A 57,447-nucleotide genomic window follows, 5' to 3' on the forward strand; every position below is an offset into this window, starting at 1 on the left:
ACGACGGCAACGCCAGCCTCACATCGTCCGCGGCTACTTCCACGGCCCCCACGTCCGCTACACCATCGAAGAGAACCCTTTGAGTTTCTGATCAATAGTTCCGACGAGTGTGGGAGCAAACAAAATGGCAGCCCATGAGGAGACCTTCTTGAAGTCGTCACCCTCACCCCGCTGACCTGCGGAAATAGCCCGAACAGGCGGTTCGACCTGCAACGATCAGCCTTTCCGCCTCTTTCACCGTGCTGCCAGTTTGTACGGCCGATCCTCCCCAGCCGCTCCCCAACGGGCCTTCGTTCTCCCCAGATTCTCCCCAGCCGCTGCTGCCCGGGAGGACGGGGCGCCGCTGGCCAGGGCCTGTTTCAAGCGTCGTGCGGAGCTACGCAACGGAGTGCAAGCGAGCAGGACCGGGGGTGGCGGTTGCCTTCGTGGGGCGACGGCTTGACGAACCGATTCGATTCTCCCCCTCGGTTACGTTCCGTCTGCCAGGCTCGGACACGTGACGTACGTAGTGACCGTAGACATCTGCATCTCGGAGGAAACCCCGGAGATGGACCCGCTGCAGCGTGCCGGGGCCGTCGCGCTGATCGAGAGCGGCTTCGCCTCGGTCGACGGCATCGACGGGCCGGACGGCATGGAGGTCGAACTCCTCGACACGATCGTGGGCGTGTATCCGGGCGGGGCACTGCTCAAGGTGTTCGTCGACGCCGAGGCGCTCGAATTCGCGGAGGACGCCGTCCGGGACGTCGTGAGCGAAGTGCTTCGACGCTCCGAGCTGCTCGCGGATTGGACGGTCGAGCGGTGCGAAGTCGAACTGCACCCCGAGATCACTCAGGAGAGCCTCGCCGCCGCCGACGGCCCGAACGGCCCGCCGGACGACCCCGCGGCCCGCAAAGCCCGCCATGCCGAGCCGCCCGCAGCAGCCGAAGGAGGCGAGTACGACGCGCAAGCGAAGGCCGAGGAAGTGCGCGCCCGGATGCTCGTGCTGGCGGACGAGCTGCGTTCCTTTCCACCAGTGATGTTCGGTGTGCAGGACGACCCCGGGGAGGAGGACGGCGACGACTACGGCTTCGCAGTCGCGCCCGACGACGCAATGCTGGCCGCCGGCGCACTGATCTACGCCACCGATGTCTTGATCGACGAGCTGTTCGAGGACGTGCACACCCTGGAGCAGGAGGGCACCAGCGTCGGCGAGTGCGACGGCCCGCTGTGGCACCTGGAGGACCTGCCGGAGATGTACGTCCTCCAGTACGACACCCGTTTCGCCCGCCGCTTTCTGGTGACCGTGATCGCCATGACCACCCGCTTCACCAACGGCAGTTTCGACCAGCTGAGTTGCGTCGCCGAGGAACTTGCCCTGAGGCTGCTCTTGAGCCAGACGACCGTCACCCTGGAGTTGTTCGGGTTGCTCGACGACGGCGTCTCGAACGCCCTAGAAGTGTTCGCCGACAACGTCTACGAGGACATGGACCACGAGTGGCTGTACGACGGTTCGATGGACGGGATCGACGAGGGCGCGGTGGGCTCGGCCCTCGGCATTGCACCCATGGCGTTCGGTGCCTGGTTCACACCGTTCAACCCCGGTAGGCACGTGCACCCATCGGCTGCAGACGAACCGGACACGGCCGCAGTGTGATCCGCCCCGTTCCCTGATGCGACAGAAGTACGGCGGACGCGGAGGTGTTGTTCGGACCGACCGAAGCGGCCCCACCAGGTCATGTCACTTGGCCATGCGCTGGCCCCCCAGACGTAGGGCCCGGGGATGGTCACGGGTCGCCAGTGCCGCAGTCACCCTGCCAACGGCGTCGTCCACGCCTTCGTGCTCCCAGATGCGCAGCGGCAGCCAGCCCAGGTGTACGAGGTGGGCGTCGGTCTCCTCGTCGCGGCGGACATTGCCTTCGAGTTTTCGGCGCCACCATTCGGAGTTGTGCTTCGGAGGTGCAGATGCTTCTGGCACGCGTGCCAGAAGCATCCTTGGACGAAGACTGCGGTTCGCCATCTGGTGAAGGTGACGTCAGCGCGGCGGCGCGGCATCCCGGGGATGGGCATGTTCACGCGGTAGCGGAAGCCCAAGGAATGGAGGGCGCGTCGGAAGGCGAGTTCTGGCGCGGTGTCCCGGTTGCGTTGGGACACCATCACCCTCCTGGCATTCGCGTCCCGTGGGCTCGGTACGCCTCGGCGGCTGTCTTTGGTCTCCACTCCCGATCAACTAGTGGCTGCCGATTCGGTAACCCCAGTTGCCCGGCGCGGTGCGCCCCGGTTGGATCTGTTCGATCGCGAAGGTGGAGCCGGCGCAAGGCATGACGGTCCCGTCGGGGTGGAGGGAGACGGGGCCCCGCCTGGCATCCCAGGGGTCGGTGGGCCAGGAGCCGCGAGGGCACGGCCTTCGTGGGTACTACTCGGGCCTTGCCGTGCCGGAGACGGTGGAAGAGGGCCTCCGCCAGGCCGGAGAAGGACTCCACCTGGACGCGGCAGGTGTGATGATCCGTACAAGTCGGGTGCAGGTGGCCATCGACAGTCGCAATGTGGGGAAAGTGCCACAGGCAACCAAGCCTCGGCGTAGTCTGCGGGAATTACCGCAGGCGGGCCGGGGTGGTCGGCAGTGTGGCGGAGGTGCCATGGGTGGGGACCCGAATGTGTCAGCAATCATCCGCGATCACGGGCGAACGGCGGTGCCGGATCCGTATGGTGACCAGACTCTGCTGACTCCCGCCATGACGAAAGGCTACGACGCCGTACCTGCCGGGGAACTACACCTGCTCCTGCGCTATCTCGAGGCGGTGGTTGCCACCCGTCGGGCACCGGTACACACCGCCGTCGCCTTCAACGCCGTGTACTTCGGGTACGACCTCGGGGGCGATGGCTATGGGGGTACCCCGCTGCGCCTCGACGACTTCCCCGTGATCACCCTCGGCGGGTACGCGCCTACGCTCCCGGTAGGTGCCATGGTGTGCGTAGCCACGGGATCGGACCCGCTGTACGCAGAAATCGTCCACCGCGAGGGCGCACACCCGGAAGTGGGGGCCCTCGGGGACGTACCGGACTGGGTCTCCGGGGCGCCTGCCGGGGCCACGGGCCCGGGGAGGCCGGCGACCGGCGCGGCCCTCCGGCGAAGGGAGCTCCTGGTCCCGGACCTCCAGGCATTCGGCCCGGCCTTGAGCCTGTCGCTGACTCAGCTCCACCGTCTACGCACGCGCCGGCGCTGGATCAACGAAGACGGGCACGTCGTCGTCGACGTCTCCTACCCGTCCCCGGAAGCGGCCCGGTACGACGACCTGACGGCCTACGCGGACCACCTCCTGACCACGGCGAGGGAGCAGCTGCTCAGTCCCTACGTTCCCGTGTCCCTCGCCGAACTCGTGGGCGGCACAAGCGGCGACGAACTGAGGGCTGGCCTCCTTGGTCTGCTCGACACGGTGAGGGGCGTTCTGGCCTCCAGCCCGTCGCTGCGCACGTGGGGCCATTACGCCGTGACCCGGACCTCGCTCGCGGAGTGTTGGGGCGATGCCGGACCACTGGGAGGCGACGACTTCCGCACTCTCGCTGCCGCGGTGGAACATGCGGTCACTCCGGCGAGGCGGCGCCATGGCCTGGCCGTCCCCGTCACGGTGTACACGGCGGTCGGGCCGCGACTTCGCCAGTTCCCCGGTGCGACGGAACTGCTCAGGGGCGTGGGGTACGCCGCGGCGGTCTGCCGCGCGAACATTTCACTCGCCGATGTGGTCCGACGGGACAGTGAACAGGGCCTGTTCGAGAACGGATCCCGGATCACGCTTGACGACATGTTCGAGAGCGGGGGCGTCTGGCGGTCTCATCATCCGGGTGGCGCCGAAGCGCCCGGCGACCCTCTGGCCCCTGCAGGGCGCGGCTGGGCATCGACGCTCCCCGCACTGTCGGAGCCGGAATCAGAGACGGATGCGGAAGTGGAGATCGAACCGGTCGATCTGTCCCTCGCCGACGGTGCCGTCTTGGGGCCTGGCGAACTCCTGCGGAACGACGCGGAGCAGATCGTCTGGCGGTCGCCCCTGCGACTTGCCCATCTCATCGACGGCTGGTTCCCCCTGCACCCGTACGTTGCACACGCGCTCCGCCGGTCTCACGGCCCACGCCTCGCTTCACACCTCGAACTCGACCATGCTGGACAGCCCCTGGCCGAGCGTGCGGCAGCTCAGGATGTCACTGCCGAACTCGACGACGAAACCGGCCGGTTGACTGGCATCCACTGGCCCCGCGACTTCTTTCCCGGCCTCATGCTCGAACTGCGCTGGCTCCGCGGCGAAACGGTGATCCGCGCGACCACGACCCCGCTCACAGATCTGGTGCAGGTTGACGACCGCGTGATCGGGCACTGCTACGACTCCCGCGTGCTCACCAGGGAGGACGCTCCGGGCAGCGATCGCCGTGGCGACAGCGCGGTCGGTCTCGGCCCCCGGCTACTGGTGATGCGCACCGTGCGCCGATGCGGTCTGCTCACCCTGGACGGCCACGCCCTACTGGACCGCTCGGTCCTGCCGAGCGCGGTCTACGGGCGCTGGCCGGCACGGTCTCAAACCGCCGTCCTGGAGTCGGCGGTCGCGGAACTGCTGGCGGAACGAATCCTGGAGCCGGCCCTCGGTAGCCGGGACGCGTGGGGTCAACCGCACTACCCGGCACGTGACGGGGAGCCGGTCATCCCGCTCCTCGGTTACCGGCCTGTACGGCGAAGAGTGATACGCCCATGGGGCGGCACGGAGCCGGACGGCCCGGGGCTGCTGGCCCTCCAGTTCGTCGCCGGTCATCTGCGACGCCTCCGGCCGGGAGCCTCGCCCAGCGAGGCGCAGCGAGCGGCCTTCCGCGCACACTGCCGCAGGCTCGGCAAGGCGGACGGCTGGGAACTTCCCTACGGCTACACGTTCGTCACCGACCACACACGAGGTCACTGAACTGGGAATCCACGGTTCCCACCCCTCCTGTCGCTGTCCTGTTCCTCCCTGCCGGCTCCTCGGCGTCGAGCGAGCCCTTTCCACTGAAGGCCACAGAACGGAGTAGGCGTACATGCACGACCGCTACCGCGTCATCACGGGGCCGCCGCTGTCCCCGCCGACCGTCTCGGCCGAGGACTTCGAAGGTCTGGCCGCCGCACTCAACGCCTTGGACCACCCGGTCGGCGCCGCTCTGAACGAGCTCACGGTCGACATGGTGGAACTCGCCTTCAACTCCCTGCCGCCCAGGGAGCGGCAGAAGCTGCTGGGCGGCCTGGGCATCCGTATGGCGGCTCCTCGCCGGGCGGGCAGGGCCCTGTGCCAGGACCTGCTCGCCCGGATGCGGCGCGACGCTCGGCAGCACACCTGCAGCTGCGGCATCAGGGACCTCACGACCACCGTGCTGGACCAGATCATCGAAGTCGCCTTCGCCCAGGACGGCAAGACCGTCTCCGAGCCCGTTTCCCGATGGGGCACGACACTGCTCCGGGGCACGGTGTTCGCTTGGTGCAATGCCTCCGTCGCCGACGCCTACCTTCTCGCCTGGGCGGCCGACCAGGACTGGTTCATGGAGACGGCCGATGAGGAGGAGACCGTACGCCTGGCGGCTGTGGCCGATGAGGCCCGGTCCGTCATGGCGGCGTACCCGGACTTCGACGGCCGACGGGAAGGCGTCGAGCGGCTGTCCGCGGGTGCGGGTGCGGGTACGAGGCCGGGCAGGACGGCCGTCGCTTCCAAGGGCGCCGCATCGAATTCAGGCGTCCCGCACGACGTGCCCGTGATCGCGTCCGAAGAAGCTGGCGCCGAGCAGAGGACGGACCCGGAGGAGGCGTGCCGACGGATGGAGTCGGCCCTCGCGGGGGCCCGGCGAGCCGCGGAGAACGTGACGGGTGCGGTGGCCGACGGTCTTCCGCCGCATCACGGGGATCTGGCCGTACTGGACGCGCTGGGCGCCGTCTTCGACAGCGCCGACGCGGTGTTCCGCGCGGCGGGAGTGCACGGGGTGCCCCGCAGTCTGAAGGACATGACACAGGCTGCACGTGAGTACCGGACGGCACGCGACCATGACGACCAGGTACGGGGGACGCTGCGGGACCTGCTGGAATGCGCAGGCCAGCTGGACGGCCCTGCCGCCGTTGCCGCCGAAGCCGTAAGGAGAGCGACCCGCCGTCTGCTGGACGCAGAGGTTTGGGAGCTGACACAACGGCAGGAAAGCGCCGTCCTGGCTGACCTGGCACGACTCATCCGAGTGGGGCGAGAGGCGTACGCGGCGACGGAGATCCTGGCCCTGCAGGACCAGATGGTGCGGGTGCTGCCCGCGTGTGCCATGGCGGTGATCATGGCACCTGAACTGGTGCTGGCCCAGCCGCAGGAGACCTTCGCGCAATCCCCCGAGGCGGAGGCCACCGAAGGCGATGTCGGGGGAGTCGAGGAGCTCGCCGCTGACGACACGACCGCCGAGCACGGCGAGCAGGTCTCCGAGGAGGAGGACGGGCTGTCGGAGAGGCCTGACGGCCGCGCCACGGGGGGCTCCGGGCCTCACGCCGTACCGGAACCGGAAGCCCCTGCCCAGACGACTACGCCAGGTCCGATCGCGATCGTCGACGTGCCGGCCGCGGCAGCCTCGAGGATCCCCACCACGGAACCGGAACTGACGGCCTCGCCCGCCGCCTCCGGCCCGGTCGCGGCATCCGTGCCCAGTTTCCCCGCGGCGCGCGATGGGCATGGTCCGCCCGCTGAGCCCGCCCTGAAGACTCTCGCCTCCGCCACCACCGAGGATCATTCCGACGAGGTCGCGACCGAGCGGGTTCTGACGAGGCTGGTCGTGGAGCGGCGCTTCGGACTCGCCCACCACGTGGCGAGGGCGTCCGGCCACCCCGAACCGCAGGTGACGGCGCTCCGTCTGGCTGGTGCCGCCGGGCTGCTGACGTCCGGTGACAGCCAGGGGGCCCGACTGACCGCGGACCTGCTCCAGCGGTACATCGGACACGATGGCCGGGACGCGGAAGGCAGCGAGCTCCTCCTGCTGCCCGCCCTGTTGCGTACGGCGTTGATCACCGGGGATCATCTGGCGGGCGCCCAGTTGAAGTCTCTGGCGCCCCGGCTACCGGAACGGCTGGCGGAAGCGGCGACCGCGGTCGCGGACCGTACCCTCAGCGGCGCACTGATGATGGCCTCGCCGCTGGCGGTCAGCGCCGACGTCTCCGGCGCGGAGGCGCGGCTGCGGGAGTTGCGGGAGCAGTGCCGTGTCCTGCTCCAGCCTCCGAGGCTTCGCTTCGCACGGGCAACGGAGATCGCGAAACGCTGGCTGTCCGACGACGGGCTGCTCGCATCGCTGCTCATGACCGTGGCCGGCGACCACCGCGACGGGCTGGCCCAGGTGCGAGAGCAGGCCGAGCGTCTGTCCAAGCTGCCCGAGATCAGCAACGAGATCGACCGAATGGACCGCAAGCACCGCTCACCCAGTGGCAAGCCTCTCCAGGGCTCCGGGCGCCAGGACCTGGTGCATCTCGTGGAGCGAGCCGTCGGTCTGGCCAAGGAGTGGTGTCTGGCGGTCGACACCATCCGCCGTGGCGACCGTTCCGACGGCAACCGGGCGGTCAAAGAGATCTCCTCGCTGCGGCGGTCCCTGCTGGACGGCCGGGAGACGGCTCTGGGGGAACTGGAGCAGCTGGCGCGAGGCTCGGGCGGGGTCAAGGCTGCATCAGCCTGGGCGGCACGCGACTCGATGGAGGAGCTGTTCGCCCTGCTGGCCGGTGGCAATACCCCGCCCCCGCGTCCCGGCGGTCCCGTGGACCCTGAACTCGTGCTGGACGCGGAACTGCTGAAGGTATGCGACCGCCGCGGCGAGCAGCCGTCGCTCGACGGGCTGTTCACCGCCGTCGACCGGAGCTGGCAGGACGCCCTCGCCGAGCGGCTCGCTCACGACGCCTTCGCCGCGGCTCGCGCTCTCGTCGAGTTGGCGGGACGGGAGCTGCTGTCCGGCGCACGGGCCGAAGAATTCACTCCACCCTCGCCTGCCGAGATCGAGTCGCAGGCGGCCTTCCGGCGCGGGGAGTTGCGTGGGAGCCACGACGATCTTGTCGCCGAACTGCACCGCGCACAGGCCGACGGAGCCGTGACCGACGACCAGGATCTGCGCCTTCAGGAACTCCTCGCCGACGCCAGGGGCCAGCTCGACGGGGCCGACACGTACGACTTGGTGGACGTACGACGAGCGCTCGACGCCGTGCGGGGTGACCTGCCGGCCTTCCGGCAGCAGGCGGCCGACCGGATCCGGGCCCGGCTCGACGCCCTGGACTCCAGCGAGGAGCTGCGTGCGCAGGTTCTGCGGCACCTGGACACCGGTGGTCTGGCCACGGCCGCCGACCTCGTCTATTTCCTGGAGATCGGCGAGGACGTCCCGGAGATCGACGGTGGTGAGTCCCACCTGACGGACTTCTTCCCGGCCGTGCCCGAGGGGCTGCCCAAGGGCGTGGACCATGCCCTCGTCGACCTCGTCCGGTCCGGCGGAACGCACACGGGCATCCCCATCCTGGACTACAGCACACTCTCGACCGACGAGGCGGCTCTGGCGGCCGACGTACTCGACGAGTGGCGGGTGCTGGGTGCGACCGAGCCGAAGGACCGGCTCGACGTGTCCGCGAAGCGGCAGTTGCCGCCGCTCCTCAAACTGCTCGGATACGAGGCCAAGAGTGCCAGGCCGCTCGACGAGCGATCCCCGCACCTGCGCCGGCGAGAGTTCCGCCTCTTCGAGGCGACTGAGGTGGAGATCAACGGCAGGGCGAAGGCGCCCGCGTTCGGCTCGCAGATCCGGGAGCAGGGCGGCAGCCTTCGTGTGCTGATGGTCTGGGGCCGCCCGCCCGCAAAGGTCGTCATGAGCCTGGCGGAGCGCGACAACAGCGGAGCGAGTCTCCTCGTCCTCTACTTCGGCACGCTGAGCCGTGAGGCTCGCGTCGAAATCGCCGTCGGCTCTGATCGGCTGCAGCCGATGTTGGTAGTGGACGATGCCGCCCTGGCCTACCTTGCGGCACGGGGCAATCGACAGGTCAGCACGGCCACGCAGACACTGTTGCCGTTCTCCGGTGTCAACCCGTACATCAGAGAGAAGCGTGGCCGGATCGGCGGCGAGATGTTCTACGGCCGTGACGCCGAGCGCAAGAGCGTTCTGGACCCGCACGGCACGCAGGTCATCTTCGGCGGCCGGGGACTCGGCAAGTCCGCCCTGCTTAGCGATGCCGGAGAGCGGTTCGAAGAGCAGCGCCCCGGCTACCAGCTCGCGGTGTACGTGAACCTCGATCAGGAGAACATCGGAAAGGGCAGCTCACTGGGGCCGGAGGCGCTGTGGAGCGTCCTAGATCGGGAGCTCCGAGCGGCTGAGGTGCTGGGCGGGCAGCCGGGTCGCAGGTCGGGGCAGGACATCTCCGAACGGGTCCGTGCTGGCATCCGCGCCTGGCTCGACGGGGATTCCCGTCGGCGTTTGCTCGTTCTGCTCGACGAGTGCGACCAGTTCTTCGAAGCGGACGCTCCTCGCTTCGAGCAGACCAAGAAGCTCAAGGGCCTCGGATCCGACACCAAGGATCGCGCCAAGGTCGTCTTCGCCGGCCTGCACTCCGTGCAGCGGTTCTCCAAGCTCGCCAGCAACGGACCGTTCGGCCACCTCGCGCAGACTCCGAAGGTGATCGGCCCGCTCGCACCCCAGTCCGCCGCCGAACTGTTGGTGGACCCGATGCGGGCGCTCGGCTTCGAGTTCCAGGACATGGATCTCATCAACCGGGTCCTCGGATACTGCTCCTACCAGCCGTTCCTGCTGCAGATGTTCGGCCACCGGCTGGTCGAGGTGATGCACCGCAAGCGGGCAAGGCGCGGAGCCGAGGGGCCCCCGTACGCTGTGGAGATCACCGATATCGAGGTCGTGGAGTCGGACACCGGTCTCAGAGACGGTATCTCGGCGGCGTTCAAGGACACCCTGAGCCTTGACCACCGCTACGACGTGATCGCCAACGTGCTGGCCTATCACGCGCGCCATCGTGGCCTTGAGGTTCGACTGAGCGACGCCGAACTGCGCGAGGAGTGCGAGACGTTCTGGCGCAAGGGCTTCGAACAGCTCGACACGGAAGGATTCCGCGCCTACCTCTCCGAGATGGTGGGCCTAGGAGTGCTTGCCCCCAACCACGACGGGCAGGGCTGGCACCTGAGGGGTCCGAACGCCCTGCGCATGATCGGAACCTCCCACGAGGTGGACGCCCGCTTGCTCAGGGCCGAACGCGACTGCGAGCTCCAGGAGAGCATCGTGCAAGAGGGTCGTCCCGAGCTGCTCGACAATCGGCCGGCTCCGCTCACCATCACCCAGCTCGACGACCTTCTCGGCGAGCGGTCCAACCAGACGAGGGTCGTCCTCGGCACCACGGCGACGGGTGTCGGAGACGTCGGCGACACCCTCCGTGAGATTGCCGGACGGATCGTCGGCTGGACGCTGCCGCCCGTCGGTAAGCCCAGCGTATACAAGCAGGAGCTCACGGGCGGCCGCCCCCGGGAACGACGGGTCGTCATCAGCGACTTCGCCCGCTATCCGGACGCCCGGCCCGAGGCTCCCCGACAGGCCGTCGATTTGGCTGAGGAGCTGCTGCCCGCCACGCCGGGGGTGACCCGTGCCGTGGTCGTCGTCACGGATCCCACCCAGCTGGGCTTGTGGCGCCCCCTGCTGACGGGCACCGAACGCACCTCGGCGGCTCCCGTCGTACTGCGACGACACGACCGCCGCAGCCTGCACAGCTGGGCCCAACGGGTCGAGAAGTTCCACACGGAGGACCGCCTGGACCGTCTCCACGAGCTGACCGGAGGCTGGCCGATCCTGGTCGACCGGGCCCACCGCCTTCACGGCGAACTGGACGATTCGGACGCGGTGCTGGACCGGCTGGCCGTTGTGTGCGGGGACCGGACCGAGGCTCGCGCGTTTGCCGAGGCGACCGGCGTGTATGCGGCCCCGCTGCTCGTGACCGGCTACCGGTCTCTCGCCGAGGAGTTCATGGAGGACACGTTTGACCTGGAGAGTGCAGTGACCGCCGTAGCGGTTCGGATCGAGGACGAAGATGAGGCCCGCTGGATCGTTACCTGCCTCGATGCGCTTCAGGTGTTCGATCATCAGGGGAACCAGTTGCGTCTGGAACCGTTGCTCCGGAGGTGCGTGATGTTGCAGGGCTGACACCGAGGCAGGGGCGAACTTCTGCCCGGCAGCTCCGGAGTCGGTTCCTGCTTGGTCGAGATGACTTCCTGCCAGGCGGGTACGGATCTGCAGCGCAGCGAGCGGCGAACGCGGCGACGAGGAGGCCCCGCCCTGGAGGGGTCTCACCCGTGACCTCTTCGAACCAGCCACATGCGGGCCCGGTTCAGCTATGAACGTGAGGCCATGAGCTGGCCCGGCGCCGCGAACGCGGTGGCACGGAAGGAGTTGCGGACCTCCGCTAGGGGTTCGCGGTCACGGTTGAAGCGGAGTTTGTTGGTGAGGAGGACGGACCATCTGCCCTGCTGCGGGCTGATCCACGTGCCAGTGCCCGTGAAGCCGTAGTGGACCCAGATGTCCTCAGTGGGGGCAGTGCCGGGGGCCGGGTGCCAGAAGAGGCCGCGGGCGGGCGTGAGGTCGCCAGTTTGGACGCGGAGGGATTCCTCGATCCAGGCCGGCCCGAAGGCTGCTTGGGCGGGGACGAGCATGTGGCGAAGGAAGCGGGCCAGGTCGTCGAGCACCGAGAAGGTGCCGGCGATGCCGCAGACGCCGTCGAGGAGGCGGGCGGAGAAGTCGTGGGCGGTGCCCTTGAGGTGGGTGGCGGTGGTCTCCTCGTACTCGGTGGGGGCGCAGCGGACCGCCTCGGCATCGGGGAGCGGGCCGAAGCGGGTCTGCGTCATGCCCAGGGGGTTCCAGATGCGGTCGGTGGCGAGCTGGTCCAGGGGCTGGCCCGAGAGGTGCTCGGCGAGGTAGCCGAGGACGAGGGCGGCTCGGTCGGTGTACTCGACGGCCTCGCCGGGCGGGCGGTGGAGTGCCTCGTGGAGGACGCCGTCGCGGATGTCCTGGGGGTCGGTGCCGTAGAGGTTCTTCAGGTTGGCGCGCAGCGGCAGGCCGGCGGTGTGCGTGAGCAGTTGGTGGGCCGTGGCCCGGGCGAGGGGGTGGCCTGCGGCTTCGTCCCAGAAGGTGCCCAGCGGGGTGTGGAGCTGGAGCTTGCCTTCTTCGACCAGGGTGCCGATCGTGGACCAGACGGCGAGGATCTTGGTGAGGCTGGCCACGTCGAAGACGGTGTCCAGCCGCATGGGCTCGTCCGGGTGGTCGGGGTCCAATAGGCCGACGGCTCCGCTGGCCTCGATGCCGTCGGCGTTCCCGACCGCCCACACCGCGCCGGGGTAGACCTCGTCGCGCACGCCGGTCTGGAGGAGGTCTTCGATCCGGTCGGTGGTGTGGGTCATGGTCTCCCGATCGTCGTGGGCCCGCGGGTGGTCCGTTGGACAGGTTAGTGACGCGGCCGGGGCGGTGCCGGCTGCGCCACGGGTGGTGTCAGGCGAGTCGCCGGCCGAGGTCGGTGATGGCCGTGGCGGTGGCGCTGAGGGGGAAGCGGGCGGCGTTGGTGCGGCCGGATGCGCGGAGCATCTCCAAGAGGCCTGGGGTGGTGCGCAGGCGGTGGAGGTCGTGGGCAGCGGTGGTGGGGTTGGTGAAGTCGGTGGCCAGGCCGGTACCGGAGAGGGCTTCGCTGAGTCCGGGAACGGGTTGGTAGAGGACGGGGAGTCCGCAGGCCTGGGCTTCGAGGGCGACGAGGCCCATGGCCTCCAGGGTGGTGGAGGGCACGGCGAGTACGTCGTGGTCGGTGAAGGCCCTCCACAGTTGGGCGCGGCGGAACCAGCCGAGGTAGCGGACGTGGACGCCGAGCTGGCGGATGACCGGGGCGAGGTCGAGGAACTGGGCGCGCGGGGCGGCGATGCTCAGCTCGACCGAGCGGGTGGCCGCGACGGCTTGGAGGAGGGGTTCGAGGCCCTTCTCGGAACTGAGGCGGCCTGCGAAGAGGATCCGCAGGTGGCTGGTGGGACGTCGGGCGGGCCGGGGCGGTGGGCTGGTCAGGAGGCCGTCGGGGATGCCCCAGGGGATCTTCTCGATCTTGCGCCTGTCCGTCTTTGGGGCGAGCTTGAGCAGGCGGTCGGCCATGGCGCCGGTGGGGACGATGATCGCGTCGGCAGCGGAGGCGGTCTCGCGGAGAACGCGCAGCTGCGTGGTGTGGTTCTCGGCGTGCAGGAGGTCGGTGCCGTGGACGAAGGCGATCCGGGGGTGGGCGGGTAGGGCCCGCAGGAGGGCGGGCGTGGCGCCGAATGTCAGGTGGTGCAGGTGCACGACGCTGATCTGGCGCGGGTCGATGGCGGCCGTCATGGCGAGGCGCAGGTTGGTGACGTACCGGCTGAAGGCGTGGCCGTCGAGGCACTTGCCGGACGCGTGCAGCAGGTCGATGCCGGCCGGGGTGCGGGTGCGGGGGCCGTCGGGAGCGAGCATGAAGGCGCGGGAGGGGATGGCGGGCTGGGTGCCGGCGTAGAGGTCGAGGAACAGTTCGACGCTTCCGCCGGGACTGGGGAACGGCAGGTCGAGGGCGGTGGCGACGACGCGGTTCACTGGCGGCCTCCAGGGTTCTCCTCGTAGAGGCGGGACGTCTCGATGCCCTCGCTGGTGCGGTACTTGAGGCCGTGCTGCTGGTAGCTGACGGGGGAGCCGTGGGTGCGGAGGAAGACGAGCTTGCCGAAGGTCATGCCGGGCCGGACGCGTACGGAGCGGGTGGCTCGGATCTCCAGGGTCCAGCGGATCGCGTGGCCCTGGTGCCCGAGCGGCGCGGAGACGTGGACCCAGATGCCGAGGGAGCCGGTGGTCCGGTCGCCGTTGAGGAGCTGGGCGTAGGCCTCGGAGCCCGTGCGCTCCAGGGTGTGGCCGAGGTAGAGGTTCCCGGGCTCCAGGACGTACCCGTCGTCGGGGAGGGTGAGCTCGGAGAAGGCGGTGGGACTGGCGGCGTCGAGGTCGCCCTCGCAGACGCGGAGCGTGCTGCCCAGGCGCCAGTCGTACGCGTTGGGGGACAGGCGGTCCGGGTCGTACGGGTCGATGGTGATGAGGCCCGCCTCGCGGGCGGCGGCGATGGCCCTTCCGGTGAGGATCACGAGGTCACCGCCGTGGCGTCGAGGTCGCGCCAGTACGCGGAAGGCTGGGGCCCGGAGGCCGCCTGGTACTTGCCCTGGTACAGGTCGATGGCGCCCTCGGAGACGAAGAACATGATCTGCCCGATTTTCATCCCGGCGTAGACGCGCACGGGGCGGGTCGGGGTGAGCATCAGCGTCCACTGGCCGTGGAAGCCGATGTCGCCGATGGGTGCGGTGATCTCGACGAACAGCCCCAGTCGGCCGACGGAGGAGCGACCGAAGAGCAGGGGGACGAAGAGGTCGGATCCCACCTCCTCCAGGGTGTTGCCGAGATACAGCTCGCCGGCCTGCAGGACGTGGCCGTCGTCGCCGATCTCTGTGCGGCGGGTGGGGTTCGGGCGGTGGGTGTCGAGTACCTGGTCGGTGTAGGTGAGCAGGGTCCCGCCCAGGCGGACGTTGTAGCTGTTCGGGTTGACCTGGGTCGACGTGAAGGGGGAGATGCGCAGCCGTCCGTCCTTCGAGGCGGAGGTGATCTCGGGCCCGGTGAGGATCACTGGTCGTCTCCGTTGGTCAGGATGCTCCGGATCGCCGAGCCGAGGCTGAGGCCCGAGGGCTGGGCTCGGCTGCTGAGACAGGTGTCGGCGAGGTAGTCGGTGGTCAGCACGCTCGTCAGCCCGGCGGGGAGCAGATCGGGGGAGGTGATCAGAGGTCCTGCCCGCTCGGTGAGGTGAGTGATCAGGGCAGTGGGGTTGTTACGGAAGGCCGGCGCGACCTGGGCCTCGACCAGGCTGTTGTCGAACGGCTCGATGGCCAGCAGATCTCCGGCGGTGAGGACTTCGCCGAGCAGCGTTGTGCGCACGGCGGTCTCGTTGAGGACGACGGCCTCGCTGCCCAGTCCGCTGCGCAGCCGGTCGGCCAGTTCTCGGAGCAGGGCGTGGCGGTCGAGCGGCTTGTTCCGATAGGGCGCGACGAGACGGCCCAGCGGCTCGGCCAGCTGTGCGTCGATGGAGGCGATCTGTTGACGGACGGAGGCCAACTCGGTCGGTAGGACGGATCCCGAGGTGTCGGGGAAACGAGCCGCCCGTCCGACCCAGCCTTCGGGGGAGCGCTCGGCGACTGCGTAGCCGACGGCGAGTTCCTGCCCCTTGAGCACGAGGGTGCTGCCGACCCGTTCGGGTCCGGTGTGTTCGCTGTGGCAGTGGCCGGCGAAGACCACGTCGAGGAAGGGGCACGTCTCGGCGAGCTGGAGGTCCTGCTCGAAGCCGGAGTGGCTGAGGAGGACCCAGGAGTCGACCTCGTGGTGGTGCGCGAGCATCAGCTCGCGCAGGGCGTGGACTGGATCGGTGACGCGGTGGCCGGACCGCTGCCCGACCGGGATCGACCTGAATGCCTGCTGGCCGATCACGGCCGTGACGGCCGTCGTTCGGCCCGCGATGTCCACGATGCGCAGACGTCGGAAGAGCGCGTTGCCGGTGGAGTCCTCGACGACGTTGGCGCATACGGTCCGCCGGTGGAGGCCCGGCTCGAAGTAGTGCAGCCAGCCATGGTTCCCGGGAGCGACGACGTCGTACAGGGCGAGCAGGATGTCCCGTTCGAGTGCGCCCTGGCCGAGGCGGTAGTACCCGGTGCCCTCGAAGAAGTCGCCGCAGTCCACCAGCAGGCTGTCCGTGCGCGCCTGGTGGAGGTGCCCGAGCAGTGGGCCGCCGGTACCGAGGGAGGAGTGGACGTCGGTGGTGGCCATGATCTGTCGTAGGGAGCGGGACGTGGTCATGGCGCGACCTCGCAGATGTCGGCGCCGAGGTGGAGGAGCTTGCCGGGCAGGTCGGCGTGGCCGCGGCGGAGCTGGTCGACTCCGCCGAGGGTGGTGATGCCGCGGGCGGTCAGGGCGGCGACCATGAGCGCGGAGCCGGTGCGGATGTCGGTGGCCTCTACCCCGGCTCCGGTGAGGCGTTGCGGGCCGGTCAGCCGGCATTCGGTGGGGGAGATCTCCTCGATCTTCGCGCCGAGCCGAGCCAACTGGGGCAGCAGGTTCCCGTGGCGGCCGGGGTTGATGGAGTCGGCGAACAGGTGTGTCCCGGGCTGGCCGAGAGCCAGTGCCATCAGGGGAGGTTCGAAATCGGCGTCCAGGCCGCCGGTGGCCAGTGTGGCGATGGCGCGAAGGGGACGGCCCGTGGGCCGGGCGGCGCTCCCGTCGACAACGAGGGCGTCCTCACGTACTGCGGTGGGGATGCCCAGCCGCTGCAGGGCTGCCTGCAACGGCACGACATCCCGACCTTGGACGCCCTCGATGCGCGCGGTCCCACCGGTGGCGGCGACGGCGCAGGCCAGGGTGCCTGCCTCGATCTTGTCGCCCGGAACGCGCCAAGCTGGCATCTCGGCCGGTGATGCCGCTGCCGGGCTCAGGTCCAGGACCTGTTCGCCGGCTCGGGCCTTCCATCCCGCCGAGCGCAGGGCGTCCAGCACGGCGAGGACTTCCGGCGACAGGTTCGGCCGCCCGAGGCGCAGCGCACGGCCCGCGACGACCGCACGCAGGACGGCGACGACCGTCGCACCGCGCGACCGGAATGGGAGCGCGTGGGAAACCGTTCCGGTCGCGGGTCGACCGGCCTCGACGGCGTAGCCCTCGTCATGGACGGCGACACGGTCACCGAACGCCTCGTACACCTTGAAGTGCAGGTCCATGCCGCGCTCCCCGATCCGGCATCCCCCGGGCCAGGGCAGCCGGGCGTTCCCCTGTAGGGCGAGGAGTGCGGGCACCAGGTAGTACGACGCGCGGATCCGTGCGGCCGGGGCCAGGTCGGGTTCCGCGGGTACGACGTCAGGGGCCATGATCACCACGCTGTCGGGCCGTCCCACAGCTCGGGCTACGTGCCAGCCCGCCCCTTGGATCAGGGTGAGCATCCAGTGGACGTCGGCGCTGGCAGGGACGTTCTCCAGCTGGACGGTCCGGCGCACGGCTGCTGCGGCGGCCAGCAGCGGCAGGGCGGCGTTCTTGGAGCCGTCGACGGTGACCGAACCGGAGAGGGGGCTCCCCGGACGTACGGCGATCACCTCCGCGCTCGTCGCAAGAGCTCGATGGGGTGCCATGCGTTCAACTCCTTTGCAGGGGAGGTTGCGTGATGGATGGCGTGACCGAGATGGGTGCGGACAGATCGAGCTCGGCCCAGCAGGACTTGCCGCCGGCGCTGTGGTCGACGCCGTGCCGATCGGCGAGGGCGTCGATGATCAGTAGCCCGCGGCCGTCCTCGGCGTCCGTACGGGGTGGGCGTGCGTGGGGTAGGACGGAACTCCGGTCGCGGACCTCGAAGCGCAGTCGGCTGCCGCGCAGGCAAGCGGTTACGGAAGCAGCTTCGTTTCCCGTGTGCTGAACGGCGTTCGCCAGCAGTTCGCCGGCCACGGCCTCTGCCACGCACATGCCGTCGGTGCCGATGACCGAGCGCCAGCCTCTGATCTCGTTCATCACCTGGTGCCGGGCACGAGCGGCGCCCTCGGGCGTACTCGTGACGGTCAGCGTGACCTCGTGCACTTCCATGAGCAGCCTCCTGGAGGGGTGCGGTTCCACCAGGCAAGCGGGTCAGGAGGCGGCTGCGCGATGTGCTGCGCAGGCCCTGCATCGTTCATGCACATTGTGCATGGCCGACAAGTTCCTTGCAGCTAGGCTCGGTTGAGGAGGCAGGATCGGTCTCGGCAGAAGGGGCCGTGGCGGAGATGGTCGACACGCAGGGCGAGGCGCACCGGATCGGTGAACTGATCCGCCGGGCTCGGGTCTTACAGGGCCGCTCACAAGCGGACGTCGCCAGCGAGCTGGGATACCACCAGTCGAAGATCAGCCGACTGGAGGGCGGACGAGGAACGGACGACATCCGAGTTCTGCGCGACGTCGCCCGCATCCTGCTCATTCCCCCGGCCCGACTCGGTCTGGCGGAAGCCGCCCCGGAAGCCGATCCCCACGATCCGGAGACAGAGGAAATGCTGCGCCGCCGTACCTTCCTTGCCGCCAGCGTCACCGCGCTCACAGCCTCGGTCGCGCCGACGACTGCGCACCCCGCGCTCGTCCAGGCGCTCCTACCCGGGATGCCGACGGCTCCGACGACGGAAGCGCCGGACTCCAGGGAACTACGAAACCGGGCCACGGCCATCCGGCGCCTCTGGAGCACTTGCGACTACGCGGAGTTGGAGCGGACTCTTCCCGGCCTGATCGCCGATCTTCGCCACTGCATCGCCGACTCCCCGCAGGCCGAGGAGCTTCCCCGCTTCCTGGCCACGGCCTACCAGACCTCGGCCAGCCTCCTGCTCAAGCAGGGAGACCCCGGCACGGCGTGGCTCGCCGTCGGGCGCGCGATGGCCGAGGCCGAACGCTCAGGTGATCCACTCGTCCTCGCGGCCAGCGTCCGCCTCCACGCACACGTCCTGGTCCGCGAACAGCACGGCGGCCAGGCCGTCACGCTGATCAAGCACACAGCTTCACAACTCGCCGGTGCGTACGACCGGCAGCCCCATCACCACCTCTCCGTGCTCGGGTTGCTGCTACTGCGCGGAGTCACGGCTGCCAGCAGAGCCGGGGACCGCGCTGCCACCGCAGAGTTCCTGGCTGAGGCGAAGGAGGTGGCGAAGTACGTTGCCCTGGACCATCCCGACGCCTGGGCCAACTTCAGCCCCACCAACGTGGCCCTCCACGAGGTCAGCGCGGCCGTGTCCTTCGGTGACGCGGGCGTTGCCATCGACATCGCCCGTCCGCTCATGCGCCGCCACATCCCGGTTCCCGAGCGCCGGGCCGCCCTGTGGGTGGAAGCCGCCCGTGCCTACGCGCAGCAGGGCCGCCTCGCCGACGGCTACCAGGCCCTGCGGATCGCGGAGACCTGCGCAGCCCAGGACGTACGGCGACCAGCCGTCCGGGACCTGGTCGCCGACATGGCAGCCCGAGATCGTCGGCGTACGCTGCCAGAGCTCCACCACTTCAGCCGCCGACTGGGAGTACCCGCGTGACCGAGCCGCAGCGCAAGCCCTTCCTGTACGTCGTCGTCTGCGCGGCCGGGATCGCGGGCGACGTCGGCAAGCTGATCGATGCCGCGCACGAGCGGAACTGGGACGTCGGCGTCGTCGCCACCCCGCAGGGGATTCCCTTCCTCGATGTCGCCGCGATCGAGGAGCGGACCGGTTACCCCGTCCGCTCCGCCTGGCGCGCGCTCGGCGACGCACGGTCCTTCCCACCCGCCGATGCGATCGCCGTAGCCCCGGCCACCTTCAACACGGTCAACAAGTGGGCGGCCGGCTTCGCGGACAACCTCGCCCTCGGCATCCTCTGCGAGGCTCCGGGCATGGGCATCCCCACCGCCGTCCTGCCCTACGTGAACACCGCGCTCGCCGCCCACCGCGCGTACCAGCGCAGCCTCGCCGAGCTGCGCGATATGGGCGTTCTGGTCGGGAGCTACGAGCCCCACCGCCCAAAGTCCGGCGGCGGTGCCGACCGCTTCCGCTGGGAGGAAGCCGTTGACCTCCTGGCTCCGTTGCTGGCGGCAGGGGCCGCCCACCACTGATCCTGCGACTGCCCGTGGGTAAGGCCTGCCGGGCTCGCGCATCGGGAACGCCTGCGACCGGTCGCAGGGTGCTGTTCCGGACCCGTCAGCCTTCGTAGGGGAGGTATATGCCGCCGAAGCGGGCGAGTCCATTGTCACGCTCGCCCGGTGGCTCGGTCACTCAAGTCCGACCATCACCCTCGACCACTACACCCACTTCATGCCGGAGGCCGGCGGCAAGGGACGCGCGGCCATCGACGCACTGCTCGGCACGGTGCCCGAGTACGTACCTGAGGGCCTCGTCTCCTCTCACGGCAGCATCTGAGAGCCCGTACCGACAGCGGTCGCCTGCGCCCGGCAGTGTTCCAGCCCCGCCGTTACCTCCGCCTGGTCCGGGCTGTCCTCGGTCGCCAGAAGTTCCCCGGCCGTAACCATGGCCGCCGAGAACTCGGGAAATGAGCCCCCGCCCGTCCCGGAACCGGGTCCGCCGCGAAGAGCAGGAAGATCTTCGTGAGCTTTTCGGTTCGAAACCAGGGGATCATGCCGCCAGGAAAGCCTCCGCGGGCGCAGGCGGCAGTCCACAACAGGTTGCGGATCCGCTCGCCGCGACCGTCCAGCACTTGGTCCACGGCGAACACGTGCCCACAGGCGAGGAGCATGGCGACGATGTCTTCCTCTCCCGCCGCGAACTCGTCGAAGAGGGGCCGTGCCTCGTGGATTCGAGCTTCGGCGTCCGGCCGGGACACTCCCAGGGTCAGACATAGGGCCAACGCGCAGGCGTCCCAGTCACCGGTGCGCGCGGCCAGTTCGGCGAAGACCTCCTCCTTGCCCTGTCCGGCGGCCGGCATCTCGCGGGCCTCCAGAACGAGCGCGTCCCCGCTTTCCCCGTGCTTCATGGCCAGAGGCTGCAGCGATGCTCGAACGCGACAGAGGGGCGCGGTGACTTGAGCGTTCCGTCATTCCCGTGATTCCGGCTGGTCGTGCAGGTGACGACGCTGGGTTCAGCGGCAGAGGTCCATGATGGTGTCGTCGAAGTCGGGGAACTCCCGGGTCGCCAGCTCGATCACGGCTGCCGCCGAGTGGCGTTGGTGCGGTGCGAATCCTTCGGCGATGGCTGCCAGCTCCGGATTGGGCTGCGCCTTCCAGTCCGGCTCGTAGGACGTGGCGGCTTCCCAGGGGCCGAAGCCGTCGGCCAGTAGCCACAGGAAGTCGCCCAGGTCGCGTGCTACGACACCGGTCTCGCCCTCCGAGCCGAGGAAGACGATGGGCTGCTCGGCCAGAGGGCGGCTCGGGCGGATGAGCCAGATCGCCGCGTACCCGCCCGTGCCGTCTTGTCCGAACACGCGGAAGTGGTTGCCGTCCAGTTCGCTGTTCCCGGTCCATGCCTGGAACCAGTCGGTGGTCTCGGCAGCGGACAGGAAGGCCGGGAAGGGTTCGAAGTCGACCCCGGTCTTCCCGTCGGCATAGTCGAATCGAACGGCCATCGCGGTGGCGAGCGCGGCGGGGAACTGGCGGTCATCGGTGGGCTTCACGGAGACAGGCTAGACAGGGGGTCGGACATCGACGCCCCACGGGCAAGGTCGTTGGACGACTGCCGGCTTGTAATCGTCGGGGGAGACGGGACAGGCCTGGTCGCGACAACGGGTGGCACAGCATCTGCTGTGCCACCCGTTGTCGTTACCCTCCGCAATCGCGTGCCGTCGAAGGTGGTCGGCGGTGCGGGAGGGGCGGCCCCAAGGCGCGGGGGAGCGCCCGGCATGGGCGGGCTGCGGATTCTCCCCAGATTCTCCCCAGGGGGTCCTGCGGGCCACTTCTCAGCGTTCGCATGAGCTAAGTTGATCAATGGTGCTGCTGTGCGGTCTACAGCCAGTCGCGCTTCTTGAAGATGACGTACAGGCTGACGCAGACGACTGCCATCAGCAGGATTGCGAAGGGATAGCCGCCCGCCCACTTCAACTCGGGCATGTCTTCGAAGTTCATGCCGTAGATGGTTCCCACGAGTGTGGGTGCAAACAAGATGGCGGCCCACGAGGAGATCTTCTTGATCTCCTCGTTCTGTTCGAAGCCGGCCTCGGCCAAGGCGCGCATTTCGGCGTTCTGTTGTTGGGAGACCAGGGTGGCGTTGACCGTCAGGATTTCGGTCAGGGCCTGGCGGAAGCCGTCCACGCGTTCGCTGGTGTGGGTGACGTGGTCGGCTACGTCGCGGAGGTAGCGCTGGAGTTCCTCGTCCGTGCCGTACTTCGCGAAGCCTGCCATCAGGCTGTGGAGCATGCCGACCAGGGGGCGGGTGGCGCGCTGGAACTCGACCATTTCGCGGGAGAGTTCGTAGATGCGGCGGGATACTTCCGGGTCGCCACTGAAGACCTCGGTCTCGATCTCGTCCATGTCGATCTGGACGCCCTCGACGACGGGGGCGTAGCCGTCGACCACCGCGTCGAGGATGGCGTACAGGGCGGCTTCCGGGCCGAGGGAGAGGAGTTCGGGGGACTCCTCCATGCGGCGGCGGACCGCCGAGAGGTCCGGGGCCGCGCCGTGGCGGACCGTGATCAGGAAGTCGGGGCCGACGAAGATGTGGAGCTCGCCGAAATCGACCTCCTCCAGCGCGTCCAGGTAGCGGGCGGCCCGCAGGACGACGAAGAGGGTGTCTCCGTAGCGCTCCAGCTTCGGGCGCTGGTGGGCTTCCAGGGCGTCTTCGATGGAGAGCGGGTGGAGGTTGAACTCGTCTGCCAGGGAGTGGAGTTCGGGCTCCGTGGGGCGGTGTAGGCCGATCCAGGCCATGCCGTCGGGCTGTTCGCGCAGCCGGCGGAAGGTGTCGGCGAGGGTGGTGGGGGAGGCGACCCGGACTCCGTCGCGGTAGACCGCGGAGTCGATCACGCTGCGGTGGTCCGCGGGGGTGGGGGCCGGCGGTGGCGGCTTCGGGGCCCGTGGGGGTGTGGCGGGAGGGGTGGGGGGAGGGGCGGCCGGGCGCCGCCATCCCGCACGCTTCGCGGGCGTGGGTGAGGGCGTGGAGGCGGACGGGGGCGAGGGGCGGCGGTCTGGTCGCTCCGACATCGCAGGTCAGCTCCCGGTCGAACGGGTGTTTACGGGCAAGGGGCAGGATATCCGGGTGAATGGACCCGAGGGTTCATGCGGGTCCGTGCGGGCGGGTGCGACCGGTTCGGAGTTGCGGACAGAGGGTGTCCGCATGGGCCGCTACGTTGCTGTCATGGCCTCCAAGACGAAGCGTCCCGTACTCGGCACCCGTGCGCTGAACCGTGCCACGCTCGCCCGTCAGCTGCTCCTGACCCGGGCCGAGATGTCCGCACAGGACGCCACGAGGCACCTGCTGGGGCTGCAGGCGCAGAATGTGAAGCCGCCCTACTTCCAGCTCCACGCCCGCCTCGCCGGATTCGGGCCGGCCGAGCTCGCCGGGTTGATGGAGTCCCGGCAGGTGGTCCGGATGGTCACCATGAGGTCCACCATTCACACGCACACCGTGGACGACGCGCTCACCCTGCGTCCCCTCGTCCAGCCCGCCCGCGACCGGGAGATCAACTACTTCCGCAAGGGCCTGGTCGGAGTGGACCTGGACCGGCTGGCCGAGCGCGCGCGGGTGTTCGTGGAGGCCGAGCCGCGGACCATGGCGGAGATACGGGAGGAACTGCTCAAGGAGTGGCCCGGAGCCGACCCGCAGTCGCTGTCCGTCGCCGCGCGCTGCCGGCTGCCGCTCGTCCAGGTCACCCCGCGCGGGGTCTGGGGGAAGAGCGGCCAGGTACGTCTCACCACCTTGAGCCAGTGGGTGGGAGGGGACGGGGGAGCAGGAGGAGAGGGTGGGGGGTCCGGTGGAGAGGGCTCGGGGGCCGGTGGAGAGGGCTCGGGGATCGATGATGCCGTTCTGCGGTATCTCGGGGCTTTCGGGCCCGCCTCCGTCAAGGACATGCAGACGTGGGCCGGGCTCACCCGGCTGCGCGAGGCCTTCGAGCGGCTCAGGCCGGTCCTGGAGGTGTTCCAGGACGAGAACGGCGTCGAACTCTTCGATCTGCCCGACGGGCCCCGCCCCGATGCCGGGCAGCCCGCGCCGCCCCGGTTCCTTCCCGAGTTCGACAACCTGCTCCTCTCCCACGCCGACCGCTCCCGGGTGATCGCGCCCGAGCTGAAGGGGAGCACCTGGACCGGGAACCAGGCCCACTGCACCCTGCTCCTCGACGGCTTCCTCGCCGGGCTCTGGAAGCTGGACGGCGGAACGGGCGGCGGAACGGGCGGCGGGACGGGCGGCGGGACGGGCAGTGGGAAGGGCGGCGGGACGCTCACCGTCGAGTTGTTCTCCGCGGTGTCCAAGGCGGACAAGGCGGAGATCGTGGCCGAGGGCGAGAGGCTTCTCGCGGAGATGGGTGCGGGGGCGGCGGGTGAGGGCCCTGCGGGTGAGGGCCCTGCGGGTGAGGGCCGTGCGGGCGGCTCCGGCTCCGACTCAGTCTCAGTCACCGGCTCCGGCTCCGGCTCCGTCCGCTTCGGGTCCATCCGCGCATGAGCCGGGCGAGCCGCAGGAGCCGGGACGACCGCCGCGCTCTGGTGGCCCGTACGCCGGACACGGCACGATGCCTGGCACGACCGCGATCACCCGCGATCGTTCTCGTTCGTGGCGGGCCGCCCCCCACCTACGGGCGGCGGCGGCGCGTCAGGCGGGCAGCTGTTCGGGATCAGGGACCTAGCTAGGAGAGAGCACATGCGGATTCCCATGACCGTCACGGACTTCCTCGACCGGGCCGAGCTGGGGTTCTCGTCCAGTCCGGGCGTGGTGGACGAGCCGGATCAGCCCGCTCCACCGGTCCCCGATTCGACCTACGGAAGGCTCGGCGAGCGCGTACGGGCCTGGCAGGCGGGATTCGACGCGCTGGGGGTCGGTGAGGGCGAGCGCGTGGCGGTGGTCAGCCACAACTCCGCCAGGCTCCTGGAGCTGCTGTTCGCGGTGCCGATGAGCGGGCGCGTCTGCGTACCGGTCAACTTCCGGCTGAAGCCGGAGGAGGTCGATTACGTGGTCCGGCAGAGCGGGGCCTCGGTGCTGCTCGTCGACCCCGAACTCGACGAGGCGCTGTCGGGCGTCAGGGCCCGCCACCGCTTCGTCCTCGGGGCGGAGACGGACGCGGCGCTGATGCGCTTCGGAGTGGAGCCGCGGCCCTGGTCGCGCCCGGACGAGGACGCGACGGCGACGATCAACTACACCTCGGGGACCACCGCCCGCCCCAAGGGGGTGCAGCTGACCCACCGCAACATCTGGGTGAACGGGCTCACCTTCGGCCTGCACACCAGGGTCTGGGAGCGTGACGTCTACATGCACACCCTCCCGATGTTCCACTGCAACGGCTGGGGCATGCCCTTCGTGATGGCCGGGCTCGGTGTCAAACAGGTCGTGCTGCGCAAGGTCGACGGCGCCGAGATCCTGCGCCGGGTCGAGGAGCACGGGGTCACGCTGATGTGCGGTGCGCCCGCCGTGTGGAACACCGTGCTGGACGCGGCGGCGAGCTGGGAGGGCGAGATCCCGGGCCGTGACCGGGTACGGGTCGTCTGCGCGGGCGCCCCGCCGCCGAGCCGGACGATCCAGCGCATGGGGGAGGAGCTGGGCTGGGAGTTCACGCAGATCTACGGGCTGACCGAGACCTCGCCGCTGCTCACCTTCAACCGGATCCGACCGGCCGACGCGGAGCTGCCGGCCGGGGAACGGGCGCGCAAGCTCGCGCGCGCGGGGCTGCCGGCGCTCGGGGTCACCCTGCGGGTCTCCGAGGACGGCGAGGTCCTGGCCAGGTCGAACGTCGTACTGGAGGGGTACTGGGACAAGACGGAGGAGACCGCGGCCGCGCTGCGGGACGGGTGGTTCCATACGGGTGACGGCGGCACCGTCGACGAGGCCGACGGCCATCTGACGATCTCCGACCGGAAGAAGGACGTGATCATCACCGGCGGCGAGAACGTGTCGTCGATCGAGGTGGAAGACGCGATCTTCAGCCATCCGGCGGTCGCGGAGGTCGCCGTCATCGGTGTGCCGCACGAGAAGTGGGGCGAGACGATCAAGGCCCTCGTGGTCCTCGTGGAGGGAGCCACGGGAGCCGCGGGAGCCACGGGATTCGGGGGCGCCGGGGGCGCCGAGGGAGACGCGGTCCGGGAGGCGGAGATCATCGCCCACTGCAAGCAGCGACTGGCCGGGTACAAGGCCCCGACGTCGGTCGAGTTCCGCGCCGCCATCCCGCGTACGGCCACCGGCAAGATCCAGAAGTTCAAACTCCGCGAGCCGTACTGGTCGGGCCAGGAGCGGCAGGTGAACTGACCCCGGCCCCCGCGGACGCCCGAGGGCCGGTACGGGGCTGCGCGCGCGGCCCCGTACCAGCTCCCGGCCTCGGCTCTCGGCCCTCGGTACTCAGGCGGTGCTAGGCCGGCAGCTGCGCCTCGATCGCGGCGACGACCTCGGCGGCCTCGGGCTCGGTGCGCGGACGGAAACGGCCCACGACCTCGCCGGCGGGGGAGATCAGGAACTTCTCGAAGTTCCAGGTGATGTCACCGGCCTCGCCCTCGGCGTCCTTGAACTTCACCAGCTCCTCGTAGAGCGGGTGGCGGTTCTCGCCGTTGACGTCGGACTTCTCCAGCATCGGGAAGGTGACCCCGAAGCCGGCCGCGCAGAACGTCTGGATGTCGTCGGCGTTGCCGGGCTCCTGGCCGCCGAACTGGTTGCAGGGCACGCCGATGACGGTGAAGCCCTTCTCCTCGTACTTGAACTGCAGGCGGGCCAGACCCGAGTACTGAGGGGTGAGACCGCACTGCGAGGCCGTGTTCACGAGCAGGATCGCCTTGCCCTTGTGCGCGGCGAGGCTGGTGGGCTCGTCGGACAGGGTGGTCAGCGGGATGTCGTACAGGCTCATCAAGCTCTCCTCGGCAGGCAAACGCATGTAATACCCCCCCGAGCCTAGGCCCCCATGCCGAGGAGGTCCCGCGCCGGGTCGTTGACCGGCTGGGGCATGCCCGTGAAGTCCATGACGAAGAGGGGTATCCCGAGGTCGTCCGCGCGGGCGCGCGCGTCCTCCGTATATCCGGCGAGCGAGAAGTACACGCTGGTGGCGCAGGCCGTGAGCCCGTTCAGCCAGACGCACTCCACCGCCCGCAGCCCGGCCGGGGCCGTGGTCGGGTCCACCTGGGCGACCAGGCCGGGGGCCCGCAGGTCCACCGCCGTAGAGGGGAGCGGCCGGCCGTCGGGCTGGCGCACGTCCTGGAAGCCGAGCCAGCGCAGGTACAGGGCCGCGGTGACCACCGCGTCCCGGGCGGTCCGGATGGTCACGGGCCGGAAGGCGGGACGGGGCACGGCGGGGTCCGGGGCGGGGGGCGGGCCGGCCGGGGGCGGGCCGGCCGGGGTGGGCGGCGGACCCTGAGCCGGACCTTGAGTCGACCCCTGAGCCGGACCTTGAGCCGGACCCTGAGCCGGACCCTGAGCCCGATCGGGCCTCGGGCCCGTTGCAGGAGCCCCGGCCCCGGCCCCAGACGCAGCCGCCCCAGCCCCAGCCGCCGCCCCCGTACCCGCCCCCGGTCGCCCGGGCGTCTCCGTCGCGCGAGGGGATGTCCGTACATCCCCGCCGGAGGGAACCCCGCCCACCGGCTCCAGCGGATGCACCGGAACCAGCACCACCGTCCCGCAGGAGGTGCACCCCACCTCCGGATGCGGCCACTCGCTCTCCCGGCCGCAGGCCTCGCACCGCACCGCGACCCAGCTGTCCGTCCAGGTGCGGTGGGTCAGCTCCCGGGGCGGTGACGCCAGGTCCAGGGGAGGGATGACCGGATTCCCGCAGGCGCAGGGGAACACCGGGGCGGCATAGCCGTTCTCGCGCAGGCACGCCGGGCAGCGCACCGGTACCGCATCCGCCATCAGAACCGGACCCCCCTCGTCGCTGTGCGTAGGCCCATGGTCCACCACCTGCCACCGCGGGGGTGGGCGGACCCCCGATTTTCGGCCGAGGCCTGGTTTTTCGTACAACTCACTGCCCAAGACGTGGCTTTTGGTGGGTTCCGGGGTGCCGTACCGCCTTGACGTTGCGGGGAGTCCCCGCTTAGCTTGTTCCGTATAGCAGAACAAAACTTCCGGATTACGGAAAAGCCTGACCCGCCAGACCCGCAGGAGAACTCGATGCCTCGTATGACAGCCGCCGCCGCTGCAGTGGAGATCCTCAAGCTCGAGGGTGTCGAACAAGCGTTCGGTGTCCCCGGTGCTGCGATCAACCCGTTCTACCGCGAGCTCAAGAACGTGGGCGGAATCGCGCACACCCTGGCCCGCCACGTTGAGGGCGCCTCGCACATGGCCGAGGGGTACACCCGCGCCAAGGCCGGCAACATCGGCGTCTGCATCGGTACCTCGGGCCCGGCCGGCACCGACATGATCACCGGCCTGTACTCCGCGATCGCGGACTCCATCCCGATCCTGTGCATCACCGGTCAGGCTCCGGTCTCGAAGCTCCACAAGGAGGACTTCCAGGCCGTCGACATCGCCTCGATCGCCAAGCCGGTCACCAAGAAGGCGACGACCGTCCTGGAGGCCGCCCAGGTTCCGGGCGTGTTCCAGGAGGCCTTCCACCTGATGCGCTCCGGCCGGCCGGGCCCGGTCCTGATCGACCTCCCGATCGACGTCCAGCTGACCGAGATCGAGTTCGACCCCGAGACCTACTCCCCGCTGCCGGTCTACAAGCCGAGCGCCACCCGCGCCCAGGCCCGCAAGGCCCTGCAGTTCCTGCTCGACTCCGAGCGCCCGCTGATCGTCGCCGGTGGCGGCATCATCAACGCCGACGCCTCCGACCTGCTGGTCGAGTTCGCCGAGCTGACGAACGTCCCGGTCATCTCCACCCTCATGGGCTGGGGCGTCATCCCGGACGACCACGAGCTGGCGGCCGGCATGGTCGGTGTCCAGACCTCGCACCGCTACGGCAACGCGACGTTCCTCGAGTCGGACTTCGTCTTCGGCATCGGCAACCGCTGGGCCAACCGTCACACCGGTTACAACCTTGACGCCTACACCAAGGGCCGCAAGTTCGTCCACGTCGACATCGAGCCGACCCAGATCGGCAAGATCTTCGCCCCGGACTTCGGCATCGCCTCGGACGCCAAGGCGGCCCTGGAGCTCTTCGTCGAGATCGCCAAGGAGCTCAAGGCCGAGGGCAAGCTGCCCGACTTCAGCGCCTGGGCCGCTTCCGCCCAGGAGCGCAAGGCGACGCTGCTGCGCCGCACGCACTTCGACAACATCCCCATGAAGCCGCAGCGCGTCTACGAGGAGATGAACAAGGCGTTCGGCCCCGAGACCCGCTACGTCACCACCATCGGTCTGTCCCAGATCGCCGGTGCGCAGATGCTGCACGTCTACAAGCCGCGCAACTGGATCAACTGTGGCCAGGCCGGCCCCCTCGGCTGGACCATCCCGGCCGCGATCGGTGCCGCCACCGCGGACCCGGAGACCCCGATCGTCGCCCTGTCCGGAGACTACGACTTCCAGTTCATGATCGAGGAGCTGGCGGTCGCCGCCCAGCACAAGGTCCCCTACGTTCACGTCCTCGTGAACAACGCCTACCTCGGTCTGATCCGCCAGGCGCAGGGCGGTCTGGGCATCAACTTCGAGGTCAACCTCGAATTCGAGAACATCAACACCCCCGAGCTGGGTGTCTACGGTGTCGACCACGTCAAGGTCGCCGAGGGCCTGGGCGTCAAGGCGATCCGCGTCACCGACCCGGACAAGCTGGGCGAGGCCTTCGAGACGGCCAAGAAGTGGGCCCAGGAGCACCAGGTCCCGGTCGTCGTCGAGGCCATCCTCGAGCGCATCACCAACATCTCGATGAGCAAGACGGTCGACATGAGCGATGTCACCGAGTTCGAAGAGGTCGCGACCGAGCTGGGTCACGCCCCGACCGCGCTCCGCAACACCCTGCCCGCCTAGTCCCGTCAGGCTGGTCTAGCACCACCGAACGGCCCCCGTCCCTCCTCCAGGAGGAACGGGGGCCGTTCCGCATTCCCTACGGACCCCAGGCCCCGGCCCCGTTCCACCAGACGGCACGCGGCGTCAGGCCGGCGGCCTGGTCCAGCCCGTACGTGCGTTTCATCGGGCGGTGAAGTGCGCGCTCGCACCGCGGGGCGGAGGGCGCGGCGGCTCTTCGAGCGGTACGGCGTGGTGGGCTTCGGTCTGGCGGGGCCCGCCCTCTTCGGAACCTGGGGCTCGTCCCTGCTCGGCGCCGCGCTGGGCATCCCCCGGTGGCGGCTGATCCGCTGGCTGATGGCCGGGGTCACCCTGTGGTGCACGGTGCTGCTGGTCGCGTCGGACGCGGTTCCCTTCACGCCAGACGACCTCCCCGGGTACGCGGGGAGGCTCTTCGACTACTGCCGGCAGCACCCCGAGGTCATCCGGCTCGCCACCTGGCATCGACTGGAGCGCGGCGACAGCCACGACCGGGACCCGGCGGTCGCGGCACCGACACGCGACGCGAAGCTGGAGGCGCTCGACTCGGTGCAGAAGAAGGACGGCACCGGCGCCGATTTCTCCCCCACCGCACTGCTCACCCTCGTCCTGAGCATCGCCCTCGCATGGAACCCGGGCAACCCCACCGGGATGCCCGCCGCCACGACCGAGGCCGAGAGCGCCGACGACCGCCGCCGCTCGATCGTCCGCGCCGTGCGCCGCCTCCTGTGACTCAAGCCCCGTCTGCGCCACCCCGGACCTAAGGGCTCGCCCAGCCCTGGGGAGGAACGCAGGAAGTGTGGTCGTGGCGCGGTAGGACGACGCGAGGATCAACGGGTTCCCGCGGCGTCTCTGAGTATGGGTACTCATGCATGTGCGTACGAGGCGCGCAAGGGTGGCAGGAGCCATGGGCCGGGCGCCTCGTCCCGGGTGTCGCATCCGTAGCGAATCCAGCCCGGCAGCCACGTGCGTGGACGCACGTCATGACCACCTCAGAAGGGGAACGCCTTGCGCACCACAGGACCACGCCCGTCCCGCCGCACTGCACTCGCTCTCGGAGCCGGCGCGGCACTCTCTGCCGCCCTGCCCCTCGGCGGAACGGCACACGCCTTAGCCGCCGGGGGCGGCATCACCTCAAGGCTGAGGGAGCTTGAGCAGCAGCACTCCGCCCGCCTCGGCGTTTTCGCCCGCAACATGCGCACAGGCAGGACGGTGGCGTACCGGGCCGACGAACGCTTCCCGATGTGCTCCCTGTTCAAGACGATCGCCGCCGCGGCCGTGTTGCGCGACCTCGACCACGACGGCGAGTTCCTGGCCAAGCGCATCCGGTACACCGCAGAGTACGTAAGGAAGTCGGGCTACTCCCCGGAGGCCGGCAAAGCCGAGAACCTCGAAACCGGCATGACCGTCGCCCAACTGTGCGACGCAGCCATCTGCCACAGCGACAACACCGCGGGAAACCTGCTGCTCCGCGAACTCGGGGGACCGACCGCCATCACCCGCTTCTGTCGCTCGATCGGGGACGGCAGGACCCGGCTCGATCGCTGGGAGCCCGAACTCAACTCGGCGGAACCTTGGCGCGTCACCGACACCACCACCCCCCGCGCCATCGGCCGGACCTACGCGCGCCTCGCGCTCGGTGACGCACTCGTACCCCAGGACCGGGAACGGCTCGTCGGCTGGCTGCTCGCCAACACGACCAGCGGCGACAGGTTCCGCGCCGGCCTCCCCGCCGACTGGATCCTCGCCGACAAGACCGGCGGCGGAAAGTACGGAGGCAACAACAACGCGGGCATCACCTGGCCCCCGGACAACGCACCCATCGTGATGGCCGTCCTGACGGCCAAACACGAGGAAGACGCCCCGGCCGACCACCCACTGGTGGCCAAGACCGCCGCCTTGCTGGCGGCGGAACTCGCCTAGAAGACTGCTGCGGGAGCCGCCCCCGGGCATGACAAAGAGCCGAGTCACGGGACCGTCCGTGACTCGGCTCTTTGAGCGGGTGTTGCTTGTTACCGCCCGACGGTACGAGGCTGGCGCGACAGGACGTTCGCACCGCCGGGCGGAGTTGTGGTGGCGTCGGGCGGAACCCGACGGCCGGAGGCCGGCGCAGCCGGCCCGATGCCCGCGGAGCGGTGTGAGGACTGCGTCCAGGAGAGGACGTTCGCACCGCCGGGCGGAGAGGGTGAGGGAGGTTGTCCCCTATATATGGGGACAGGTTTTGGCTGGGACCGTGGCGAGCGGCGACGAGAACTCCGGCTTCGTCTCCCTCAGGTCAAGAGACGGGCCTCGGAACCCATTACCACCGCACTGGCTCGCACGCTCGCCACGGTCCTCGTCCTGCCCTCACCGCGTACCACCCCTCATCCGGGTCCGCGGTGTGGGCTCAGCACCCGGATCCTGACCTCCCGTCAGAATCCCGGCGCAGCTTTTCGGCTCAGGCGTCGCGCAGGGCGCGGACGGCCTCCTCGACGCGCTTGCCGTAGTCGGCGTCCGCGGCGTGGAAGTGAGCCAGGTTCTTCTCGATGACGTCCTCGAGGGTGACCTGAGACAGGCCGCCGGCGATGGTCGCCACCAGACGCTGCTTCTCGGCCTCCGACATCAGGCGGTAGAGCTCACCGGCCTGGAAGAAGTCGTCGTCCTTGGTGTGGGCGGGAGCCTCGTGGGTGCCCGTGTAGCCGTGGACGGCCTTCGGGGCGCCCAGCGCCAGACCGGTCTCGGCCGGACCCTGGTGCGAGTTGGGCTCGTAGTTCTTGTCGTGGCGCGAGCCGTTGCGCAGCGCCATGACGCCGTCGCGGCCGTAGTTGTCGGCCTTCGTCGCCTTTGGGGCGTTGACCGGGATCAGGGTGTGGTTCACACCGAGGCGGTAGCGCTGGGCGTCGGCGTACGCGAAGAGGCGGCCCTGGAGCATCTTGTCCGGCGAGGCGGTGATGCCCGGGACGAAGTTGTTCGGGGAGAACGCGGCCTGCTCGACCTCGGCGAAGACGTTGTCCGGGTTGCGGTCGAGGACCAGACGGCCCACGCGCTGCAGCGGGTAGTCGCTGTGCGGCCACACCTTGGTGAGGTCGAACGGGTTGAAGCGGTAGTCCGCGGCCTCGGAGGCCGGCATGACCTGGACGTACAGGGTCCAGCTCGGGTTCACACCGCGCTCGATCGCCTGCAGCAGGTCGGTCTGGTGCGAGTTGGCGTCCGAGCCGACGAGCTCGGCGGCCTGCTCGCCCGACAGGCAGCGGATGCCCTGGTTCGTCTTGAAGTGGTACTTGACGAAGAAGGCCTCGCCCTGGGCGTTGGTCCACTGGTACGTGTGGGAGCCGTAGCCGTTCATGTGACGGTACGACGCCGGGATGCCGCGGTCACCCATCAGCCAGGTGATCTGGTGCGTCGCCTCGGGGGCGTGCGCCCAGAAGTCCCAGACGTTGTCCGCTTCCTGCTTGCCCGTGAAGGGGTCGCGCTTCTGGGAGTGGATGAAGTCGGGGAACTTGATCGGGTCCTTGATGAAGAACACCGGGGTGTTGTTGCCGACGAGGTCGTAGTTGCCCTCTTCGGTGTAGAACTTCAGCGCGAAGCCGCGCGGGTCGCGGACCGCGTCCGCGCCACCCAGCGAGTCGGCGACGGTGGAGAACCGCAGGAAGGTCTCGGTCTTCTTGCCGACCGTGTTCAGGAACGCCGCGCTGGTGTACGCGGTGACGTCGTCGGTCACCTCGAAGTGGCCGTACGCCGCGGAACCGCGGGCGTGCACCACGCGCTCCGGGATGCGCTCGCGGTTGAAGCGGGCGAGCTTCTCCAGGAGCTGCTGGTCCTGGATCAGCAGGGGGCCACCGACGCCGGCGGTAGCGGAGTTCTGGTTGTCGGCGACCGGGGCGCCAGACTCGGTCGTCAGCGTGCGCTTCGACATGGTGACCTTCCGTACGGGGAACTGCTGACGGAATCCGTCTTCCGTCATGCGGAACAGCCTAATTTCGGCATGAACTCGACGTCAACAGTTTGTTGAAAGAAAGAGTGGAGGAGAGGTAATCCGGACGGTGCCGGCACTTGGGCGCGACAGGACAGGTGTCAGCACCGGCACCATCCGGAAACTCAGGGCCCCGCGAGCGGGGCGGGTGGCGGCCCGGTGAGGGGGCCGCCTATCCGAGCGGAGCTCAGATCTGGGCGCCGGAGAGGCGCTCGACCGCGCGGAGCAGCGCGGAGTGGTCCAGGCCACCGTCACCCTGGGCGCGCAGCGAGGCGACCAGCTGGGCGACGACCGCGCCGACCGGGAGGGCCGCACCGACGTTGCGGGCGGCGTCGGTGACGATGCCCATGTCCTTGTGGTGCAGGTCGATCCGGAAACCGGGCTTGAAGTCGCGGTTCAGGAAGTTGGCCTTCTTGCGGGTCAGGACCGTGGAGCCGGCCAGACCGCCGTTGAGCACGTCCAGGGCGGCTTCGAGGTTCACGCCCGACTTCTCGAGGAAGACGACGGCCTCGGCGCACGCCTGGATGTTCACCGCGACGATGAGCTGGTTGGCAGCCTTCACCGTCTGGCCGGAGCCGTGCGGGCCGCACAGGACGATGACCTTGCCGAGGGCCTCGAGGATCGGGAGGGCCTCGTCGAAGTCGGCCTGCTCGCCACCCACCATGATCGACAGGACGGCCTCGATGGCACCGGCCTCGCCACCGGACACCGGGGCGTCGATGACGCGGATGCCCTTGGCGGTGGCGTTCTTCGCCAGGTCGATCGAGGTCTGCGGGGTGATCGACGACATGTCGATGATCAGCGCGCCGGACTTGGCGTTCTCGAGGATGCCGTTCTCACCGTAGGAGATGGCCTCGACCTGCGGGGAGGCGGGCACCATCGTGATGATGACGTCGGCGTCCTTGACGGCCTCGGCGATCGAACCGGCGGCGCCGCCACCGGCCGCGGCCAGGCGGTCCAGCTTGTCCTGCTCCAGCGTGAAGCCGGTGACCGAGTAGCCGGCCTTCAGGAGGTTCTCGGCCATGGGGGAGCCCATGATTCCGAGACCGATCCAGGCAATCGACGGGAGCGCAGTGGGGTTGCTCATGATGAGGGTCCTTCTCTTAATGCTTCGTACGAAAAGTTCGTCAGGTGCCTGGCTGTTCGCCCGGACTTTTCCGCTTACTTCGCGGCGCGGGCCTCGGCCGGCAGCCATGCGAAGGAGGCGGCGGCGTCGGCGGCCTTGTACTCGAGACCGACAAAGCCCTGGTAGCCGGCCTTCTGGAGCTGGTCGAGCAGCTCTTCGAGGGGCAGCTCGCCGGTGCCGGGGGCACCTCGTCCCGGCTTGTCCGCGATCTGGACGTGTCCGGTCTTGGCGGCGTACTTTTCGATGACCTCGGAGAGGTCCTCATCGTTCATCGCCAGGTGGTACAGGTCGAGCAGGAACTTGGCGTTCCCGAGGCCGGTGGCCTCGTTCACCTTGTCCACTACCTCGATGCCGGCCGGGGCGCTCACCAGGGGGTAGAGCGGCGACTCGGGCTTGTTGAGGGTCTCGATCAGGAGGATCGCGCCGACGCGGTCCGCGGCCTGAGCCGCCACGACCAGGTTCTTCAGCGCGAGCTCGTCCTGAACGGCCGGGTCCACGCCTTCGACGCGGTTGCCGTAGAGGGCGTTCAGCGCCTTGCAGCCGACCGAGGCTGCGAAGTCCGCAGCCACGTTGATGTTGGCGTTGAAGCGCTCCGACTCCTCACCGGGAACCGAGACCGCACCGCGGTCCGGACCCGGCAGCTGGCCGGCGTAGAAGTTCAGGCCCACCAGCTGGGTGCCGGCGTCCTCAAGAGCGGTCTTGAGGGCGTCGAGCTCCTCCTGAGCGGGGGTGGGGGTCTCGATCCAGGGCCACCACAGCTCGACCGCCGTGAAGCCCGCTGCGGCAGCGGCCGCGGGACGCTCCAGGAGCGGGAGTTCCGTGAAGAGGATCGAAAGATTTACATCGAAGCGCTGGTCCGTGTATCCCATGAGGGGTGTGCGCTCCTTCCGTATTGCGGAAGTTAGTTTCTGCCTGATGGAAGACTGCAAGCAGGGTGGCCTGGTTGTCAAGTACCGCCTCCCGAAAAGTCCGGCCCGCCCGTCGCCCGACCGCCACCCCTCAAGGGGGCGCCATCGCGCCACTCCTTCCAGTCCAGGTAGCTTGAGCGGCGTGCGATTGAGAGTGGAGTTCACGACCGAGCCCTTCGATCTAGAAGAGGCCCCTGCCCATGCCGTAGCCGCTCGCGAGGTCATTCAGACGGCCCACCTGGACGCGGTGGACGTCGGCCCGTTCGGCAACACGGCCGAGGGGGAGTCCGAGGCGGTGCTGACCGCGGTCGCCGCGCTGCTGCGAAACTCCCTGGAAGCCGGAGCCACGCGCGTCTCGCTCCAGGTCAATGTGATCGGGACCGGGGAGGACACGCCATGACCGAGCCCGGGGACCACCCGTTCGTCGCGGCGATCAAGCCGCTGGTGGACGCGATGGGCGGCGAGCTGATGGATCCGTCCCTGGCTCAGCCCGACGACGTCGTGCTCGCATGGGAGGGTCAGGACCTGCTGGCCGTACGGCTTCCGCAGCTCTCCGACTCGCTGGACCACATCCTGGCGGCGCTGGAGCGCCGGCACGGCGTACCGTTGGCCCAGCTCGACCGGAAGTCCAAGCAGGACGTCGTGCGGATACTGGAGGCGCGCGGCGCCTTCTCGGTCCGGCACGGTGTGGAAACGGTCGCGGGAGCCCTGGGCGTGAGTCGCTTCACGGTCTACAACTACTTGAACAGGGACTCGAACACTGCCAAAGGGTCCGGAGCCACTGCCAAAGGGTCCGGAGCGACCAACCAAGAGTGAATCCTGGTTGACTCACCGTGACGAGCCGCCGCCCAATTCACCCGGGCGGCGGCTTTTGTGTACGGGAAGTTTCAACAAAGTGTTGACGCCGTGTTGTCGAGGGCGTTAGCTATGCGCAGCCCGTCAAAGCAACAACAGGCCACGGAGGCCTACCGTGACTTCGAGTCCGACCCCGGGTCTCACCCGGTTCAACGCCTTGGACGACAGCGAGGCCACGGCCGAGCTGCACGAGGTGTGTGCCAGCTCGGCATGGGGCAGCAAGCTGCTCGCCCAGCGTCCCTTCACCACCGTCGACACCCTGTTCTCCGCGAACGAGGCCGCCATGGCCGAGCTCACCGCGGCGGACCTGGGCGAGGCGATGGGCGGCCACGCGCCGATCGGCCGGCCGAAGCCGGGAGACCCGACCTCCGCCCGCGAGCAGCGCGGCATGGCCGGTGCCTCGGAGGAGCTCAAGACCGAGCTCCTCGAACTGAACCTGGCGTACCAGGAGAAGTTCGGCCACGTCTTCCTCATCTGCGCCACCGGTGCGACCGGTGAGTTCATGCGGGACGCGGTCAAGGTCCGGATCGAGAACTCGCCGGAACAGGAGCGGGAAATCGCTCGTGGCGAGCTCGTCAAGATCAACCGGATCCGCCTGACCCGTCTCGTGGAAACCGCAGAAGGAGCGTAAGACCGAGCATGAGCACTGAAACCACCGCGTCGGTGTCCACGCACATCCTGGACACCAGCATCGGAAAGCCCGCCGAAGGCGTCGCGATCTCCCTGTCGGCCCGTACGGGGCTCGACGGCGAGTGGGCGGCCCTGGGCGGATCCGCCACCGATGCCGACGGGCGCTGCAAGGACCTGCCGGCCCTGCCGGAGGGCACCACCCACGTGCGCCTCGACTTCGAGACCGAGACGTACTTCTCAAAGAAGCAAGCCGCCGAGGCACAGCAGGACGCCCCCCGCGTAAGGGACAGCGGTGCGTTCTTCCCCGAGGTCACCATCACCTTCGCGGTGAACCCGGGCGAGCACTATCACGTACCGCTGCTGCTCAACCCGTTCGGCTACTCCGTTTACCGAGGGAGCTAGCATGGCCACCATTCTGGGCCAGAACCAGTACGGCAAAGCAGAGAACCGCGTAGTCAAGATCACGCGGGACGGCGACACCCACCACATCAAGGACCTGAACGTCTCGGTCGCCCTCTCCGGCGACATGGACGACGTCCACTACTCCGGCTCGAACGCCAACGTCCTGCCGACGGACACCACCAAGAACACGGTGTACGCGTTCGCCAAGGAGTACGGCATCGAGTCCGCCGAGCAGTTCGGCATCCACCTGGCGCGTTGGTTCGTCAACAGCCAGGAGCCGATCCAGAAGGCCCGCATCCGGATCGAGGAGTACTCCTGGTCCCGGATCGCGACCTCGGACGCGAACTCCAAGTTCATCGGCTCGGACGAGGTGAACCACTCCTTCGTCCGCGAGGGCATGGAGACCCGCGTCACCCAGATCACGTACGACGGCAAGAACTGGGAGGTCATCTCCGGCCTCAAGGACCTGACCGTCATGAACTCCACGAACTCCGAGTTCTGGGGTTACGTGAAGGACAAGTACACGACCCTGAAGGAGGCCTACGACCGCATCCTGGCGACCCAGGTTTCGGCTCGCTGGCGCTTCGCCTGGTCGGATGACGAGCAGCGGATGCCCAACTGGGAGAAGTCCTACGCCGAGACCCGGAAGCACATGCTCCAGGCCTTCGCGGAGACCTACTCCCTGTCGCTGCAGCAGACCCTTTACCAGATGGGTTCGCGCATCATCAACCACCGTTCGGAGATCGACGAGGTTCGCTTCTCGCTCCCGAACAAGCACCACTTCCTCGTCGACCTCGAGCCCTTCGGTCTCAAGAACGACAACGAGGTGTACTTCGCCGCGGACCGTCCCTACGGTCTGATCGAGGCGACGGTCCTCCGCGACGGCGTAGACGCCCGTATCCCCGTGGACATGACCAACCTCTGATGCGGCACGCGCGTCCCGGGGCTCCGCAGTGGCCCCGGGACGACGCGACACCCGTCAGCACTCTCAACACTCTCAACACTTTCAACTTCCTGAATCGGCACCCGGACGCACCACACGGGGCGGCAGTACTGTCAGCTGTCAAGGCCCCCGGCTCCGGCACTCAAATCCCCTGGGTTTTGCCGTGCCCGCACCGCCACTGAAAGCACGAGGAAGTCCCATGGCAGCATCGGCAGCCAATGACAGCGCCGTAGAGCGCATCGTCATCGAGAACTGTGCGATTGCGACCGTCGACGCCAACGACACCGAGTACGCCTCGGGTCACGTGGTGCTCGCCGGTAACAAGATCGAGTTCGTCGGTGCGGGCAAGGCCCCCGACAACCTCGAGAACGTCGTCCGCCGCATCGACGGCACCGGGCACCTCGTGACCCCCGGTCTGGTCAACACGCACCACCACTTCTACCAGTGGATCACGCGTGGTCTGGCCACCGACCACAACCTCTTCAACTGGCTGGTCGCGCTGTACCCGACGTGGGCGCGCATCGACGAGCAGATGACGTACACGGCCGCGCAGGGCTCCCTCGCCGCGATGGCCAAGGGTGGCGTCACCACCGCGATGGACCACCACTACGTCTTCCCCAAGGGCTCGGGCGACCTCTCCGGGTCGATCATCCGCGCCGCGTCCGAGATGGGCGTCCGCTTCACCCTCGCCCGTGGCTCCATGGACCGCAGCGAGAAGGACGGCGGCCTGCCGCCGGACCACGCGGTCGAGACCCTCGAAGGTGCCCTCGCGGACACCGAGGCGACCGTGAAGAAGTACCACGACGCCTCCTTCGACGCGATGACCCAGGTCGCCGTCGCCCCCTGCTCCCCCTTCTCGGTCTCCACCGAGCTGCTGAAGCAGGGCGCCGAGATGGCCCGCCGCCTGGGTGTGCGCATGCACACGCACGGCTCGGAGACCGTCGAGGAAGAGCAGTTCTGCAAGGAACTGTTCGGCATGGGCCCGACCGACTACTTCGAGTCGACCGGCTGGCTCGGCGAGGACGTGTGGATGGCGCACAGCGTCCACATGAACGACTCCGACATCGCCGCGTTCGCCCGTACCAAGACCGGTGTCGCGCACTGCCCGTCCTCCAACGCCCGTCTGGCCGCCGGCATCGCCCGCGTCCCGGACATGCTCGCCGCCGGTGTCCCGGTCGGCCTCGGCGTGGACGGCACCGCCTCCAACGAGTCCGGTGAGCTGCACACCGAGCTGCGCAACGCGCTGCTGATCAACCGCCTGAACCCGGTCCACCGCGAGCGTGCGCTCAACGCCCGCCAGGCCCTGCGCCTCGGTACCTACGGCGGCGCCCAGGTCCTCGGCCGCGCCTCGAACATCGGTTCGCTGGAGGTCGGCAAGTGCGCCGACCTGGTGCTCTGGAACCTGAACACCCTCCTGCACTCCTCGATCGCCGACCCGGTCACGGCGCTGGTCTTCGGTGCGGCGGCCCCGGTCACCGCGTCGTTCGTCAACGGCAAGCAGATCGTCGAGAACAACCGTCTGCTCTTCGCCGACGAGGACGCCATCGCGGTGTCCACGCGCGAAGAGGCCCAGCGCCTGGCGCGGATCTCCGCGCAGGCCTGATCCCACGGAGTCCGGCCGGGGGGGACGGCCCCCGGCCGGCGGCCGTGGACCCGAGCGGGGTCCGCGGCAGCTGTTCCCGGGTAGCGCCCGAGGTTTTTCCAAGGGCGCCCCGGGAGCGGTGACTCGTGCCACTGGCCCCGCAGCCCGTGTACCGCGCCACTGCTACGGCACCTCCAGCCCTCTGTGACTTCCTTACCGGCGGCCCTCTGCCGCCCCCGCGTGGAACGACTCGGGCGAATCGTTTCCGCACCCCTTGGGACAAGCATTCGCAGCACCACAACTCCATACAGGCTCGACTCGCACAGCTTTCGCACCACCTCCCAGACACATCACGTCCCTGCCGGCGTGTTTAACAGTTCGGAGGAAGCCGTGGCCCAGGCGCCCAGGTTTCGCAAAGACGCAGTCGCAGTACCGCAGGTCTCGGAAGACCAGGGGGGAAAGCACCCGGTCGACGAAACCCTGCCCCCGCTGAAAATGTTCACCAGCGGTCTCCAGCACGTGGCCGCCATGTACGCGGGTGTAGTGGCCCCGCCCATGATCGTCGGCCCGGCCGTGGGCCTCTCCGCCACCGAGACCGCCTTCCTGATGGGGGCCTCCCTCTTCACCGCGGGGCTCGCCACCCTCCTCCAGACCCTCGGGTTCTGGAAGATCGGCGCCAAACTCCCCTTCGTCAACGGCGTTTCCTTCGCCGGTGTGACCCCGATGATCGCCATCGGCAAGGGCGAGGGCGACAACGCCATCCCGATCATCTTCGGCGCGATCATCGTCGCCGGAGTCCTCGGCTTCTTCGCCGCCCCGTACTTCGGCAAACTGGTGCGGTTCTTCCCACCGGTCGTCACCGGTACGGTCATCACCCTCATCGGTGTCTCGCTGCTCCCCGTGGCCTTCAACTGGTCGCAGGGCGGGAACAGTCACGCCACCGACTACGGCTCGATGAAGAACATCGCCATGGCCGCGGCCACCCTCGCGATCGTCCTGCTCATGCGCAAGTTCCTGCGCGGCTTCCTCCAGCAGATCTCCATCCTGCTCGGCCTGGTCGCCGGCACGCTCATAGCGCTGCCGCTTGGCATGACGAACTTCGACGCCGTCGCCAACGCCGATCTCGTGGGCTTCCCGACGCCGTTCCACTTCGGGGCGCCGCAGTTCCAGCTCGCCGCGATCATCTCCATGTGCATCGTGATGCTGGTGTGCATGACCGAGTCCACCGCCGACATCCTGGCGCTGGGCAAGATCGTCGGCCGCCCGGCGGACGCGAAGACCATCGAGGGCGGCCTGCGCGCCGACACCCTGGGCAGTGCGCTCAGCCCGCTGTTCAACGGGTTCATGTGCAGCGCCTTCGCGCAGAACATCGGGCTGGTCGCCATGACCAAGGTCCGCAGCCGGTTCGTCGTCGCGGCCGGCGGCGGCATCCTGATCCTGCTGGGCCTGTGTCCCATCGCCGCCTCCGTCATCGGAGTCGTACCGCTGCCGGTCCTCGGCGGCGCGGGCATCGTGCTCTTCGGCTCGGTGGCCGCCAGCGGCATCCAGACCCTGGCCGGCGCGGCCATGGAGAAGGGCGAGAACGCCCTGATCGTCGCCGCCTCGCTCGGCATCGGCCTGATCCCGATCGCGGCCCCCGGCTTCTACCACGCCTTCCCGGAGGACCTGCTGGTCGTCCTGGACTCGGGCATCAGCACCGGCTGCGTCGTGGCCATCGTGCTCAACCTGGCCTTCAACCACCTCGGTACCAAGAAGGGCACGGCCCCGGCCGCGCCGGATCCGGTACTGGTGCACTGACCGGGCTGGTCCCGGCCCCGGTCGGCGTGCGGCGAACGGGTTCTGCCCGGTCCGTGCGCGGGATACGGCGGTGCGTACGTCACCCACTGCGGGGTTGGCGTCCGCACCGCCGTACGCGTTGTCGGGGCGGACCGGTGGCAGAGCGGGCCGGCTTCGGCCGGGGTTTCCGGGGCTCTGGCCCCGGACCCCGCGCGGGGGTTTCCGGGCTCTGCCCCGGACCCCGCGCGGGGGTTTCCGGGCTCTGGCCCCGGACCTCCCGCGGGGGTTTCCGGGCTCTGGCCCCGGACCTCCCGCGGGGGTTTCCGGGCTCTGGCCCCGGACCCCGCGCGGGGGTTTCCGGGCTCTGCCCCGGACCTCCCGCCGGGGTTCCCCGGGCTCCGCCCCGGACCCCGCGCGCCTCAAACTCCCCCAGCCACCGCCGGGAGGTGCCCCCGGGCGTGGCCGGAACAGTCAGGTACCGGGGCCGACCAGATGTCCGGGGGGACCGTGCGCACGCGGTGGCCGCGGCGGTCCAGTTCCTGGGCCTCCGTCTTGCGGACCTGGAGGGCCACCGCCGAGTCGGTGATGCGCAGGCCCGGCAGCCGTCGGGTGAGTTCCGCCGTGTAGCGGGACAGGTCCTCCACCGTGCGCAGCCGGGCACTGATCATGAAGTTCCAGGGGCCGCTGACGGACATGCAGATACGGGTCTCGCGCAGCCCCGCGGCCACCGCCGCGCGCAGTCGGCGAGCTCGAATTCGGAGGCCTCCGCCCACAGCGTGGCCGAGACCGGCCAGCCCGACAGCCCGGAGGCCAGCGCGCAGCTGTAGCGCAGGCTCAGCCCGCCCTCCAGCCGCGCCAGTCGGCGCCGTACCGTCGACTCGCTCATCTCGAACTCCCGCGCCAGCGAGGCCACGCTGCGCCGCGCGTCCGAGGCCAGGGCCAGGACCAGCGGCCGGTCCTCCGTCTGGAGCGGCGCCACCGCCGGCCGGTCCGGAGCGGCGGAAGCCGGCCGCCGGGTCCGCCTGGTCAGCAGGCCGATCTGGCCCGGAGTCAGCTGGTCCAGGCGCCAGCGGTCCGGGGCGTAGTGCACCGCCGTCACCATCGAGGTGCGGGTGCCGAGCACGCCCGGGATCCGCTGCACCCGGGAGGACAGGTAGGAGTACAGCGTCGGCAGGTCGGGTACGGCCACGAAGACGAGCAGTTCCCGGCTCCCGGTGGTGTGTTCGACGCCCAGGGCGTGCGGATCCGCGACGAGCGCGTCCCCCACCGAAGGCGAGGTGCCCGCGGCGCACGTGACCTCCACCCACGCCATGCAGGGCTTCGTGACGCCGGTGCGCAGGCCGAGTCCGCTCAGCCACGCCTCGCCGGACCCGGTGAGCCGCTCCCAGCGGCGCGCCAGGGTGTCCGGGCGCGCTCCGAGCACCGGACCCAGCAGTTCCCAGCTCGCGCGAGGTGCGAGCTGGAGCGCGTGGACGAGTGCCCGGTCCGTGTCGTCGATGGCGGAAATGGCCGAGTTCATACCCTCCCCTTGGTGGTTCTCCCGGTCGGTGGCGGAACAACGGGATGATGAGCCGATCATCTCTCTTTGTGCGTTCAACTGTTGACCACATGAAGGTGCGCACGTTTCGGACATCGCGGGAGGACGTGTGGGGGAGGCCGGCTCGGGCGTGCGGCAGGCGGTGCCCGCCGAATTGTCGAGCTTCATCGGGCGGGAGCGGGAGCTCACGACCCTCGCCGCCCTGCTCGCCACGGAACGCCTGGTCACGCTCACCGGACCGGCCGGCATCGGCAAGACCCGGCTAGCGGTGCGCACGGTCCGCACCCTGGGCGACAGCGAGGGCCTGGACGTCGTCTGGGCGGACCTCGCGGCCCTGCCCGAGCGGTGCTGGGAGGCTCTCGGAGCGGAGCTCGCCGAACGGCTCGCGGGGCATGAGGCGCTGCTCGTGCTCGACGGCTGCGAACAGCTGGGGGAGGCCGGTGCGGGGCTCGCGGCCGGGCTGCTGCGGCTGCCGGGGCTACGGATTCTGGCCACGTCGCAGCGGCGGCTGCGGCTCGCCGGGGAAGCGGTGCTCGCCGTACCGCCGCTGTCGGTGCCGACCGCGCCCTCCGTGCAGCCTCTGGTCCCGGCGCCGTCGGTCCCGCCGGGGCACGGTCCGCCCGAACCCGCGCGGCGGTTCCCGGTCGCCGACCTCGCCGACCTCGCCGACCTCGCCGACCTCGCCGACGTCGCCGACGTCGCCGACGTCGCCGGCTACGCGGCCGTACGGCTCTTCGAGGAGCGGGCGCGCGGCGCGGACCCCTTCTTCGAGCTGACCGACCGCAACGCGGGCGCCGTGGCCGCGCTGTGCCGGGCGCTCGACGGGATCCCCGGCGCACTGGAGCTCGCGGCGGGGCGCTCGCACCAGTACGCGCCCGCGCAGGCGCTCCGCAGACTCGGCTCCGACCCGCTGGGCTTCCTCGCGGGCGGCGCCGGCCGCAGCACCCGGGTCGACGCGGAACGCTCGCTGCGGCTGGCCTCGCCCGCCGAACGCCTGCTCTGGGAACGGCTCTCCGTCTTCGCCGGATCCTTCGACAGGGCGGCCGTCGCCGAGGTCTGCGGCTTCGGAGCCCTGACCCCGGACACCGCCGTCGAGGCACTGCTCCGGCTGGCCCCGGGCCTGCTCGCGGACGCCGGTCCGGGCCGCTACCGGCTGCCGCTGTCCGTACGGGCGTACGCGGCCCGGCGGCTCGCGCACGGACCCGCCGGGGACGGCCCGACGACGGCCCGGCGCCACCGCGAACGCTCCCGGGTGGTGGCGGAGCGAGCCGCGCGGCTGTGGCGCGCCGGCGCGCAGCGGGAGGCGCGCGCCCTCGCCCTGCGGGAACTCCCCGAGCTGCGCGCGGCGATGAACCCGCTCGCCGCCGGAGGGCCCGGCGCGGCCCTGGAGATCGCCGTGTCCCTGTGGTTCCTGTGGACCGCCTGCGGGATGGCCGCGGAGGGGCGCAGGCAGGTGGAACGGGCCCTGGCCGTGCACCCCGCTCCCCGGCCCGCCCGGGCGCTGTGGCTCGCGGCGTGGCTGGTCGCCGCGTTCGGGGAGTCGGACGGGGCCGATCCGCTGCTGGTGGAGGCGTGGACCGCGGCCGTGTACGAGGGGGAGGACACCTGCCTGGCGTACCTCGCGCACCTGCGCGGGACGATCGCCCTGTGGGAGGGTCGGTACGAGGCCGCCGCGGAGGAATACCGGGAAGGCCTGGAACTCCTCCCGGCGGATCCCGGGTTCGGCCCCGGCCGCCAGGCCCTGCGGGCCGCGCGCACCCTGGCGGCCGCCCGTACGGACCCGGCCGCGGTCCCGGTCGATGAGGACCCGCCGGGCAGCGCGCCGGACGGCTCGGCCGACCTGTGGGCCCGGTCCTGGGTGAGCTACGCCCACGCCCTGGTCCAGCGCCACGAGGGCCACCCGGCACGGGCCCGTACCGAACTGCTGAGCGCACTACGGACCCAGTTCGCGCTGGACGACACCCTCGGGCAGGCCTTCTCGGTGGAACTCCTCGCCGAACTGGAGGCGGACCAGGGCCGCTACGCCCAAGCCGCCCGCCTCCTCGGCGCGGTCTCCCACATCCGCCCGCGCGCGGCCCGGTCCCCCCGCGTCCAGCCCACGCTCAGCGCCCGCCTCACCCCGCAGGCCTTCCGCGCGGCCTACACCTCCGGCGCCCGCACACCGCTGCGCGAACTGCTGCCGGAGCTGCCCGGCCAGCCGGCCTGACCGGGCGGCACCGCACGCGATCACCCGAATATCGGCGAAGGGCTTCGCCCGGCTACGGCGCCGGCGTCAGGTACATCCCGCTCTGGTCGGCCCCCGCGGTGTTCTTGCAGCCGAACCCGCTGCCCGCCGGCTGCGCCACGACCAGCGCCAGACAGCGCCCGGCCGCCAGCTGCCCGAAGTAGTTCGGGTGCATGGACTCCTGGACCAGCCCCTGCGTCTCGCTGCTGTCGATCCAGCGCGCCCACTCGCTCGTCTTCGCCGAGGCCGGCGCCGCGGTCGTCACCTGCTTGCTCGCCTTCGCGCAGACCTCGCGCCCCTGCATCATGTCCTTCAGGTCCAGGAACTGGACGCCCTTCGCCGCGGCGACCGCCTTCAGCCGGCCGGCGATCTGCGGCACGAGCGAGTCCCGCGCCCAGTCGGAGTCCCTGTTCCAGAAGGGGCACCCGCCGGTGTTGAGCCGGCTCCAGTCGCTCTGGGTGTACCGGTTCTCCGCGCCGCGCGGGATCGGCGACGGGTAGGACTGGAGCACGATCCGGTACGAGGAGTCGGCGTAGCCCGCGCCGCGCATGACCGCCCGCACCTCGTCCAGGGACTTGGCGACATCGGCCATCACGCCGTCGATCTTCGCGTTCACCCCCTCCTGCTGGTCGTCGTAGCAGTAGGAGCCCCACAGCACGAAGTCGTACGCGCACTTCTTGATGATGTCGGCGAAGCCGAGGTCGTTGCCGCCGATGGACAGCGCGATGACCTTGATGTTGTTGCTCGCGGCCACGGCGGCGAGCTGATCGGCCTGCGGGGCCTCGCCCTTGAAGGCGACACCGCCGTTGGCGGCCCGGAACACGTTCTGCGAGACCGCCCCGGAGCAGGCCAGGTTGATCGCGACGTCGGCGATGGCCCCGGCGCTCTTCACCTCGGCGGAGTCCGACCGGTGGCATCCGCCCGCGGTGGCACCGTAGACCTTGGCGGGGTCGTAGCTGCTGCCGCTCACCCAGGCCCGGTCGCTGCCGGTCCGGCTCCCGCTGTTGGTCAGGCTGTTGCCCTTCCAGCGGCCGGCCTCCCCGGAGATGTAGCTGTCGCCGAGGGACACCACGGCCGTGGGTCCGCTCCCCGGCCCGGCCACGGCCGTCCCGGCCCCTCCGGCGACCAGAGCACCGGCGCCGAGCGCCGCCGCCATCCCGATCCCGGCCAGTCGTCGCACCCGACGGGCCCGGTCCATGCTGTCGTTGCGGAATCCGATCACTGCGGAACTCCTGCGGTCGGCCATGCGGAATCCCGGAACAACTCCGGTGCATGGCGGGGTAAGTGGGGGTTACCTCCGGCCGGTGGCAATCGGAAAGGTGTCACCCCGCGCGTTGTTACCGCTAGGTACAGGCAAGTTACGAACAAGTAACAACCGATCGGTCGTTCGGGGAGGACCGGCGCCCGGACGCACGACAGCGCCCCCGGAGCCGGAAGGCTTCGGGGGCGCTGTCGTACCGCTGGGGTTTTCGGCTGCTGTGCGATTCAGCCGAAGACGGGGTGTCAGCCGATGAGCTGGTCGTACGCGGGGAGGGTGAGGAAATCCGCGTAGTCGGCGTCGAGGGAGACCTGGAGCAGGAGGTCGTGGGCCTGCTGCCACTTGCCGGAGGTGAAGGCCTCCTCGCCGACCTCGGCGCGGATCGCGGCGAGTTCGGCGGCCGCGACCTCGCGGGCGAGGTCGGCGGTGGCGAGCTTGCCGTTCTCGAAGACCACGCCGGCGTTGATCCACTGCCAGATCTGCGAGCGCGAGATCTCGGCGGTGGCGGCGTCCTCCATCAGGCCGAAGATGCCGACGGCGCCGAGGCCGCGCAGCCAGGCCTCGATGTAGCGGATGCCGACCTGGACGGCGTTGCGCAGGCCGTCGTACGTGGGCTTCGCGTCGAGGGAGTCGATCGCGATGAGCTCGCCGGCGGCGACGTGGACGTCCTCGCGGAGGCGGTCCTTCTGGTTCGGCTTCTCGCCCAGGACGGCGTCGAAGGAGGCCATCGCGATCGGAACCAGGTCGGGGTGGGCGACCCAGGAGCCGTCGAAGCCGTCGCCGGCCTCGCGGTCCTTGTCGGCCTTGACCTTCTCGAAGGCGACCTTGTTGATCTCGGCGTCCTTGCGGGACGGGATGAAGGCCGCCATGCCGCCGATGGCGTGCGCGCCGCGCTTGTGGCAGGTCTTGACGAGGAGTTCGGTGTACGCCCGCATGAAGGGGGCGGTCATCGTCACCGCGTTGCGGTCCGGCAGGACGAACTTCTCGCCGCCGTCACGGAAGTTCTTGACGATGGAGAAGAGGTAGTCCCAGCGGCCGGCGTTCAGGCCCGCCGCGTGGTCGCGCAGCTCGAAGAGGATCTCTTCCATCTCGTACGCGGCCGTGATCGTCTCGATCAGGACGGTCGCGCGGACGGTGCCCTGCGGGATGCCGACGTAGTCCTGGGCGAAGACGAAGATCTCGTTCCAGAGGCGCGCTTCCAGGTGGGACTCGGTCTTCGGCAGGTAGAAGTACGGGCCCTTGCCGAGTGCGATGAGGCGCTTGGCGTTGTGGAAGAAGTACAGGCCGAAGTCGACGAGGGAACCGGAGGCCGGGCCGCCCTCGAACCGCAGGTGGCGCTCCTCCAGGTGCCAGCCGCGGGGGCGCATCACGACGGTGGCGAGCTCCTCGGCGGGCTTGAGGGCGTAGGCCTTGCCGGTGCGGGCGTCGGTGAAGTCGATGCGGCGCTCGTAGGCGTCGATCAGGTTGAGCTGGCCGAGGACCACGTTCTCCCAGGTGGGAGCCGAGGCGTCCTCGAAGTCGGCGAGCCAGACCTTGGCGCCCGAGTTCAGGGCGTTGATGGTCATCTTGCGGTCCGTCGGACCGGTGATCTCCACACGGCGGTCGTTCAGCGCGGCCGGGGCCGGCGCCACCTTCCAGTCGCCCTCGCGGACCTGTGCGGTGTCCGGGAGGAAGTCGAGCGTGGAAGTGCGGGCGATCTCGGCGCGGCGCACGGAGCGGCGGGCGAGGAGCTCGGCGCGGCGGGGGGCGAACCGCCGGTGGAGCTCCGCGACGAAGGCGAGAGCCGCGTCGGTGAGGACCTCGTCCTGCCGGGGCAGGGGCTCGGCGTCGACGATGGCCAGCGATGACGGCGCTGGTGCGGACATATCTGTCACTCCTTCAGCGGCGGTGCCTGGCGGCCGCGGGGAATGCTCGCGCGAGACGGCACGCAGTGCCGTCGGGTGTGGAGAGTTCCGGGATACGGTCGCGGGCGCCGTCTGGGGGTTCAGGGCGCTTCTGACCAGTGGATAGTAATTTCCTCATGGTGGAAGTTCAATGGTTTGTTGATGTCGAGATTCTCTGAGTCGACAGATTCCACTTCCCGGCCGGCTCCCGGTGGCCCTCAGTGCCACCGTGGTCACAGCCCGCTCAGGCGAGTCGTGCCAGGTCGGGAGGGGTGTCGATGTCGAAGGCCTCCGCGACGTCCCCGCACTCGACCAAAGTGAGCTCCGTCGCGTACTTCGTCAGGTGCACCCGCGCGCCCTTGTCGCCCGTGGCGGTCGCCACGATGTCCGGCCAGCGCTCCGCCCCGAAGAGCACCGGGTGCCCGCGCTCGCCGTCGTAGGCCGCCGCGACCAGGCTCGCCGGGGAGCGGTAGGCGGCCCGGACCCGGGCCACCGCCTCGGGGCCGATGCCCGGCTGGTCCACCAGGGAGACCAGGGCCGCGCCGGCGCCCGTACCGGCCAGCGAGGCGAGGCCGACCCGCAGGGAGGAGCCCATGCCCTCGGCCCAGTCCGGGTTGTCGGTCACCACGCAGCCGCTCAGGTCCGCCCGCTCGCGCACCTCGGCCGCGGAGGCGCCGAGCACCACGTGCAGCGGGCCGCATCCGGCCTCGCGCAGGACCCGTACGGCGTTCTCCACCAGCGGGCGGCCCCGGTAGGTCAGCAGCGCCTTCGGGCGGCCGCCGAGGCGCCGGCCGCCGCCGGCCGCGAGGAGGAGACCGGCGATCACCGGGGGAGCGGAGCCGTCGGCTGCCGCCGCGCGGTGCCGGTGCTCGTGCTCGTACCGGTGCTCGAGCCGGTGCTGGTGCTGGTCCGGTGTGCTGCTGTGGGCTGACATGTCCCCGATTCTCGCTCGCGCCGCAGGAGGCGCCGTACGGCGGCCAGCGCGGCCCCCACGCGCAGGGGCTCGGCGATCCGGTTCTCGGCGGCGGCGAGCAGGGCCCGTTCGTCACGGTCGGTCAGCCTCGTCAACATTGCGGCATCTCCTTGCCAATCGGCGGCCAATACAGCGAGTCTGGACCTGGATTGGCCTGGCTGGCAGAGCCAATCAGGGGAGGTTGGCATGGCAAACGGGCGAGTGGTCCAGACGGCGGACAGAACGATCGGCAGCCGCCAGCTCGCGGCCCTGCTCCCGGCGGAGGTACGGGCGCGCCCCGGGTACCGGGCCCTGGCCGACGCGGTCCGCACCCTGATCCTCGACGGCCGGATCGCCCTGCACGTGCGGCTGCCCGCCGAACGCGAGCTCGCCGAGGCGATCGGCGCCAGCCGGGCCACCGTCACCGGCGCCTACGACCTCTTGCGCGAGAGCGGCTACGTCCGCAGCCGCCGCGGTTCCGGCACCTGGACCGAGCTCCCCGAAGGCCACCGCCCGGTCGGCGCGCACGCCATCGTCGGCGGCCACCACGCCGACGGCGACCCCGGCATCGACCTCGCCATCGCCGCCATGGGCGCCGCCGAGGACACCCTCACCGACGCCCTGGCCTGGGCCGCGCCCAGACTCCCGGCCTTCGCCCGCAGCCCCGGCTACCACCCCTTCGGGCTCCCCGACCTGCGCACCGCCATCGCGGAGCGGTTCACCCGCCGGGGACTGGCGACCCGCCCGGAGCAGATCCTCGTCACGGCGGGCGCGCAGCAGGCGTTCGCGCTGGTGGTGAGCCTGCTGTGCCAGCCCGGGGACCGGGTGATGACCGAGAGCCCGACCTACGCCAACGCCCTGGACGCCCTGCGCCACGCGCGGCTGCGCACCGGTTCGATCGCCGTCTCCGACGCGGGCTGGGACCTGGAGATAGCCGAGTCCGCGCTGCGCCAGACCGTGCCGAGGCTCGCGTACGTGATCCCCGACTTCCACAACCCGACGGGTGCGCTGATGCCGCAGGAGCAGCGGCTGCGGCTGCTGGAGGCGACCCGGCGGACCGGGACCTGGCTGGTGGTCGACGAGACCATCGCCGACATCGCGCTCGACGTGCCGGCGCCCGCCCCGCTGGCCTCGCTCGCGCCGCGCGGCGGGGCCGATCACGTGGTGACCATCGGCTCGCTGAGCAAGACGCACTGGGGCGGGCTGCGGGTCGGGTGGATCCGGGCCACCGCCAAGATGATCACCGAGCTGACGGCGGTACGGGTGGCGGTCGACATGACCGGCTCGGTCCTGGACCAGCTGGTCGCGCTCCCGCTGCTGGAAGGCCTGGAGCGGACGCTGCCCGCACGGCTGGAGCAGGTGCGCGGGCAGCGGGCGGCGCTCATCGCCTCGCTGGAGCGGCACACCCCGGAATGGTCCTGGCAGGTGCCGCCGGGCGGACTCTCGCTCTGGGTGGACCTGGGCGAGCCGGTCAGCTCCGCGCTGGCGGACCGGGCGGCGGCGGCCGGGGTCAGCATCGGCCAGGGCGCGCGCTTCGGGGTGGACCCCGGGACCTTCGAGCACCGGCTGCGGATCCCGTACACGCTGTCGGCGCGGTGGCTGGACGAGGGCGTACGCAGACTCGCGGAGGCCTTCCACGGGGGCGTGCCGCTGCCTTCGGCGATCGAGCGGCCGTACTGGGTGGCGTAGCGCGGCGAAGTCCCCTCCCCGCCCTGCCACCGTTCCCCGGCCACCGTTCCCCGGTCCTCGAACGCCGGACGGCCGGAAGGGCCGTGCCTACGGCGTGCGGATCAGACGGCGGGTCGCCGCCGTGGCCACGGCCGAGGTGCGGGAGTCGACGCCGAGCTTCGCGTAGATGTGGACCAGGTGGGATTTGACCGTGGCCTGGCTCAGGAAGAGCTGTTTGGAGATCTGCTGGTTCGACAGGCCGTCCGCGACGAGCTGGAGGACCTCCAGTTCGCGCTTGGTCAGGGCTTCGGCAGGGGTGCGCATGCGGTCCATCAGGCGCAGTGCCACCGCCGGGGCCAGCGCCGACTGGCCGGCCGCCGCGGTGCGGACCGCCGCCGCCAGTTCCTCCGGCGGGGCGTCCTTGAGGAGGTAGCCGGAGGCGCCCGCCTCCACCGCCGCCAGGATGTCCGCGTCCGTGTCGTAGGTGGTCAGGACCAGCACCCGGGGGGACGGGGAGCCGGCCGTGATCAGGGCCGTGGCCGCCGAGCCGTGCATGCCGCCGCCCGGGCCGAACTGGAGGTCCATCAGGACCACGTCGACCCCCGCGGAGGCGGCCAGTTCCACCGCCCGTTCCGCCGTCGCCGCCTCCGCCACCACCTCGAAGTCCGGCTCCGTGTCCAGCACCGCGCGCAGCCCGGCCCGGACCACCGGGTGGTCGTCGGCGAGGAGCAGCCGGATCGTCATGACAGGGCCTCCGCGGGCAGGGGAAGGGTGACGGCCACGGCGGTGCCCTGGCCGGGGGCGGATTCGACCGTGAACAGGCCGCTGAGGGTCTCGGCGCGCGAGCGCATCGCGGGCAGTCCGAAGCCGCCCTCGCCGGAGGGCGCGGACGTGGGGTCGAAGCCCTTGCCGTCGTCGACGATGTCCAGGGTCACCGAGGAGTCCATGAAGGTCAGGGTGATCTCGGCGCGCCCGGCCCCCGCGTGCCGCACCACATTGGCCAGCGCCGACTGCGCGATCCGCAGCAGTGCCACCTCGTAGGGCGTGGGGAGGGGGCGCGGGGTGCCGCTCAGGGAGAAGCGGACCCGGGGGCCCGGCGCTCCCGAGCACAAGCGTTCCAGCGCGGCCGGCAGCGACCCGTGCTCCAGGTCCGGAGGCGTGAGGGCCCGTACGAAGCGACGCGCCTCGGCGAGGTTCTCCTGGGCGGCCTCCCGGGCCCGGCCGATGTGCGGAAGGGCCGCCGAGCCCTCGGGCAGGCTGCGCTCCGCGGCCCGCAGGAGCAGCTGGATGGAGGACAGGCCCTGGGCGAGGGTGTCGTGGATCTCCCGGGCCAGGCGCTCCCGTTCCGCCAGGATCCCGGCGTTCCGCTCGGCCGCGGCCAGCTCGGCCCGGGTCGTGATGAGCTCCTCGATCAGCTCGCGGCGCCGCTCGCTCTCCCGGTACAGCGCCTGGTAGCCCAGTACGGTCGCCACCGCCACGGCGCCGCCCAGCAGCGGCCCGAGGAAGGCCCCCGGGGTCACCGCGCTGCTGTGGGCCGAGAACCCGCCGATCGCCGCCGCCGCCGTCACCGCGACGGCGGCCACCCCCCAGCGCAGCCGCAGCAGGTGCAGCTCCAGGAAGTACAGCGGGAAGGCGATCCACAGCCCGTCGGGGGAGACCACCAGCAGCGCGGCCCAGGCGGCGAACAATCCGGCCAGCCACACCGCCCCGGCGCGCGCCGAGCTGTGCACCACGGGGGCCCGTACGCCCGCCAGGTACACGGCGGCCAGCACCGCGCAGGCCGCGACCACCCAGCCCGCGCGCGGCGCGGAGTCGGCGACGGCCCGCCCGGCGGCGAGGGCGAGCAGGCCGAAGAGCAGCGCGTGCAGGCACAGTCGCAGGACGCGGGAGACGGGGGTGAGGGTGCGGGCGCCGGAGGCGCCGGGCGCGGGGGGCGGGAGGGGAGCAGTCATGGCCTGACCAGCGTAAGTCCGGGTCCGGGTGCCCCGGTCAACCAAAGGATTGATGTCTTGGTGCGCCCTTCGATACGAGGATCTCTACTGTGGCGCGATGCCTTGTGTCCACGCGGAAGACCAAGGTGGGGAACATGTTCGTCGCATGGAGAGATCTACGGTTCGCGAAGGGCCGCTTCGCCCTGATGGGCTCGGTGGTGCTGCTGATCACGCTGCTGGTCGGCCTGCTGTCCGGGCTCACCGCGGGACTGGCCCGGGAGAACATCTCGGCCATCACCGGCCTGCCCGCCACCACCCGCCTCGCGTTCGCCGCGCCCACCGGGGACCAGAAGGTCTCCTTCACCAACTCCCAGGTGCCCGAGAAGGCCTGGCTGGCCTGGCGGGAGCAGCCCGGGGTGACCTCGGCCCAGCCGCTCGGCATCCGCACCACCAACGTGGTCTCGGGTGAGCGCACGGCGGGCGTGTCCGTATTCGGCGTGGACCCGGCGGGCTCCCTCGCGCCCCGGGGGAGCGGGCTCACCCAGGGGCAGGTGGTCCTCACCGAGAAGGCCGCCAAGGAGCTCGGCGGGCTGACCGCCGGATCCAAGCTCAGGATCGGCCAGGTCGAGCTGACCGTGGCCGCGGTCTCCGGCACCGCCGCATACAGCCACACCCCGGTCGTCTGGATGGACCTCAACGACTGGCAGCGCGTCGGGAACCCCGGCACCTCCATCGGCACCCTCGCCACCGTCGTGGCCCTGGACGGCAGGGACGGGGTCGACTGGGCGGCCGGCGACCGGGCCACCGCCACCGAGGCGCAGACCGTCGGCGAAGCCCTGAGCGCGATCGGCTCCTACACCTCCGAGAACGGCTCGCTCCAGCTGATGCGCGGGTTCCTCTTCGCCATCTCGGCCCTCGTCATAGGAGCCTTCTTCACGGTGTGGACCATCCAGCGCAGCGGGGACATCGCCGTGCTGAAGGCACTGGGTGCCTCCACCCCCTACCTCCTCAAGGACGCCCTCGGGCAGGCCGTGGTGATGCTGGCGCTCGGCACCGGTGCGGGCACCGCGCTCGCTGCCGGCTTCGGAGCGCTGATCAGCGGCGGCGACGTGCCCTTCGTGCTCGACGCCGCCACCGTGCTGGTCCCGGCCGCCGTCATGATCGCGCTCGGCGCGCTGGGCGCCGCCCTGTCCATCCGGCGGATCACCGCCGTAGACCCCCTGACCGCCCTCGGGAGCGCCCGATGACCCTGCTCGTGCACGACGTGACCCTCACCTACCCGGACGGCGACGGCCGCCTCACGGCGCTGGACGCGGTCGGCCTGGAGGTGCCCGCGGGCACCCTGACGGCGGTGGTCGGCCCCTCCGGTTCCGGGAAGTCCAGCCTGCTGGCGGTCGCCGCCACCCTGGTCACGCCCGACAGCGGCCGGGTGGTCGTGGCGGGGCAGGACGCCTCGGAGCTCGGCCCGGGCGAGAAGTCGGCGCTGCGCCGGGAGAAGATCGGCATCGTCTTCCAGCAGCCGAACCTGCTGGCCTCGCTCACCGCCGCCGAACAGCTCCAGGTCATGGCCCACCTCTCGGGCCGCCCCGCACGGGCCGTACGGGGGCGGGCCCTGGAGCTGCTGGACGCGGTCGGGCTGGCCGACAAGGCCGACAAGCGGCCGCACCAGCTCTCCGGGGGGCAGCGCCAGCGGATCAACATCGCCCGCGCCCTGATGAACGACCCCGCCGTGCTCTTGGTCGACGAGCCCACCAGCGCCCTCGACCACGAGCGCGGGGCCGCGGTCCTGGACCTGCTGGTCACCCTCACCCGGGAGCGCTCCACCGCCACCGTGCTGGTCACCCACGACCACGCCCACCTGGAGCGGATGGACGCCACGGCGACGATGACCGATGGCCGTCTGACGCAGGGCGCGCGGTCCGTCCCGGCGGCCTGACCCGCGCGATCTCCCGCGCGGCCCCTCCGGTGGCCCGGCCGGAGGGCCCTTCCCGCGCGGCCCCGGGCGACCCGCCCGCCGCGCGCCGGGGGAGTACGCGAGAGCCCGGCGCCCCCGCTGAGAGGGGGCGCCGGGCTCTTTCCGCGTCTACCGCCCGGCCAGGCCTACGCGGGGTTCTGGCTCTGCAGGGCCACCGACAGCTCGGCCGCGACGCCCTGGAGGATCGGCACGAAGGACTCGGCGACGGCCTCGGTCACCCGGCCGGCCGGGCCGGAGATGGAGATCGCGGCGGCGGTCGGCGAGTTCGGCACGGAGACCGCCAGGCAGCGGACTCCTATTTCCTGCTCGTTGTCGTCGACCGCGTAGCCCACCCGCCGGACGACCTCCAGGGCCTCCAGGAAGCCCTCGGGGGTGGTGATGGTCTTCTCGGTCGCGGCCGGCATCCCGGTGCGCGAGAGCAGGGCACGTACCTCGTCCGCGGGGGTGTAGGCGAGCAGCGCCTTGCCCACGCCGGTGGAGTGCGGCAGCACCCGGCGGCCGACCTCGGTGAACATGCGCATGGAGTGCTTGGACGGCACCTGGGCGACGTAGACGATCTCGTCCCCGTCGAGCAGGGCCATGTTCGCGGTCTCGCCGGTCTCCTCCACCAGACGCGCCAGGTAGGGGCGGGCCCAGGTGCCCAGCAGCCGCGACGCGGACTCGCCGAGGCGGATCAGCCGGGGTCCGAGGGAGTACCGTCGGTTGGGCTGCTGCCGGACGTAGCCGCACGCCACGAGGGTGCGCATGAGGCGATGGATGGTGGGCAGCGGCAGACCGCTGGCGGCGGAGAGCTCGCTGAGTCCGACCTCACCTCCGGCGTCGGCCATGCGTTCGAGGAGATCGAAGGCGCGCTCGAGGGACTGGACGCCACCGCTGGCGGCGGTGGGCTTGGTGGAGGCGTCGGTGGTGCTGGCGCTGGACGTCGGCACGGGCGCGGTCCTTTCGGTGCTGGCAGGCAAGCAAGCAGCCTACCGGTCGGTCTGCGTCGGCCCTAGGGCCGGGGCAATGCCGTCCTCGCCGGTCAGAGGTGGTTTGTCCGGGTGGCGGAGGTCCTCGGGAAGTTACCCGTCCGGTTCCTCGTGGTGGTAGCTACATTCTGCATAGTGAAATCTTAATTCCATCCTGTGGAAACCTCCAATTGCGATACGCCGCCGTCAGTGGTCCGTCCGGGCGCCCTTGACTGGTTCCGGATCGACGTGAAGACTCCGTCAACAGAACGTTGAATTTCGCTCTGTGGAAGTAGATGGGGAGGTTCCGGTGTCCGACCTGGCTGTGGAACTGGTACTGCGCTCGACGCGCGTCATCACCCCCGAGGGGACGCGTGCCGCTTCGGTGGCCGTCGCCGGCGGGAAGATCGCGGCCGTGCTGCCGTACGAGGCCGACGTACCGGCCGGTGCCCGGCTGGAGGACTTCGGCGACGACGTGCTCCTCCCCGGCCTGGTCGACACCCACGTCCACGTGAACGACCCCGGTCGTACCGAGTGGGAAGGCTTCTGGACGGCCACCCGCGCCGCCGCGGCCGGTGGCATCACCACCCTCCTCGACATGCCGCTCAACTCGCTGCCGCCGACCACCACCACCGCCAACCTGGTGGTCAAGCAGGACGTGGCCCGGGCCAAGGCGCACGTGGACGTGGGCTTCTGGGGCGGTGCGCTGCCGGACAACGTCAAGGACCTGCGTCCGCTGCACGACGCCGGTGTCTTCGGCTTCAAGTGCTTCCTGTCGCCCTCCGGGGTCGACGAGTTCCCCCTGCTCGACCAGGAGCAGCTGGCCGCCTCGCTCGCCGAGATCACCGGCTTCGGCGGCCTGCTGATCGTGCACGCCGAGGACCCGCACCACCTGGAGTCCGCGCCGCAGAACCCGGGCCCCAAGTACGCCGACTTCCTGGCCTCCCGCCCCCAGGACGCCGAGAACACCGCGATCCAGAACCTGATCGACCAGGCCAAGCGACTGAACGCGCGCGTCCACGTCCTGCACCTGTCCTCCGCCTCCGCGCTGCCGCTGATCGCCGCGGCCAAGGCCGAGGGCGTGCAGATCACCGTCGAGTCCTGCCCGCACTTCCTCACCCTCACGGCCGAGGAAGTCCCTGACGGCGCGACCGAGTTCAAGTGCTGCCCGCCCATCCGCGAGTCCGCCAACCAGGACATCCTGTGGGACGCGCTCGCCGACGGCACGATCGACTGCATCGTCTCCGACCACTCGCCCTCCACCGCGGACCTCAAGACCGGCGACTTCGCCACCGCGTGGGGCGGCATCTCCTCCCTCCAGCTGG

General features: G+C 70.3%; 47 protein-coding genes and 2 pseudogenes (1 of these 49 only partly in view). 23 read left to right on the plus strand and 26 right to left on the minus strand.

The window, feature by feature from the left end; all coding sequences use genetic code 11:
• Window positions 1-496: 496 nt before the first annotated feature.
• Window positions 497-1,633, plus strand: a complete 1,137-nt coding sequence (locus ACIQV3_RS33990) for a hypothetical protein (RefSeq protein ID WP_403719298.1) — start codon at window positions 497-499, stop codon at window positions 1,631-1,633.
• 84 nt (window positions 1,634-1,717) lie between these two features.
• Here ACIQV3_RS33990 and ACIQV3_RS33995 read toward each other — a convergent pair whose 3' ends face one another.
• Complete coding sequence (locus tag ACIQV3_RS33995) at window positions 1,718-1,954, minus strand: hypothetical protein (RefSeq protein ID WP_403719559.1); 237 nt, start codon at window positions 1,952-1,954, stop codon at window positions 1,718-1,720.
• A 59-nt stretch (window positions 1,955-2,013) separates the two neighbouring features.
• Window positions 2,014-2,133: pseudogene (locus tag ACIQV3_RS34000) on the minus strand (very short patch repair endonuclease); the annotation flags it as partial.
• A 482-nt stretch (window positions 2,134-2,615) separates the two neighbouring features.
• On the opposite strand from ACIQV3_RS34000, the gene ACIQV3_RS34005 reads away from it, so the two are divergent.
• Window positions 2,616-4,919: a hypothetical protein gene (locus ACIQV3_RS34005; protein WP_403719300.1), complete on the plus strand. Its 2,304-nt coding sequence runs from the start codon at window positions 2,616-2,618 to the stop codon at window positions 4,917-4,919.
• 112 nt (window positions 4,920-5,031) lie between these two features.
• Window positions 5,032-11,163, plus strand: coding sequence for a hypothetical protein (locus ACIQV3_RS34010; RefSeq protein WP_403719301.1), 6,132 nt, complete (start codon window positions 5,032-5,034; stop codon window positions 11,161-11,163).
• Window positions 11,164-11,351: 188 nt separating this feature from the next.
• On the opposite strand, the gene ACIQV3_RS34015 is transcribed toward ACIQV3_RS34010, so the two are convergent.
• From ACIQV3_RS34015 to ACIQV3_RS34045, 7 genes are all read right to left on the minus strand, one after another.
• Window positions 11,352-12,413, minus strand: a complete 1,062-nt coding sequence (locus ACIQV3_RS34015) for a serine hydrolase domain-containing protein (RefSeq protein WP_403719303.1) — start codon at window positions 12,411-12,413, stop codon at window positions 11,352-11,354.
• 88 nt (window positions 12,414-12,501) lie between these two features.
• The gene (locus tag ACIQV3_RS34020) at window positions 12,502-13,599 is read right to left on the minus strand and encodes a glycosyltransferase family 4 protein (protein WP_403719307.1); all 1,098 of its coding nucleotides are present in this window, start codon (window positions 13,597-13,599) and stop codon (window positions 12,502-12,504) included.
• Entirely contained in the window at window positions 13,596-14,132 is a 537-nt protein-coding gene (locus tag ACIQV3_RS34025) for a dCTP deaminase domain-containing protein (RefSeq protein ID WP_403719314.1), read from the minus strand. The genes ACIQV3_RS34020 and ACIQV3_RS34025 overlap by 4 nt, the downstream gene beginning before the upstream one ends.
• Window positions 14,129-14,665 (minus strand): dCTP deaminase, encoded by a 537-nt coding sequence (dcd, locus tag ACIQV3_RS34030; RefSeq protein WP_403719317.1) that lies wholly within the window; start codon window positions 14,663-14,665, stop codon window positions 14,129-14,131. The genes ACIQV3_RS34025 and dcd overlap by 4 nt, the downstream gene beginning before the upstream one ends.
• Window positions 14,662-15,882, minus strand: a complete 1,221-nt coding sequence (locus tag ACIQV3_RS34035) for a bifunctional metallophosphatase/5'-nucleotidase (RefSeq protein ID WP_403719320.1) — start codon at window positions 15,880-15,882, stop codon at window positions 14,662-14,664. Before ACIQV3_RS34035 ends, dcd begins: the two co-directional genes overlap by 4 nt.
• Window positions 15,879-17,198, minus strand: coding sequence for a UDP-N-acetylglucosamine 1-carboxyvinyltransferase (locus tag ACIQV3_RS34040; RefSeq protein ID WP_403719323.1), 1,320 nt, complete (start codon window positions 17,196-17,198; stop codon window positions 15,879-15,881). The genes ACIQV3_RS34035 and ACIQV3_RS34040 overlap by 4 nt, the downstream gene beginning before the upstream one ends.
• A gap of 4 nt (window positions 17,199-17,202) precedes the next feature.
• Window positions 17,203-17,643 carry an ATP-binding protein gene (locus ACIQV3_RS34045; RefSeq protein WP_403719326.1) on the minus strand — a complete coding sequence of 147 codons (441 nt, stop codon included), beginning with the start codon at window positions 17,641-17,643 and terminating at the stop codon, window positions 17,203-17,205.
• 176 nt (window positions 17,644-17,819) lie between these two features.
• On the opposite strand from ACIQV3_RS34045, the gene ACIQV3_RS34050 reads away from it, so the two are divergent.
• The 3 genes and pseudogenes from ACIQV3_RS34050 to ACIQV3_RS34060 all read left to right on the plus strand — a co-directional run.
• Window positions 17,820-19,097: a helix-turn-helix domain-containing protein gene (locus ACIQV3_RS34050; protein WP_403719538.1), complete on the plus strand. Its 1,278-nt coding sequence runs from the start codon at window positions 17,820-17,822 to the stop codon at window positions 19,095-19,097.
• Window positions 19,094-19,648, plus strand: a complete 555-nt coding sequence (locus tag ACIQV3_RS34055; protein WP_403719329.1) for a flavoprotein — start codon at window positions 19,094-19,096, stop codon at window positions 19,646-19,648. Before ACIQV3_RS34050 ends, ACIQV3_RS34055 begins: the two co-directional genes overlap by 4 nt.
• Window positions 19,649-19,763: 115 nt before the next feature.
• Window positions 19,764-19,952: pseudogene (locus ACIQV3_RS34060) on the plus strand (site-specific integrase); the annotation flags it as partial.
• Between the two features lie 52 nt (window positions 19,953-20,004).
• Here ACIQV3_RS34060 and ACIQV3_RS34065 read toward each other — a convergent pair.
• The 3 genes from ACIQV3_RS34065 to ACIQV3_RS34075 form a co-directional block, all read right to left on the minus strand.
• Entirely contained in the window at window positions 20,005-20,523 is a 519-nt protein-coding gene (locus ACIQV3_RS34065) for a hypothetical protein (protein WP_403719332.1), read from the minus strand.
• 105 nt (window positions 20,524-20,628) lie between these two features.
• Window positions 20,629-21,159: an SMI1/KNR4 family protein gene (locus ACIQV3_RS34070; RefSeq protein WP_403719334.1), complete on the minus strand. Its 531-nt coding sequence runs from the start codon at window positions 21,157-21,159 to the stop codon at window positions 20,629-20,631.
• A gap of 328 nt (window positions 21,160-21,487) precedes the next feature.
• Window positions 21,488-22,678 (minus strand): magnesium and cobalt transport protein CorA, encoded by a 1,191-nt coding sequence (locus ACIQV3_RS34075; protein WP_403719336.1) that lies wholly within the window; start codon window positions 22,676-22,678, stop codon window positions 21,488-21,490.
• A 154-nt stretch (window positions 22,679-22,832) separates the two neighbouring features.
• Between ACIQV3_RS34075 and ACIQV3_RS34080 the strand changes: the two genes are divergently transcribed.
• Window positions 22,833-24,134 (plus strand): winged helix DNA-binding domain-containing protein, encoded by a 1,302-nt coding sequence (locus ACIQV3_RS34080; protein ID WP_403719340.1) that lies wholly within the window; start codon window positions 22,833-22,835, stop codon window positions 24,132-24,134.
• Window positions 24,135-24,329: 195 nt separating this feature from the next.
• Window positions 24,330-25,925, plus strand: coding sequence for an AMP-binding protein (locus ACIQV3_RS34085; RefSeq protein ID WP_403719342.1), 1,596 nt, complete (start codon window positions 24,330-24,332; stop codon window positions 25,923-25,925).
• 100 nt (window positions 25,926-26,025) lie between these two features.
• On the opposite strand, the gene ACIQV3_RS34090 is transcribed toward ACIQV3_RS34085, so the two are convergent.
• Together ACIQV3_RS34090 and ACIQV3_RS34095 are read right to left on the minus strand one after the other, a co-directional pair.
• Window positions 26,026-26,514 carry a glutathione peroxidase gene (locus tag ACIQV3_RS34090; RefSeq protein ID WP_403719345.1) on the minus strand — a complete coding sequence of 163 codons (489 nt, stop codon included), beginning with the start codon at window positions 26,512-26,514 and terminating at the stop codon, window positions 26,026-26,028.
• Between the two features lie 44 nt (window positions 26,515-26,558).
• Window positions 26,559-26,927, minus strand: coding sequence for a hypothetical protein (locus tag ACIQV3_RS34095; RefSeq protein WP_403719348.1), 369 nt, complete (start codon window positions 26,925-26,927; stop codon window positions 26,559-26,561).
• An 849-nt stretch (window positions 26,928-27,776) separates the two neighbouring features.
• On the opposite strand from ACIQV3_RS34095, the gene gcl reads away from it, so the two are divergent.
• The 3 genes from gcl to bla all read left to right on the plus strand — a co-directional run bounded on the left by gcl (window position 27,777) and on the right by bla (window position 31,496).
• Window positions 27,777-29,558, plus strand: a complete 1,782-nt coding sequence (gcl, locus tag ACIQV3_RS34100; protein WP_266912577.1) for a glyoxylate carboligase — start codon at window positions 27,777-27,779, stop codon at window positions 29,556-29,558.
• 174 nt (window positions 29,559-29,732) lie between these two features.
• Window positions 29,733-30,305, plus strand: a complete 573-nt coding sequence (locus tag ACIQV3_RS34105) for a hypothetical protein (RefSeq protein WP_403719352.1) — start codon at window positions 29,733-29,735, stop codon at window positions 30,303-30,305.
• Between the two features lie 276 nt (window positions 30,306-30,581).
• The gene (gene bla, locus ACIQV3_RS34110; RefSeq protein ID WP_403719356.1) at window positions 30,582-31,496 is read left to right on the plus strand and encodes a class A beta-lactamase; all 915 of its coding nucleotides are present in this window, start codon (window positions 30,582-30,584) and stop codon (window positions 31,494-31,496) included.
• 514 nt (window positions 31,497-32,010) lie between these two features.
• Here the strand turns inward: bla and ACIQV3_RS34115 are convergent.
• The 3 genes from ACIQV3_RS34115 to ACIQV3_RS34125 all read right to left on the minus strand — a co-directional run bounded on the left by ACIQV3_RS34115 (window position 32,011) and on the right by ACIQV3_RS34125 (window position 35,520).
• Entirely contained in the window at window positions 32,011-33,468 is a 1,458-nt protein-coding gene (locus ACIQV3_RS34115) for a catalase (RefSeq protein WP_403719541.1), read from the minus strand.
• 244 nt (window positions 33,469-33,712) lie between these two features.
• Window positions 33,713-34,612 (minus strand): 2-hydroxy-3-oxopropionate reductase, encoded by a 900-nt coding sequence (locus ACIQV3_RS34120; RefSeq protein WP_403719359.1) that lies wholly within the window; start codon window positions 34,610-34,612, stop codon window positions 33,713-33,715.
• Between the two features lie 74 nt (window positions 34,613-34,686).
• Entirely contained in the window at window positions 34,687-35,520 is an 834-nt protein-coding gene (locus ACIQV3_RS34125; RefSeq protein ID WP_243339126.1) for a TIM barrel protein, read from the minus strand.
• 181 nt (window positions 35,521-35,701) lie between these two features.
• Between ACIQV3_RS34125 and ACIQV3_RS34130 the strand changes: the two genes are divergently transcribed.
• The 7 genes from ACIQV3_RS34130 (at window position 35,702) to ACIQV3_RS34160 (ending at window position 41,768) form a co-directional block, all read left to right on the plus strand.
• The gene (locus tag ACIQV3_RS34130; protein ID WP_403719361.1) at window positions 35,702-35,959 is read left to right on the plus strand and encodes a hypothetical protein; all 258 of its coding nucleotides are present in this window, start codon (window positions 35,702-35,704) and stop codon (window positions 35,957-35,959) included.
• The gene (locus tag ACIQV3_RS34135) at window positions 35,956-36,375 is read left to right on the plus strand and encodes a helix-turn-helix domain-containing protein (protein ID WP_403719362.1); all 420 of its coding nucleotides are present in this window, start codon (window positions 35,956-35,958) and stop codon (window positions 36,373-36,375) included. Before ACIQV3_RS34130 ends, ACIQV3_RS34135 begins: the two co-directional genes overlap by 4 nt.
• 154 nt (window positions 36,376-36,529) lie before the next feature.
• The gene (gene uraD / locus ACIQV3_RS34140; protein ID WP_403719365.1) at window positions 36,530-37,045 is read left to right on the plus strand and encodes a 2-oxo-4-hydroxy-4-carboxy-5-ureidoimidazoline decarboxylase; all 516 of its coding nucleotides are present in this window, start codon (window positions 36,530-36,532) and stop codon (window positions 37,043-37,045) included.
• An 8-nt stretch (window positions 37,046-37,053) separates the two neighbouring features.
• Entirely contained in the window at window positions 37,054-37,446 is a 393-nt protein-coding gene (gene uraH, locus ACIQV3_RS34145; protein WP_250740538.1) for a hydroxyisourate hydrolase, read from the plus strand.
• A gap of 1 nt (window position 37,447) precedes the next feature.
• On the plus strand, window positions 37,448-38,371 hold the full coding sequence (gene pucL, locus ACIQV3_RS34150; protein ID WP_250740536.1) for a factor-independent urate hydroxylase: 924 nt from the start codon (window positions 37,448-37,450) through the stop codon (window positions 38,369-38,371).
• Window positions 38,372-38,588: 217 nt separating this feature from the next.
• The gene (locus ACIQV3_RS34155) at window positions 38,589-39,992 is read left to right on the plus strand and encodes an 8-oxoguanine deaminase (protein ID WP_403719370.1); all 1,404 of its coding nucleotides are present in this window, start codon (window positions 38,589-38,591) and stop codon (window positions 39,990-39,992) included.
• A gap of 369 nt (window positions 39,993-40,361) precedes the next feature.
• The gene (locus ACIQV3_RS34160; RefSeq protein WP_403719545.1) at window positions 40,362-41,768 is read left to right on the plus strand and encodes a nucleobase:cation symporter-2 family protein; all 1,407 of its coding nucleotides are present in this window, start codon (window positions 40,362-40,364) and stop codon (window positions 41,766-41,768) included.
• Window positions 41,769-42,166: 398 nt separating this feature from the next.
• Here the strand turns inward: ACIQV3_RS34160 and ACIQV3_RS34165 are convergent, their stop codons facing one another.
• Window positions 42,167-42,442: a hypothetical protein gene (locus tag ACIQV3_RS34165; RefSeq protein ID WP_403719373.1), complete on the minus strand. Its 276-nt coding sequence runs from the start codon at window positions 42,440-42,442 to the stop codon at window positions 42,167-42,169.
• A complete protein-coding gene (locus ACIQV3_RS34170) occupies window positions 42,412-43,266 on the minus strand; it encodes an Lrp/AsnC family transcriptional regulator (RefSeq protein ID WP_403719375.1) in 855 nt (284 codons plus the stop codon). The genes ACIQV3_RS34165 and ACIQV3_RS34170 overlap by 31 nt, the downstream gene beginning before the upstream one ends.
• A gap of 127 nt (window positions 43,267-43,393) precedes the next feature.
• Here ACIQV3_RS34170 and ACIQV3_RS34175 point away from each other — a divergent pair, with 127 nt between their 5' ends.
• Complete coding sequence (locus tag ACIQV3_RS34175; RefSeq protein ID WP_403719379.1) at window positions 43,394-45,490, plus strand: ATP-binding protein; 2,097 nt, start codon at window positions 43,394-43,396, stop codon at window positions 45,488-45,490.
• A 52-nt stretch (window positions 45,491-45,542) separates the two neighbouring features.
• Here ACIQV3_RS34175 and ACIQV3_RS34180 read toward each other — a convergent pair whose 3' ends face one another.
• From ACIQV3_RS34180 to ACIQV3_RS34195, 4 genes are all read right to left on the minus strand, one after another.
• Window positions 45,543-46,730: a hypothetical protein gene (locus ACIQV3_RS34180; protein WP_403719382.1), complete on the minus strand. Its 1,188-nt coding sequence runs from the start codon at window positions 46,728-46,730 to the stop codon at window positions 45,543-45,545.
• Window positions 46,731-47,011: 281 nt separating this feature from the next.
• Entirely contained in the window at window positions 47,012-48,631 is a 1,620-nt protein-coding gene (gene aceB, locus ACIQV3_RS34185) for a malate synthase A (RefSeq protein WP_403719384.1), read from the minus strand.
• A gap of 262 nt (window positions 48,632-48,893) precedes the next feature.
• A complete protein-coding gene (locus tag ACIQV3_RS34190; protein WP_403719548.1) occupies window positions 48,894-49,475 on the minus strand; it encodes an NTP transferase domain-containing protein in 582 nt (193 codons plus the stop codon).
• A complete protein-coding gene (locus tag ACIQV3_RS34195; RefSeq protein ID WP_403719388.1) occupies window positions 49,472-49,720 on the minus strand; it encodes a hypothetical protein in 249 nt (82 codons plus the stop codon). Before ACIQV3_RS34195 ends, ACIQV3_RS34190 begins: the two co-directional genes overlap by 4 nt.
• A gap of 88 nt (window positions 49,721-49,808) precedes the next feature.
• On the opposite strand from ACIQV3_RS34195, the gene ACIQV3_RS34200 reads away from it, so the two are divergent.
• A complete protein-coding gene (locus ACIQV3_RS34200) occupies window positions 49,809-51,290 on the plus strand; it encodes a PLP-dependent aminotransferase family protein (protein ID WP_403719391.1) in 1,482 nt (493 codons plus the stop codon).
• An 87-nt stretch (window positions 51,291-51,377) separates the two neighbouring features.
• On the opposite strand, the gene ACIQV3_RS34205 is transcribed toward ACIQV3_RS34200, so the two are convergent.
• Both ACIQV3_RS34205 and ACIQV3_RS34210 read right to left on the minus strand, forming a co-directional pair.
• Window positions 51,378-52,013 carry a response regulator gene (locus tag ACIQV3_RS34205; protein WP_403719393.1) on the minus strand — a complete coding sequence of 212 codons (636 nt, stop codon included), beginning with the start codon at window positions 52,011-52,013 and terminating at the stop codon, window positions 51,378-51,380.
• Complete coding sequence (locus tag ACIQV3_RS34210) at window positions 52,010-53,221, minus strand: sensor histidine kinase (protein ID WP_403719397.1); 1,212 nt, start codon at window positions 53,219-53,221, stop codon at window positions 52,010-52,012. The genes ACIQV3_RS34205 and ACIQV3_RS34210 overlap by 4 nt, the downstream gene beginning before the upstream one ends.
• Before the next feature lie 134 nt (window positions 53,222-53,355).
• On the opposite strand from ACIQV3_RS34210, the gene ACIQV3_RS34215 reads away from it, so the two are divergent.
• Both ACIQV3_RS34215 and ACIQV3_RS34220 read left to right on the plus strand, forming a co-directional pair.
• Window positions 53,356-54,447, plus strand: a complete 1,092-nt coding sequence (locus tag ACIQV3_RS34215) for an ABC transporter permease (protein ID WP_403719403.1) — start codon at window positions 53,356-53,358, stop codon at window positions 54,445-54,447.
• Complete coding sequence (locus ACIQV3_RS34220) at window positions 54,444-55,136, plus strand: ABC transporter ATP-binding protein (protein ID WP_403719405.1); 693 nt, start codon at window positions 54,444-54,446, stop codon at window positions 55,134-55,136. Before ACIQV3_RS34215 ends, ACIQV3_RS34220 begins: the two co-directional genes overlap by 4 nt.
• A gap of 164 nt (window positions 55,137-55,300) precedes the next feature.
• Here the strand turns inward: ACIQV3_RS34220 and ACIQV3_RS34225 are convergent, their stop codons facing one another.
• Window positions 55,301-56,104 (minus strand): IclR family transcriptional regulator, encoded by an 804-nt coding sequence (locus tag ACIQV3_RS34225; RefSeq protein WP_274550203.1) that lies wholly within the window; start codon window positions 56,102-56,104, stop codon window positions 55,301-55,303.
• 337 nt (window positions 56,105-56,441) lie between these two features.
• Between ACIQV3_RS34225 and allB the strand changes: the two genes are divergently transcribed.
• Window positions 56,442-57,447: the 5' portion of an allantoinase AllB gene (allB, locus tag ACIQV3_RS34230; RefSeq protein ID WP_403719553.1), read on the plus strand. Its footprint extends 329 nt past the window's final position; the window shows 1,006 of its 1,335 coding nt (coding positions 1-1,006); it begins with the start codon at window positions 56,442-56,444; its stop codon lies beyond the right edge, outside the window.

The sequence above is a fragment of the Streptomyces sp. NPDC099050 genome (genome assembly GCF_044759865.1).
Lineage (GTDB): Bacteria > Actinomycetota > Actinomycetes > Streptomycetales > Streptomycetaceae > Streptomyces.

What these genes read in the sequence shown, in the direction of transcription:
- ACIQV3_RS34005 (WP_403719300.1), top strand. Translation starts at nt 2,616, where the DNA reads ATGGGTGGGGACCCGAATGTGTCAGCAATCATCCGCGATCACGGGCGA.
- ACIQV3_RS34010 (WP_403719301.1), top strand. Translation starts at nt 5,032, where the DNA reads ATGCACGACCGCTACCGCGTCATCACGGGGCCGCCGCTGTCCCCGCCG.
- ACIQV3_RS34015 (WP_403719303.1), bottom strand. Translation starts at nt 12,413, where the DNA reads ATGACCCACACCACCGACCGGATCGAAGACCTCCTCCAGACCGGCGTG.
- ACIQV3_RS34035 (WP_403719320.1), bottom strand. Translation starts at nt 15,882, where the DNA reads ATGACCACGTCCCGCTCCCTACGACAGATCATGGCCACCACCGACGTC.
- ACIQV3_RS34040 (WP_403719323.1), bottom strand. Translation starts at nt 17,198, where the DNA reads ATGGCACCCCATCGAGCTCTTGCGACGAGCGCGGAGGTGATCGCCGTA.
- ACIQV3_RS34045 (WP_403719326.1), bottom strand. Translation starts at nt 17,643, where the DNA reads ATGGAAGTGCACGAGGTCACGCTGACCGTCACGAGTACGCCCGAGGGC.
- ACIQV3_RS34050 (WP_403719538.1), top strand. Translation starts at nt 17,820, where the DNA reads ATGGTCGACACGCAGGGCGAGGCGCACCGGATCGGTGAACTGATCCGC.
- ACIQV3_RS34065 (WP_403719332.1), bottom strand. Translation starts at nt 20,523, where the DNA reads ATGAAGCACGGGGAAAGCGGGGACGCGCTCGTTCTGGAGGCCCGCGAG.
- ACIQV3_RS34075 (WP_403719336.1), bottom strand. Translation starts at nt 22,678, where the DNA reads ATGTCGGAGCGACCAGACCGCCGCCCCTCGCCCCCGTCCGCCTCCACG.
- ACIQV3_RS34080 (WP_403719340.1), top strand. Translation starts at nt 22,833, where the DNA reads ATGGCCTCCAAGACGAAGCGTCCCGTACTCGGCACCCGTGCGCTGAAC.
- ACIQV3_RS34085 (WP_403719342.1), top strand. Translation starts at nt 24,330, where the DNA reads ATGCGGATTCCCATGACCGTCACGGACTTCCTCGACCGGGCCGAGCTG.
- ACIQV3_RS34090 (WP_403719345.1), bottom strand. Translation starts at nt 26,514, where the DNA reads ATGAGCCTGTACGACATCCCGCTGACCACCCTGTCCGACGAGCCCACC.
- gcl (WP_266912577.1), top strand. Translation starts at nt 27,777, where the DNA reads ATGACAGCCGCCGCCGCTGCAGTGGAGATCCTCAAGCTCGAGGGTGTC.
- ACIQV3_RS34115 (WP_403719541.1), bottom strand. Translation starts at nt 33,468, where the DNA reads ATGTCGAAGCGCACGCTGACGACCGAGTCTGGCGCCCCGGTCGCCGAC.
- ACIQV3_RS34120 (WP_403719359.1), bottom strand. Translation starts at nt 34,612, where the DNA reads ATGAGCAACCCCACTGCGCTCCCGTCGATTGCCTGGATCGGTCTCGGA.
- ACIQV3_RS34125 (WP_243339126.1), bottom strand. Translation starts at nt 35,520, where the DNA reads ATGGGATACACGGACCAGCGCTTCGATGTAAATCTTTCGATCCTCTTC.
- ACIQV3_RS34135 (WP_403719362.1), top strand. Translation starts at nt 35,956, where the DNA reads ATGACCGAGCCCGGGGACCACCCGTTCGTCGCGGCGATCAAGCCGCTG.
- uraH (WP_250740538.1), top strand. Translation starts at nt 37,054, where the DNA reads ATGAGCACTGAAACCACCGCGTCGGTGTCCACGCACATCCTGGACACC.
- pucL (WP_250740536.1), top strand. Translation starts at nt 37,448, where the DNA reads ATGGCCACCATTCTGGGCCAGAACCAGTACGGCAAAGCAGAGAACCGC.
- ACIQV3_RS34155 (WP_403719370.1), top strand. Translation starts at nt 38,589, where the DNA reads ATGGCAGCATCGGCAGCCAATGACAGCGCCGTAGAGCGCATCGTCATC.
- ACIQV3_RS34165 (WP_403719373.1), bottom strand. Translation starts at nt 42,442, where the DNA reads ATGTCCGTCAGCGGCCCCTGGAACTTCATGATCAGTGCCCGGCTGCGC.
- ACIQV3_RS34170 (WP_403719375.1), bottom strand. Translation starts at nt 43,266, where the DNA reads ATGAACTCGGCCATTTCCGCCATCGACGACACGGACCGGGCACTCGTC.
- aceB (WP_403719384.1), bottom strand. Translation starts at nt 48,631, where the DNA reads ATGTCCGCACCAGCGCCGTCATCGCTGGCCATCGTCGACGCCGAGCCC.
- ACIQV3_RS34195 (WP_403719388.1), bottom strand. Translation starts at nt 49,720, where the DNA reads ATGTTGACGAGGCTGACCGACCGTGACGAACGGGCCCTGCTCGCCGCC.
- ACIQV3_RS34200 (WP_403719391.1), top strand. Translation starts at nt 49,809, where the DNA reads ATGGCAAACGGGCGAGTGGTCCAGACGGCGGACAGAACGATCGGCAGC.
- ACIQV3_RS34205 (WP_403719393.1), bottom strand. Translation starts at nt 52,013, where the DNA reads ATGACGATCCGGCTGCTCCTCGCCGACGACCACCCGGTGGTCCGGGCC.
- ACIQV3_RS34210 (WP_403719397.1), bottom strand. Translation starts at nt 53,221, where the DNA reads ATGACTGCTCCCCTCCCGCCCCCCGCGCCCGGCGCCTCCGGCGCCCGC.
- ACIQV3_RS34215 (WP_403719403.1), top strand. Translation starts at nt 53,356, where the DNA reads ATGTTCGTCGCATGGAGAGATCTACGGTTCGCGAAGGGCCGCTTCGCC.
- ACIQV3_RS34220 (WP_403719405.1), top strand. Translation starts at nt 54,444, where the DNA reads ATGACCCTGCTCGTGCACGACGTGACCCTCACCTACCCGGACGGCGAC.